The sequence below is a fragment of the Roseibium sp. genome (assembly GCF_039982295.1).
Taxonomy (GTDB): domain Bacteria; phylum Pseudomonadota; class Alphaproteobacteria; order Rhizobiales; family Stappiaceae; genus Roseibium.
In genome coordinates this window covers 1-55,345 of record NZ_JBDWYP010000087.1, presented here as the reverse complement: position 1 = coordinate 55,345, position 55,345 = coordinate 1, and the positions used below count along the sequence as shown (strand labels likewise).

General features: G+C 57.9%; 55 protein-coding genes, 1 tRNA gene and 1 pseudogene (1 of these 57 cut by a window edge). 21 read left to right on the top strand and 36 right to left on the bottom strand.

The features are described 5' to 3' along the window. The 12 genes from ABJZ52_RS18555 to tsaD all read right to left on the bottom strand — a co-directional run. On the bottom strand, positions 1 to 1,028 hold the 5' portion of the coding sequence (locus tag ABJZ52_RS18555) for a methyl-accepting chemotaxis protein (protein WP_348184912.1). Its footprint begins 1,135 nt before the window's first position; only the first 1,028 of its 2,163 coding nucleotides appear in the window; the start codon lies at positions 1,026 to 1,028; the stop codon falls past the left edge of the window. Positions 1,029 to 1,271: 243 nt separating this feature from the next. After that, complete coding sequence (locus tag ABJZ52_RS18550; RefSeq protein ID WP_348184914.1) at positions 1,272 to 1,688, bottom strand: hypothetical protein; 417 nt, start codon at positions 1,686 to 1,688, stop codon at positions 1,272 to 1,274. A gap of 104 nt (positions 1,689 to 1,792) precedes the next feature. Then, positions 1,793 to 2,905 carry a 3-isopropylmalate dehydrogenase gene (gene leuB / locus ABJZ52_RS18545; RefSeq protein ID WP_348184916.1) on the bottom strand — a complete coding sequence of 371 codons (1,113 nt, stop codon included), beginning with the start codon at positions 2,903 to 2,905 and terminating at the stop codon, positions 1,793 to 1,795. Positions 2,906 to 3,030: 125 nt separating this feature from the next. Next, positions 3,031 to 3,732: a sulfite exporter TauE/SafE family protein gene (locus tag ABJZ52_RS18540; RefSeq protein ID WP_348184918.1), complete on the bottom strand. Its 702-nt coding sequence runs from the start codon at positions 3,730 to 3,732 to the stop codon at positions 3,031 to 3,033. Between the two features lie 72 nt (positions 3,733 to 3,804). Further along, positions 3,805 to 4,602 (bottom strand): ATP-binding protein, encoded by a 798-nt coding sequence (locus ABJZ52_RS18535; RefSeq protein ID WP_348184920.1) that lies wholly within the window; start codon positions 4,600 to 4,602, stop codon positions 3,805 to 3,807. A gap of 66 nt (positions 4,603 to 4,668) precedes the next feature. Continuing rightward, a complete protein-coding gene (locus ABJZ52_RS18530) occupies positions 4,669 to 5,841 on the bottom strand; it encodes a M20 aminoacylase family protein (RefSeq protein WP_348184922.1) in 1,173 nt (390 codons plus the stop codon). A gap of 139 nt (positions 5,842 to 5,980) precedes the next feature. Continuing rightward, entirely contained in the window at positions 5,981 to 6,643 is a 663-nt protein-coding gene (locus ABJZ52_RS18525; RefSeq protein WP_348184924.1) for a methyltransferase, read from the bottom strand. An 18-nt stretch (positions 6,644 to 6,661) separates the two neighbouring features. Next, positions 6,662 to 7,087, bottom strand: coding sequence for an EVE domain-containing protein (locus ABJZ52_RS18520; protein WP_348184926.1), 426 nt, complete (start codon positions 7,085 to 7,087; stop codon positions 6,662 to 6,664). Beyond that, positions 7,088 to 7,378, bottom strand: coding sequence for a YciI-like protein (locus ABJZ52_RS18515; protein ID WP_348184928.1), 291 nt, complete (start codon positions 7,376 to 7,378; stop codon positions 7,088 to 7,090). It lies immediately after the preceding gene. 77 nt (positions 7,379 to 7,455) lie between these two features. Beyond that, a complete protein-coding gene (locus tag ABJZ52_RS18510; protein ID WP_348184930.1) occupies positions 7,456 to 8,469 on the bottom strand; it encodes an NAD(P)H-dependent glycerol-3-phosphate dehydrogenase in 1,014 nt (337 codons plus the stop codon). Beyond that, positions 8,466 to 8,963 carry an NUDIX domain-containing protein gene (locus ABJZ52_RS18505; RefSeq protein WP_348184932.1) on the bottom strand — a complete coding sequence of 166 codons (498 nt, stop codon included), beginning with the start codon at positions 8,961 to 8,963 and terminating at the stop codon, positions 8,466 to 8,468. The genes ABJZ52_RS18510 and ABJZ52_RS18505 overlap by 4 nt, the downstream gene beginning before the upstream one ends. Positions 8,964 to 9,054: 91 nt before the next feature. Beyond that, the gene (tsaD, locus tag ABJZ52_RS18500) at positions 9,055 to 10,125 is read right to left on the bottom strand and encodes a tRNA (adenosine(37)-N6)-threonylcarbamoyltransferase complex transferase subunit TsaD (protein WP_348185018.1); all 1,071 of its coding nucleotides are present in this window, start codon (positions 10,123 to 10,125) and stop codon (positions 9,055 to 9,057) included. A 142-nt stretch (positions 10,126 to 10,267) separates the two neighbouring features. Here tsaD and hemC point away from each other — a divergent pair, with 142 nt between their 5' ends. Together hemC and ABJZ52_RS18490 are read left to right on the top strand one after the other, a co-directional pair. Then, positions 10,268 to 11,191, top strand: a complete 924-nt coding sequence (gene hemC, locus ABJZ52_RS18495) for a hydroxymethylbilane synthase (protein WP_348184934.1) — start codon at positions 10,268 to 10,270, stop codon at positions 11,189 to 11,191. Positions 11,192 to 11,195: 4 nt separating this feature from the next. Further along, positions 11,196 to 11,903 carry a uroporphyrinogen-III synthase gene (locus ABJZ52_RS18490; protein WP_348184936.1) on the top strand — a complete coding sequence of 236 codons (708 nt, stop codon included), beginning with the start codon at positions 11,196 to 11,198 and terminating at the stop codon, positions 11,901 to 11,903. A 127-nt stretch (positions 11,904 to 12,030) separates the two neighbouring features. On the opposite strand, the gene ABJZ52_RS18485 is transcribed toward ABJZ52_RS18490, so the two are convergent. Both ABJZ52_RS18485 and ABJZ52_RS18480 read right to left on the bottom strand, forming a co-directional pair. Further along, on the bottom strand, positions 12,031 to 12,507 hold the full coding sequence (locus ABJZ52_RS18485; protein ID WP_348184938.1) for a hypothetical protein: 477 nt from the start codon (positions 12,505 to 12,507) through the stop codon (positions 12,031 to 12,033). 7 nt (positions 12,508 to 12,514) lie between these two features. Then, positions 12,515 to 12,658, bottom strand: a complete 144-nt coding sequence (locus ABJZ52_RS18480) for a hypothetical protein (RefSeq protein WP_348184940.1) — start codon at positions 12,656 to 12,658, stop codon at positions 12,515 to 12,517. Positions 12,659 to 12,679: 21 nt separating this feature from the next. On the opposite strand from ABJZ52_RS18480, the gene ABJZ52_RS18475 reads away from it, so the two are divergent. The 3 genes from ABJZ52_RS18475 (at position 12,680) to ABJZ52_RS18465 (ending at position 15,998) form a co-directional block, all read left to right on the top strand. Then, on the top strand, positions 12,680 to 13,813 hold the full coding sequence (locus ABJZ52_RS18475) for a hypothetical protein (protein ID WP_348184942.1): 1,134 nt from the start codon (positions 12,680 to 12,682) through the stop codon (positions 13,811 to 13,813). Positions 13,814 to 13,891: 78 nt separating this feature from the next. Continuing rightward, positions 13,892 to 15,781, top strand: a complete 1,890-nt coding sequence (locus ABJZ52_RS18470; protein ID WP_348184944.1) for a heme biosynthesis HemY N-terminal domain-containing protein — start codon at positions 13,892 to 13,894, stop codon at positions 15,779 to 15,781. A 141-nt stretch (positions 15,782 to 15,922) separates the two neighbouring features. Beyond that, positions 15,923 to 15,998 (top strand) — tRNA-Thr (locus tag ABJZ52_RS18465). A gap of 45 nt (positions 15,999 to 16,043) precedes the next feature. On the opposite strand, the gene ABJZ52_RS18460 is transcribed toward ABJZ52_RS18465, so the two are convergent. Continuing rightward, on the bottom strand, positions 16,044 to 17,057 hold the full coding sequence (locus ABJZ52_RS18460; protein WP_348184946.1) for a DUF2278 family protein: 1,014 nt from the start codon (positions 17,055 to 17,057) through the stop codon (positions 16,044 to 16,046). A gap of 205 nt (positions 17,058 to 17,262) precedes the next feature. On the opposite strand from ABJZ52_RS18460, the gene ABJZ52_RS18455 reads away from it, so the two are divergent. Next, positions 17,263 to 18,081 carry a hypothetical protein gene (locus tag ABJZ52_RS18455; RefSeq protein ID WP_348184948.1) on the top strand — a complete coding sequence of 273 codons (819 nt, stop codon included), beginning with the start codon at positions 17,263 to 17,265 and terminating at the stop codon, positions 18,079 to 18,081. Positions 18,082 to 18,103: 22 nt separating this feature from the next. Here ABJZ52_RS18455 and ABJZ52_RS18450 read toward each other — a convergent pair whose 3' ends face one another. From ABJZ52_RS18450 to ABJZ52_RS18420, 7 genes are read right to left on the bottom strand one after another with little or no spacing between them, the layout of a single operon-like run. Beyond that, positions 18,104 to 18,895, bottom strand: a complete 792-nt coding sequence (locus ABJZ52_RS18450) for a crotonase/enoyl-CoA hydratase family protein (RefSeq protein ID WP_348184950.1) — start codon at positions 18,893 to 18,895, stop codon at positions 18,104 to 18,106. Beyond that, positions 18,892 to 19,752 (bottom strand): hydroxymethylglutaryl-CoA lyase, encoded by an 861-nt coding sequence (locus tag ABJZ52_RS18445; RefSeq protein ID WP_348184952.1) that lies wholly within the window; start codon positions 19,750 to 19,752, stop codon positions 18,892 to 18,894. Before ABJZ52_RS18445 ends, ABJZ52_RS18450 begins: the two co-directional genes overlap by 4 nt. A gap of 10 nt (positions 19,753 to 19,762) precedes the next feature. Then, the gene (locus tag ABJZ52_RS18440; protein WP_348184954.1) at positions 19,763 to 21,403 is read right to left on the bottom strand and encodes an acyl-CoA synthetase; all 1,641 of its coding nucleotides are present in this window, start codon (positions 21,401 to 21,403) and stop codon (positions 19,763 to 19,765) included. After that, complete coding sequence (locus ABJZ52_RS18435) at positions 21,393 to 23,387, bottom strand: acetyl/propionyl/methylcrotonyl-CoA carboxylase subunit alpha (RefSeq protein ID WP_348184956.1); 1,995 nt, start codon at positions 23,385 to 23,387, stop codon at positions 21,393 to 21,395. The genes ABJZ52_RS18440 and ABJZ52_RS18435 overlap by 11 nt, the downstream gene beginning before the upstream one ends. A gap of 2 nt (positions 23,388 to 23,389) precedes the next feature. Further along, positions 23,390 to 23,812, bottom strand: a complete 423-nt coding sequence (locus tag ABJZ52_RS18430; RefSeq protein ID WP_348184958.1) for an ASCH domain-containing protein — start codon at positions 23,810 to 23,812, stop codon at positions 23,390 to 23,392. A 4-nt stretch (positions 23,813 to 23,816) separates the two neighbouring features. After that, the gene (locus ABJZ52_RS18425) at positions 23,817 to 25,424 is read right to left on the bottom strand and encodes a carboxyl transferase domain-containing protein (RefSeq protein ID WP_348184960.1); all 1,608 of its coding nucleotides are present in this window, start codon (positions 25,422 to 25,424) and stop codon (positions 23,817 to 23,819) included. A 1-nt stretch (position 25,425) separates the two neighbouring features. Then, complete coding sequence (locus ABJZ52_RS18420) at positions 25,426 to 26,079, bottom strand: TetR/AcrR family transcriptional regulator (protein WP_348184962.1); 654 nt, start codon at positions 26,077 to 26,079, stop codon at positions 25,426 to 25,428. 197 nt (positions 26,080 to 26,276) lie between these two features. On the opposite strand from ABJZ52_RS18420, the gene ppk2 reads away from it, so the two are divergent. Both ppk2 and ABJZ52_RS18410 read left to right on the top strand, forming a co-directional pair. Then, positions 26,277 to 27,185: a polyphosphate kinase 2 gene (ppk2, locus tag ABJZ52_RS18415; RefSeq protein ID WP_348184964.1), complete on the top strand. Its 909-nt coding sequence runs from the start codon at positions 26,277 to 26,279 to the stop codon at positions 27,183 to 27,185. Positions 27,186 to 27,409: 224 nt separating this feature from the next. Continuing rightward, complete coding sequence (locus ABJZ52_RS18410; RefSeq protein WP_348185020.1) at positions 27,410 to 28,417, top strand: Gfo/Idh/MocA family oxidoreductase; 1,008 nt, start codon at positions 27,410 to 27,412, stop codon at positions 28,415 to 28,417. A gap of 90 nt (positions 28,418 to 28,507) precedes the next feature. On the opposite strand, the gene infC is transcribed toward ABJZ52_RS18410, so the two are convergent. Next, positions 28,508 to 29,047, bottom strand: coding sequence for a translation initiation factor IF-3 (gene infC / locus ABJZ52_RS18405; protein ID WP_348185022.1), 540 nt, complete (start codon positions 29,045 to 29,047; stop codon positions 28,508 to 28,510). Positions 29,048 to 29,394: 347 nt separating this feature from the next. Here infC and ABJZ52_RS18400 point away from each other — a divergent pair, with 347 nt between their 5' ends. Next, a complete protein-coding gene (locus tag ABJZ52_RS18400; protein ID WP_348184966.1) occupies positions 29,395 to 29,826 on the top strand; it encodes a translation initiation factor IF-3 in 432 nt (143 codons plus the stop codon). On the opposite strand, the gene ABJZ52_RS18395 is transcribed toward ABJZ52_RS18400, so the two are convergent. Together ABJZ52_RS18395 and ABJZ52_RS18390 are read right to left on the bottom strand one after the other, a co-directional pair. Then, positions 29,823 to 30,203, bottom strand: a complete 381-nt coding sequence (locus ABJZ52_RS18395) for a YkvA family protein (protein WP_348184968.1) — start codon at positions 30,201 to 30,203, stop codon at positions 29,823 to 29,825. The genes ABJZ52_RS18400 and ABJZ52_RS18395 overlap by 4 nt on opposite strands. Before the next feature lie 66 nt (positions 30,204 to 30,269). After that, positions 30,270 to 31,958, bottom strand: coding sequence for an acyl-CoA dehydrogenase family protein (locus tag ABJZ52_RS18390; protein WP_348184970.1), 1,689 nt, complete (start codon positions 31,956 to 31,958; stop codon positions 30,270 to 30,272). 167 nt (positions 31,959 to 32,125) lie between these two features. On the opposite strand from ABJZ52_RS18390, the gene ABJZ52_RS18385 reads away from it, so the two are divergent. Further along, positions 32,126 to 32,983: a YihY/virulence factor BrkB family protein gene (locus tag ABJZ52_RS18385; protein WP_348184972.1), complete on the top strand. Its 858-nt coding sequence runs from the start codon at positions 32,126 to 32,128 to the stop codon at positions 32,981 to 32,983. Here the strand turns inward: ABJZ52_RS18385 and ABJZ52_RS18380 are convergent. Next, on the bottom strand, positions 32,964 to 33,866 hold the full coding sequence (locus ABJZ52_RS18380; RefSeq protein ID WP_348184974.1) for a DMT family transporter: 903 nt from the start codon (positions 33,864 to 33,866) through the stop codon (positions 32,964 to 32,966). The genes ABJZ52_RS18385 and ABJZ52_RS18380 overlap by 20 nt on opposite strands. A 245-nt stretch (positions 33,867 to 34,111) precedes the next feature. Between ABJZ52_RS18380 and ABJZ52_RS18375 the strand changes: the two genes are divergently transcribed. Beyond that, positions 34,112 to 36,049: a methyl-accepting chemotaxis protein gene (locus ABJZ52_RS18375; RefSeq protein ID WP_348184976.1), complete on the top strand. Its 1,938-nt coding sequence runs from the start codon at positions 34,112 to 34,114 to the stop codon at positions 36,047 to 36,049. Positions 36,050 to 36,179: 130 nt separating this feature from the next. After that, positions 36,180 to 37,364, top strand: a complete 1,185-nt coding sequence (locus ABJZ52_RS18370) for an FAD-dependent oxidoreductase (protein WP_348184978.1) — start codon at positions 36,180 to 36,182, stop codon at positions 37,362 to 37,364. Between the two features lie 20 nt (positions 37,365 to 37,384). On the opposite strand, the gene ABJZ52_RS18365 is transcribed toward ABJZ52_RS18370, so the two are convergent. The 7 genes from ABJZ52_RS18365 to secA form a co-directional block, all read right to left on the bottom strand. After that, complete coding sequence (locus tag ABJZ52_RS18365) at positions 37,385 to 38,347, bottom strand: hypothetical protein (RefSeq protein ID WP_348184980.1); 963 nt, start codon at positions 38,345 to 38,347, stop codon at positions 37,385 to 37,387. 128 nt (positions 38,348 to 38,475) lie between these two features. After that, positions 38,476 to 39,273: an alpha/beta fold hydrolase gene (locus ABJZ52_RS18360; RefSeq protein WP_348184982.1), complete on the bottom strand. Its 798-nt coding sequence runs from the start codon at positions 39,271 to 39,273 to the stop codon at positions 38,476 to 38,478. Between the two features lie 130 nt (positions 39,274 to 39,403). Beyond that, a complete protein-coding gene (locus tag ABJZ52_RS18355; RefSeq protein ID WP_348184984.1) occupies positions 39,404 to 40,627 on the bottom strand; it encodes an adenylate/guanylate cyclase domain-containing protein in 1,224 nt (407 codons plus the stop codon). A 30-nt stretch (positions 40,628 to 40,657) separates the two neighbouring features. After that, positions 40,658 to 42,166 (bottom strand): glycosyltransferase family 39 protein, encoded by a 1,509-nt coding sequence (locus ABJZ52_RS18350; RefSeq protein WP_348184986.1) that lies wholly within the window; start codon positions 42,164 to 42,166, stop codon positions 40,658 to 40,660. 5 nt (positions 42,167 to 42,171) lie between these two features. After that, positions 42,172 to 42,624: a GtrA family protein gene (locus ABJZ52_RS18345; RefSeq protein WP_348184988.1), complete on the bottom strand. Its 453-nt coding sequence runs from the start codon at positions 42,622 to 42,624 to the stop codon at positions 42,172 to 42,174. After that, positions 42,614 to 43,636: a glycosyltransferase family 2 protein gene (locus ABJZ52_RS18340; RefSeq protein WP_348208038.1), complete on the bottom strand. Its 1,023-nt coding sequence runs from the start codon at positions 43,634 to 43,636 to the stop codon at positions 42,614 to 42,616. Before ABJZ52_RS18340 ends, ABJZ52_RS18345 begins: the two co-directional genes overlap by 11 nt. A 98-nt stretch (positions 43,637 to 43,734) precedes the next feature. After that, positions 43,735 to 46,476, bottom strand: coding sequence for a preprotein translocase subunit SecA (secA, locus tag ABJZ52_RS18335; RefSeq protein ID WP_348184992.1), 2,742 nt, complete (start codon positions 46,474 to 46,476; stop codon positions 43,735 to 43,737). Between the two features lie 267 nt (positions 46,477 to 46,743). Between secA and ABJZ52_RS18330 the strand changes: the two genes are divergently transcribed. The 4 genes from ABJZ52_RS18330 to ABJZ52_RS18315 all read left to right on the top strand — a co-directional run bounded on the left by ABJZ52_RS18330 (position 46,744) and on the right by ABJZ52_RS18315 (position 49,731). After that, positions 46,744 to 47,598, top strand: coding sequence for a peptidylprolyl isomerase (locus ABJZ52_RS18330; protein ID WP_348184994.1), 855 nt, complete (start codon positions 46,744 to 46,746; stop codon positions 47,596 to 47,598). A 120-nt stretch (positions 47,599 to 47,718) separates the two neighbouring features. Further along, a complete protein-coding gene (gene argJ, locus ABJZ52_RS18325; protein ID WP_348184996.1) occupies positions 47,719 to 48,960 on the top strand; it encodes a bifunctional glutamate N-acetyltransferase/amino-acid acetyltransferase ArgJ in 1,242 nt (413 codons plus the stop codon). A gap of 76 nt (positions 48,961 to 49,036) precedes the next feature. Beyond that, positions 49,037 to 49,468: a (deoxy)nucleoside triphosphate pyrophosphohydrolase gene (locus tag ABJZ52_RS18320; RefSeq protein ID WP_348184998.1), complete on the top strand. Its 432-nt coding sequence runs from the start codon at positions 49,037 to 49,039 to the stop codon at positions 49,466 to 49,468. A gap of 29 nt (positions 49,469 to 49,497) precedes the next feature. Continuing rightward, complete coding sequence (locus tag ABJZ52_RS18315; RefSeq protein ID WP_348185000.1) at positions 49,498 to 49,731, top strand: Flp family type IVb pilin; 234 nt, start codon at positions 49,498 to 49,500, stop codon at positions 49,729 to 49,731. 44 nt (positions 49,732 to 49,775) lie between these two features. On the opposite strand, the gene ABJZ52_RS18310 is transcribed toward ABJZ52_RS18315, so the two are convergent. Continuing rightward, positions 49,776 to 50,669, bottom strand: a complete 894-nt coding sequence (locus ABJZ52_RS18310) for a methyltransferase domain-containing protein (protein ID WP_348185002.1) — start codon at positions 50,667 to 50,669, stop codon at positions 49,776 to 49,778. Between the two features lie 99 nt (positions 50,670 to 50,768). On the opposite strand from ABJZ52_RS18310, the gene ABJZ52_RS18305 reads away from it, so the two are divergent. The 4 genes from ABJZ52_RS18305 (at position 50,769) to ABJZ52_RS18290 (ending at position 53,323) form a co-directional block, all read left to right on the top strand. Further along, positions 50,769 to 51,551: a ComF family protein gene (locus tag ABJZ52_RS18305; RefSeq protein ID WP_348185004.1), complete on the top strand. Its 783-nt coding sequence runs from the start codon at positions 50,769 to 50,771 to the stop codon at positions 51,549 to 51,551. Positions 51,552 to 51,648: 97 nt separating this feature from the next. After that, positions 51,649 to 51,906, top strand: coding sequence for a glutaredoxin 3 (gene grxC / locus ABJZ52_RS18300; protein ID WP_348185006.1), 258 nt, complete (start codon positions 51,649 to 51,651; stop codon positions 51,904 to 51,906). A gap of 32 nt (positions 51,907 to 51,938) precedes the next feature. Further along, positions 51,939 to 52,793, top strand: coding sequence for a carbon-nitrogen hydrolase family protein (locus tag ABJZ52_RS18295; RefSeq protein ID WP_348185008.1), 855 nt, complete (start codon positions 51,939 to 51,941; stop codon positions 52,791 to 52,793). Further along, positions 52,790 to 53,323: a DUF1178 family protein gene (locus ABJZ52_RS18290; RefSeq protein ID WP_348185010.1), complete on the top strand. Its 534-nt coding sequence runs from the start codon at positions 52,790 to 52,792 to the stop codon at positions 53,321 to 53,323. The genes ABJZ52_RS18295 and ABJZ52_RS18290 overlap by 4 nt, the downstream gene beginning before the upstream one ends. A 69-nt stretch (positions 53,324 to 53,392) precedes the next feature. On the opposite strand, the gene ABJZ52_RS18285 is transcribed toward ABJZ52_RS18290, so the two are convergent. Continuing rightward, complete coding sequence (locus tag ABJZ52_RS18285; RefSeq protein ID WP_348185012.1) at positions 53,393 to 53,893, bottom strand: phasin family protein; 501 nt, start codon at positions 53,891 to 53,893, stop codon at positions 53,393 to 53,395. Positions 53,894 to 54,078: 185 nt separating this feature from the next. Between ABJZ52_RS18285 and ABJZ52_RS18280 the strand changes: the two genes are divergently transcribed. Beyond that, entirely contained in the window at positions 54,079 to 55,242 is a 1,164-nt protein-coding gene (locus tag ABJZ52_RS18280; protein WP_348185014.1) for an alpha/beta fold hydrolase, read from the top strand. Here ABJZ52_RS18280 and ABJZ52_RS18275 read toward each other — a convergent pair. Then, positions 55,236 to 55,345: pseudogene (locus ABJZ52_RS18275) on the bottom strand (IS5/IS1182 family transposase); the annotation flags it as partial. The gene ABJZ52_RS18280 and the pseudogene ABJZ52_RS18275 sit on opposite strands and share 7 nt — an antisense overlap.

The following is a 55,345-nucleotide window of genomic DNA, read 5'->3' as shown; positions in this document are numbered from 1 at the left end:
GTCAACATCCAGTTGCGCAAGATTGCAAGCGGCTCGGCAGCTTCATCTTCGCCCTGCATGGCTACGATGACCCAATTGACGCCCTCGAAGACAAATGGCACTGCGACTTCCTGAAATGCCATGTCACGGTAACTGGAATTTATGCCGACACCTTCCTTGCCCGCAAAGCCAAGTGTAATGGCTGTGCTGTCGAGGCTGGTGGCCAGAATATCGTTGTTGTCCGAGAAGCCGGAGTCATTCCGGAAGAGGCGATCTTCGCCAAGAATGACTGTCTCGCCTGTTGTTCCCAAGCCTTCGTTGTGTGCCATGATCGCATTGATGTTGTCGATCGGCATCTGATAGACAATCACACCGATTTTTTCACCCTCGCTAAAGACCGGCGTCGACATGAAACTTGCTGGCACACCGTTGCTCGGTGCGTAGGGCTTGAAGTCATAGAAGTGAATCGAGCCCTTTTGTGCCGCAAGACCGTCTCTGTAGGCGTTCCCCAGATCCGTTGCCGCCCACTTGCCGCCTCCCGCAAGGAAGTTTGTGGCGTAGTCTTCTTCCTTGAAGACCGTGTAAATCAGGTTTCCTGCAGTGTCGAACAGGAAGACATCGTAATAGCCGCGGCCCTCAAGAAGTTCGCGGAACCAGGGATGATACTTTCCATGGGTGGCGTCATACGAGGTGCCCGTGGGCGCCTTGTCGAGCTTGTGCTTCTCACCAAGTGGATTGGGATTGTCGGTGATGTAAGCGGTTTTGAGGACTTCGGTGTGTGACCCGTCGATCTCATCCCATGCGGACCCAAATTCGCGGATTGCTTCAGCCGTGTAAGGAAGGTCTGCGATAATCTCGAGATCTGTTTCGATTGACTTGAGATAGGAATCCAGGCTGGCGCGGCGATCCTTTGCAACGACCATTAATCGTTGTTCAGTCAATTCCTGTGTTTCGAACGCTGCCGAATAATAACTGGCCAGGCCAACACCTGCGCCAACCAATACAGCGAAGCCCACAATGGCCAGAGGAACCTTCGTTTTAATCGTCAATCTATTCCACATGATCACAACCCTCTATTTGAGCAAAGGATCATGTGCGAAAGTTAATTATTGTCTAAATTTGAATAGTTCCGGGTTCGAATATTGCATATCTGATAGTATAATATCAAGAATACAGCATATCCGGATGCCTTTTGAGTAATTTCTTGATCTTATCCTTGATAAATATACCTATACTCAGTCTGCTCTTCCCAGGCTTGATCGCGTTGGGAAATGGGGGCGGCCTCGGACACTCTACTGTGCACGCTTGTAGACCGAGACGTTTGTGAAGCTGTCGACGTCGACCAGGTGGACGACCTGGGTTACCGTCAGGGTTTGGCGGTCTGTGGAGAGTTCACGGGTGGCCTTCATGATCGTGAGGCCGCCGCGGCGTGCCTCTGAAACCAGCTTGTCGTCGCCGTCGAAGACGAGGCGCATCGCGTCGACCAGACCGCTCTTGCCCAGTTTGACTTCCGGACCGTCCGGCAAGGCCTCAAAGGTGTCATTGGTGACTTCGCCGTCGGCGGACACGGTGTTCATCGTGAACACTGCCATGCCGAAGTTGTCCTCAATCTTCAGCGTCGCGCTCTTTGGCGGATCGCCTTGCTCAAAATCGCTCTTGGCTGCATCGAGGATCCAGGTGCCGAGAAAGGGGCCGATCTTGTCGCTCATGGTCGAGGTCCTGTCGTCAGGGAGAAGGGGCTTTGGGCGCTTATAAAGAAAACGGCCACCAGGAGGAAACCCATCCTGGCGGCCGTTTGTGAAATAAACCGTGATCAGGCGCTCAGGGCATCCAGCTCTGCAACGATGGCATCGCCCATCTCGGCGGTGGAGATGGTGGCTTCGCCAGCCGCTGCGATGTCCTTGGTCCGCAGGCCTTTTTCGAGGGTGTTTGCGATGGCCTTGTCGAGCATGTCAGCGGCTTCCACCAGCTCAAAGGAATAACGCAGGGCCATGCCGAAGGAGGCGATCATGGCGATCGGGTTTGCAGCGCCCGTGCCGGCGATGTCCGGGGCTGAGCCGTGCACCGGCTCATACATGGCCTTGCGGCGGCCAGTCTTGGCATCTGGCGCGCCGAGCGATGCGGACGGCAGCATGCCGAGCGATCCGGTCAGCATGGCAGCAACATCCGACAGCATGTCACCGAACAGATTGTCGGTAACGATGACGTCGAACTGCTTGGGCCAGCGCACAAGCTGCATGCCGCCGGCGTCGGCCAGCATGTGCTCGAGCTGCACGTCTTCGTAGCCGTTGTTGTGTGTGTCGGTGGCAACTTCGTTCCAGAGCACGCCGGACTTCATCACGTTCCGCTTTTCCATGGAGGTGACTTTGTTGTTGCGGGTGCGGGCCAGTTCGAAAGCGACCTTGGAGATGCGCTCGATCTCGTAGGTGTCATAGACCTGCGTATCGACACCGCGCTTCTGGCCGTTGCCAAGGTCGGTGATTTCTTTTGGTTCACCAAAATAGACGCCGCCGGTCAGTTCACGCACGATCAGGATATCGAGGCCCTCGATGATGTCCTTCTTCAGGGAAGAGGCATCGGCGAGAGCCGGGTAACAGATGGCAGGGCGCAGGTTGGCGAAAAGCTCCATGTCCTTGCGCAGACGCAAAAGGCCGGCTTCAGGGCGATGTTCATAGGCGACGTCGTCCCATTTCGGACCGCCGACAGCACCGAAGATCACAGCGTCCGACGCCATGGCCTTGGCCATGTCTTCTTCGGATATGGCTTGACCGTGCGCATCATAGGCTGCGCCGCCGACGAGGCCTTCGTCGGTTTCGAATGTATCGCCGCCACGGGCGTTGAACCAGGAAATGACCTTCTTCACTTCGGTCATGATTTCCGGACCGATGCCGTCGCCCGGCAGGAGAAGCAGATTATGTGTCGCCATGGGTGTCCGTCCCGTGTGTTCTTATGGATGAGAAACCAGATGGCGATTGGGTTAGCGCCTCTCCCTGTGTCTGGCAAGGGAGTGAGGCTTGCAAAGAGTTCAATGATGGCGATGCAAAAGGTCAATCAAGCCATGAGAAGCCTAAGTGCTTGCCAGATGAGATTGAGTGCAAGAAGGGTCATGATCACCTTGAACCCCTTCTTGAAGGTGGCTTCTGGCATCTTGTTGAGCAGCTTGCTGCCGGCAAGCGTGCCCAGAAAGCCGCTGGCGATCATCATGATGACGAGTGGTGCCCACGGCGCAAAGGCAAAACCAAGAAAGCCAAAGGTGACCACTTTGAAAATATGCATCACGAGTGCGGTCACTGCCTGATTGGCGACAAAACCATGCCGGGACAGGCCGAGAGTCCCGAGGACACTGGCTCCGATGGGACCCGTTGCTCCGAAGAACATGGAAAGAAGCGTCGCCGCGAAGCCGGCGGCACCCATGGCAGGCCGGCCTGTTTTGCCGAAACGCGGAGGCCGTCCCCACACCACCCATAGGATGAAACAGGCAATTCCAAGACGCAGGTAGGGCGGTGGAAGATTGATCGCGATCGAGCCGCCGATGGCTGCGCCAAACAGAGCGCCGGCCGAGAACCAGGCAAGGATCAACCAGTCGACGTGTCGGATCTGGACCAGGGCACGGCCTGCGTTGGACCCCAGTTGGACAATGCCATGAATGGGCACCAAGGCAGCGCTTGGCATAACGCTCGCCATGATGGCGATTAAGGCAATGCCGCCTCCAAGACCAAGGGCTGCCGTCAGTGCCGAGGTCACGAAACTCACGGCAATCAGGCCAAGGCTCACAAACAGCGAAAGCTCAGAAGGAAAAAGGGCGGGAAGGCTGGGGATCAATGCTCAAGACCATCTGCTGCGCGCATAGTTGATTGCTTCGCGCACATCCAGCTGCCGGGTGGAATTGCCGCTTCTGACATAAAACAGGGAGGACCTGCCGTCGGCCAGATGGGCTGCACGAGGAGCAGGCCGGATGATCACCATGGCAACATCCTTTCCGTCAATCTTGGCGAAGACTGTGTGAATGAACGGACAAAGATCGCCGCCCAGGCTTTTGGTCACGATGTCGTTGAGCGTTCTTTCGAAACTGTCGAGGTCAGGTTGTTTCAGGGTCGACAGGTCGTTGTCGAGCCCGAGCGGCGTACCGCTGTCATCAACGCCGATAACAAGATAGCCGCCCTGTGCGTTGAAAAAGCCGGCGATGGTCTTGGCTATGACCTTCTCCAGACTCCTGTTGATGCGGTTCTCGTTGATATCCCAACGCACCGATGACTTGAACTCGACGCGCGCACTTTCGCCCTGCCGAATGATGTCGGGGATGAGTGCAATCTGTTCCTCGCGCAGAGATTTATAGGCTCTCGCGGTGTTGACGTAGTTGCGCGTGAAAAGCCCGAAGGTGACGCCGACAATGGCGCCCATGATGGCGTAGGCGATAACAATGTCGAAGTGACGTGGAAAGAGGATCAACCACAACCGGCCGCTCATGAACTCCCAGAATGTCGGAGCCGTTTCGGAGAAGCGGGAAAGTTCCCACCAGACGACGATGAGATTGAGCGGGTGAATGACAAAGACGCCGACAATGGCGCCGAGCAGCAGGTAGGCTGTCATCAGGGACAGGCGGTTGCTGGCGAAACGAACCATGTCGATGTGCTTGGCCTCCGAAAACAAGGCGCCGGTGCATCGGCGCCTTGTTCTTGCATAGCCGGATCAGGCGGCGACAGGCAATGCCGTTTCGGCCAGTCGCACCCAATAGGAGCAACCGTAGGGGATGGCATTGTCGTCGAAGTCATACATGGGATGATGCAGACCGGCGCTGTCGCCGTTGCCGGCGAAGATGAAGGCACCCGGCCGTTCCTCCAGCATATAGGCGAAATCCTCGCCGCCCATCATCGGTGGCAGATCGCGGTTGACTTTGCCTTGCCCGGCGACTTCCTCGGCAATCTTCGCCGCGAAGTCCGTTTCCTCGTCATGGTTCACAACAACCGGATAGCCGAGGATATAGTCGATTTCAGCCGTCGCTCCCATGCCTTCGGCGATGGAGGTCACGATGGCCTTGAAACGCTCTTCGGCGAGCTTGCGGACGCCGGGGTCAAGGGTGCGTACGGTGCCGCGCAAGGTGGCTTCCTGCGGAATGACGTTGAAGGCATTTCCGGCTTCGAAGACAGTCACTGAAACCACGACAGATTTCAGCGGGTCGGCATTGCGGCTGGCGATGGTCTGCAGGGCGGTCACGATCTGTGAGCCGGCGACAATCGGGTCGATGGTTTCATGGGGTTTGGCGGCATGGCCACCGCGACCGGTGATCTTGACGCCGAACTCGTCGGTTGCTGCCATCAATGCACCTTTGCGGATCGCGAATTCGCCGACCGGCATGCCCGGATAGTTGTGCATGCCGTAGACTTCGTCGATGTTCCAGCGGGTCATCAGGCCGTCGTCGATCATGGCCTTGGCGCCAGCGCCACCTTCTTCGGCAGGCTGGAAAATCACCACAACGGTTCCGTCGAAGTTGCGGGTTTCTGCCAGGTATTTCGCAGCACCGAGCAGCATGGAGGTGTGGCCGTCATGGCCGCAGGCGTGCATTTTGCCCGGCGTCTTGGACGCGTATTCCTTGCCGGTGATCTCGTTGATCGGCAGGGCGTCCATGTCGGCGCGCATGCCGATGGTCTTGCCGGCGCCGCCGTTCTTGCCCTTGATCACACCCACAACGCCGGTTTGTCCGATGCCGGTTACAACTTCATCGACACCAAATCCCTTCAAAAGCTCGGCGACCTTTTCTGCGGTGCGAACAGTTTCATAAAGGATTTCAGGGTTCTCGTGGAAATCACGGCGCCAAGCAGTGATCTCATCGTGAAAATCGGCCAGACGATTGACGATTGGCATTTAAAACTCCTTGGAAACAAGAACTTGGAGGAAGGTGCCGGGCGGAGCCCGTTGCGTTCCAGCCTACTCCAAATGATCAAAAGGAAAAGCACAAACTCGCTGAAAAAGAAGGCATGCCAACTTTTTTCGCTGCGATTAATCAGCGCAACGGCAGGAAGCGGTAGACACTGGATTTCTTCACCTCGGCGTCTTCCAGGGCGCCAATGACGGGGACTGTATAGGTTGCGAGATGATCCAGCCGCTCTTTCGGCAGGTAGGAGCGGCCCGGATCGCCGATGAAAACCAGCGTTCCGCTGGCCAGGACCCGGTCGATAAAAGTGAGGACGTGGGCTGCCATTGGCCGGTCGTAGAAAACATCGCCGCAAAAGACGACATCGACGGCGGGAGCCGGGCCAGTTGTGATGTCGTTATTTTCAAAGTCGATGGCGACATCATTTAGGGCGGCGTTCAGGCGACCGGCTTCCAGCGCGAAAGGGTCAATATCCACTGCTCTGCAATGCTTGGCCCCGGCCATCATGGCCGCTATAGCGACCAGACCGGAGCCGCTTGCGAAATCAAGCACCATCTTGCCACGAACGATCTCTGGATGGTCGAGAATATAACGGGCAAGGGCTTGTCCACCGGCCCAGGCGAAAGCCCAGAATGGGGGCGGCAGGCCGAGGGCGCCAAGCTCGTCCTCGGTCTTTTGCCATAGCTCCATGGCCTCATCGGCGACGTGGAGCCGAATCTCTTCTGCGTGGGGGACGGGTTTGATACGCGTCTGTTCGCGAATGAATGACCGAGGGTCCTTGATGCGATTCAAATCCGTGCTCCGGTCGTGTCAGGCCGGTTTGTCCAGTCCGCCCATTTCGCAAACGAGGTTCCACTCGTCTTCCTTCACCGGCTGAACCGACAGGCGCATCGAGGTGACGAGCGACATGTCGGCAAGCCGTGGTTCGGCCTTGACATCTGCCAGAGTGACGGGCTTGGGAATGTCGCAAACGGCTTTGAAGTCGACGCATTCCCAGCGGGGGTCGTCCGTCTTCGGGTCAGGGTGAATTTCGCTGCAAACTTCGACGACGCCAACAACTTCCTTGCCGATGTTGGAATGATAGAAAAACGCTTTGTCGCCGATTTCCATCGTTCGCATGTTGTTGCGCGCCTGGTAGTTGCGAATGCCATCCCAGGGTTCGCCTTCTTCGCCCTTGGCCTTCTGCTGTTCCCAGGACCATTTGTCCGGCTCGGACTTGATTAGCCAGTATTGCACTTACTTTGTCTCCGGATTCTTGATGGCCCAGTTCCATGGACGGATCTCAACGCTTTCGAAAAGACCGGCATGCGCATAGGGATCTTCCTGGGAAATGGCGAGTGCTTCCTCGCGGTTCGCCGCCTCGATCACGACCAGAGAGCCTGTCATGTTGCCGTCGTCGTCCAGGAAAGGGCCAGCTGCCTTGAGACCATCGCCGAGACCTTTTAGGAACTCGAGATGGGCGGCGCGGTTGTCGAGACGGACCTGAAGTGCGCCCGGTTTGTCTGTGCAGATTAGAGCATAGAGCATTGAAGAGGTCTCCTGTTTTCGCCGGAGGTTAGGTCTGACCCTGGTGAAACTCAATGGGGTCTCGCCAAAACATCTGGTCAGTTCCGGCCGCTTTCGGCCTCATGCTTCAAGGGCCGGGACATGAGGGTGGTCAGCGCCTTGTCGATGGACAAGGAGCCGCTGATGATCGCCGCGACGACCTCGCAAATTGGCAATTCCACATTGTGGCGGCGACCGAGCTCAACGGCAACTTTGGCTGTATGGGCTCCTTCTGCCAATTTGCCGCCCGCAGCGATCAGGTCAGCGGCTTTTCGGCCTTCGCCCAGCTCGATGCCAAAACGGAAATTGCGAGATTGTGTCGAAGAGCAGGTGAGAACAAGGTCGCCGAGGCCGGACAGTCCGGTAAGAGTCTCATTTTGCGCGCCGAGCGCTGAACCAAGCCGTGTCAGTTCGGCAAAGCCTCGGGCCGTGAGAGCCGCTTGCGCGCTTGCGCCGAGCTTCCGGCCCACGACGGCGCCGCAGGCGATAGCGAGCACATTCTTGAGCGCGCCGCCGACCTGCGCGCCGGTGACATCAGTTGATGCGTAAGGGCGGAAAGACGGTGCGGCCATGGCGCTTGCCAGCATTTCGGCCGCGTCGCTGTTTTCGCAGGCAGTGGTGACCGCAGTTGGCAGGCCCTTTGCAACGTCATCGGCGAAACTGGGGCCGGACAGGACGGCTGGAATTGCATCCGGCAATTCTTCTGCAAGGACCTGTGAAAGCAGTTTTCCGGAGCTCTGTTCGATGCCCTTGGCGCAGAGGACGATCGGAACGGCGAAGCTGCCGACTTCAGAAAGTGCGCGCAGTGTTTCCCTTGTCGTTTGTGCAGGGGTAACCAGAAGCAGTGCATCGGCGGAGCCGACGTCGCGCAAGTCGCTGGTTGCGTCGATTTCCTCGTCGAAGGTAATCCCGGGCAGATAACGTGGATTGTGCTGGCGCGATCTGATCTCGGAAACAACATTCGGATCGCGGGCCCACAGGGTCACCTGCCGACCGGCGCGGGCCGCGGTCAAGGCCAGAGCAGTGCCCCAGGCGCCGCCGCCAAGAACGGCAATCTTGTTGATCTGCCTCATGGTCTAGCTCCTTGAATACGCTGGCGCAACGACTCCAGTTGAGCGCCAAACTCGGCAAAGAATTTAGCTGGATCCATTGCTCTTGGATCATGCAGATCCAGCCAGAACAAGCGGAAGCGGATCGGAGGGCCGCCGTTGCTGGGGCTCATTTCGAAATGCTCCCACTCTTCCTGCGGCACCGTGTCGATCCTGGCGTGGTAGAGTTTGCGCAAGTGGCGGCCCTTGAGGGGCCTGTTCAGCGGTGCCTGGACTTCGCCATCGGCAGCCATGATCTCAAGTGGGAGATCCTGGTCCGCGAAATGCTCGAAGGCGGTGTCCAGATTGAGGCCGGTTTCCTCGATGAACTCGCGGCGCGCGCCGATCAGGTAACTTTCGCCAGGGTCGATGGTGCCGCCGGGCACCTGCAGGCCGAGTTCGGGCGTATCCGGCTCATCAAAAACCAGCAACCTGTTGCCACAGGTCAGATAGACATAGGCCTTGTGGTAGATGCGCATAATCGAATCCGATGCCAGGAAAGATCACACTTCCTATCAACTTCGCGGCGGCTGGGAAACCGCAAGCTTGCAGCCACACACATTTGACCGTTCAGACCTTTGCGCCCTTTTTGCCAGAGCCGAGCACACCGCTTGCGGTTTGGTCCAGTGGCCACCGCGGGCGCGGGGATGTCGCCATGTCGTCGACCGGGCCGAGGCACATTTTTTCAATGCCTGCCCAGGCGATCATCGCTGCATTGTCGGTGCAAAGCTGCAGCGGAGGCGCAATGAAACGTGCATTGGCTTCAGATGCAGTGGTCGTGAGTGCTGAACGGATTTCCTTGTTTGCGGCGACGCCTCCCGCAACCACCACAACGGGGGAATGGTCTGGGAACCTGTCCTCAAACAGGGAGAGTGCAGACTTGGTCCGGCTGGCAAGAACGTCTGCCACGGCGCGTTGAAAGGCTGCGCAAAGATCTGCGACTGTTTGGTCGTCGATGGGTTCCAGCTTTTTGGCCTGGGTCCGGAGTGCCGTTTTCAGACCGGCAAAGGACATGTCGAGGCCGGGACGGTCCAGAAGCGGTCGCGGCAGCTTGAAGCGGGTCACGTCGCCCTGTGACGCCATGCGCTCGACCGCGGGGCCGCCGGGATAGGGCAGGCCGAGGAGCTTGGCGGTCTTGTCGAAAGCCTCGCCAATCGCGTCATCAATTGTGGTGCCGAGCCGCTCATAGTCGCCGACGCCCTTGACCAGAAGAAACTGACTGTGCCCCCCGGAGACCAGAAGCAACAAAAACGGAAACTCAAGATCGTCGGTTAGGCGTGCGGTCAGCGCATGCCCTTCAAGATGGTTCACGGCGACCAGCGGTTTGCCGGCGGCCATGGCGATGGCTTTTGCGGTCATCAGGCCCACGATAACACCGCCGATGAGGCCGGGTCCCGCTGTTGCGGCAACGGCATCAATGTCATCCCAGCCGCAGCCTGCGTTTTTCATCGCGTCGTTGACGATGCGGTCAAGCACTTCGATGTGGGCACGTGCGGCAATTTCAGGCACGACGCCACCGAACTCGGTGTGCTCGTCGATCTGTGAGCGGACGACATTGGACAGAATTTCAGCATTTGCCGGTCCACGCACGATCGCCGCTGCGGTTTCATCGCAGCTGGTTTCAATGCCCAGGACGGTCAGCGACTGCATGTCGCAAGCGGAAATGTCTGAATTCATTGCTTCTGCTGCATTGGCCAATGGTACTCAACGGCCTATCATCTGACGACCAAATTGTCTTTGCGTTTGTGACCTCAAGCGCGCCCTAACATCGGGATGCTGATCCTTGCAATCAAAACCTTTGCGTATCGGAACGCGTGGAAGCGCTCTCGCTCTTGCCCAGGCCCAGGAAACACGTGCACGTTTGATGGCTGCACACGGGATCGACGAAGACGCCTTCGAGATCGTCGTCATCAAGACCTCCGGCGACAAGATCCAGGATCGCCCTCTTTTAGAGGTTGGCGGGAAAGGCTTGTTTACGAAGGAAATCGAGGAAGCGCTGCGGGACGAGCGGATTGATCTTGCTGTTCATTCGTCCAAGGACATGCCGACCGTGTTGCCGGAAGGACTGGCGCTAACGGCTTTTCTGCCGCGAGAAGATGTGCGTGATGCGTTCATTTCGCACAAGGCCAAGACCTTGATGGATCTGCCGCAAAATGCGGTTGTCGGGTCCAGTTCGCTGCGCCGGCAGGCGATGATCAAGCGTCTGCGTCCGGACATTGAGGTGGTCATGTATCGCGGCAATGTTCAGACGCGACTCAAAAAGCTCGCCGAAGGCCAGGTTGATGCAACGCTCTTGGCCTATGCGGGGCTGAAACGGTTGGGTCTTGGTGACGTGGTCACAAGTCTTTTGGAGCCGGATGACTTTCTTCCGGCTGTCGGGCAGGGGGCCATCTGCATTGAAAGCCGTGAAAAAGACATGCGGACTCTCGAACTGCTTGCTGCAATTCATGATCAGGAAACGCAGGTTAGGCTCGATGCGGAACGGGCGTTCCTTGCCGTGCTCGATGGTTCCTGTCGTACGCCGATCGGAGGCCTTGCGCTTGTCGAGGGTGACAGGATTGCCTTCAAGGGCACGATTCTGAAGCCTGACGGATCAGTCGTGCATGATATTGCGCGTGAGGGACCGGCTGACGATGCTGTCGCACTCGGCCGCGAGGCTGGAGAAGCGCTTAAAGCGATAGCCGGACCGAATTTCCTGGACAGCTGATCTGATGCGCTTCCTTCTCACGCGCCCTGCACCAGACTGCGCCCGAAGTGCCGAACGGCTCAGAGCGCTGGGGCATGACGTGGTGGAAGCACCAATGCTCAAAATGGTCGCCACCGATCCGGGGGGATTGGACCTCTTGGATGTGTCCGCGCTTGTTGTAACAAGCGGCCGCATTGCCGGACTGCTCGCCAACCGCTCGGATCTTGCTGCTCTTCTGGCATTGCCCGTTTATACGGTCGGCAATCGCAGCGCCGAAGCCATGAGAGCAACAGGTTTTGACCGCGTCATCTCGGCGAATGGTGACGTAGCTGATCTGGTCAATCTTGTACTGTCCGAGGCGCCTTCGGGCCGCGTGTTGTATCTTGCCGCCGCAGATCGGGCGGGGGATCTGGAAGGTCATCTCCACCGCGCTTCTCTGGCCTGCGATCTGGTCGAAGTCTATCGGATGGATCCTGTCAGGGATCTTGAACCGGCGGTTCTGGAGGTGCTTAAATCAGGTGACCTCGATGCGCTTCTGCTTTACTCGCGCCGAACGGTGGAGGTGTTGCTTTCAGTTTTGGCCGATCATGACCTGATGGGCCTTTTGTCCAGCTTGCGCGTCATTGCGATATCGCAGCAGGTTGCCTCAGCTTTGCCAGATACGGCTTGCGTTGAAGTTGCGGCGCACCCAACTGAAGAGGCACTGTTCGCGCAGGCTTTAACAGGTTGTTAACCGAAGCGGTGGAGTCGTTGTTTCTGCAGCGCGGCAAAACGTCCGCCGTTTCTCTACCGCTCCCGCAGCGGGTGTGTATAGTGGATTTGACAGGCCGTGGGACGTGGCCCGTCGGACGGTGAGGAGACTAGCAAATGGCATCGGACAATGACACTTCCGGCAAGAAGCCTGGCGGAACGTCTTCCAGCTCTGGAACCGGTCCGGGCAGTTCTTCGACATCGACAAATCCGACGGCAGCAGCTTCTGCAACAGGCAGCGGAGCGGGAAAACGTCCCGTCACGATCGATCTGAAGCCCGAGAAAGTCGGATCCAAAACACCTGATTCTACTGCCGCCAGCACAGCAAAGCCGACGACGCCGACCGGCCCCGCATCTTCAGCGAGCAGCAGCACGACACCGCCGAGGCCTTCGTCTGTTCCGCCGTCAAGCGGCACGCGTTCATCCAGCTCGAATACGTCGAGTACTTCTTCTTCGGCAGCAGCAACGGGCACCAAGACGGCGCCGGGCGCGACGACGACAAAGCCCGCGGCCGAGCCTTCCAAGCCACAAGCTTCTTCGGCGTCAACATCCAAAACGCCTTCCGCAAGCAGTACTGCGGGTTCCAAGTCGTTTTCACCGCCGCCTGCGGCTTCTGGCGAAAAACGAGGCGTCGGTGCATTCGGCGTTCTGGTCGCCGCCGTCGTCGGTGGTGCCGTTGTTCTTGGCGGTGCCTACGGCCTTCACGTCTCTGGTCTGTTGAAGTTGCAGCCCGAGCAATCCGCTTCCCTAAATTCGGAGGTGAGTGATGCGCTTGATCGGCTGTCCGGGCTGGAGCAGAAATTCGAGAGCTTGGCTAGCGCGCCTGATGCAGGTGCGGGAGTCGCAGATCGCCTGAATGGCCTTGAGCAGCGTATCGAAGGGCTGGCCGCTGAAGCGCCGGCCGCTGCATCCGCTGCGCTGGAAACTGAAGTCTCTGATCTGAAATCGGCCTTTGATACACTCTCCGCTCAGGTGGCAAGCGCCGGCACAGGTGAAACAGGCATCGCGCCTGCGGTGCTGACGGATTTTGAAAAGCGCGTTGCGGCTGCAGAAAGCGCGGCTGCCAAGACCAGCGGGATTGAAACACAGATTGAAGCGGTCTCCTCAAGCCTGACGGACATGACGACCCGGCTGGAGAATGTCGAGGCGACCGCAAAAGCCGCCCAGACGGCGGTGTCCACGTCTGACGTTTCCCTGAAGACCCTCGCGGACAGCCAGGCGCGGGCGAGTGAAACCCTCGCAACCCTGTCGTCCGATATCAGAACGGCTGGTGAAAAGCAGGCCGCGGATCTGGCGAAGGTACGCGAAGAGCTTGATGCTTTGTCGAAGCGCCTGGCTGCCGTTGAAGCAACCATGGGCGATGCGACAGCCCGCGAGGTGGCTGCCCGTGCCCTGTCGGTCTCCGCGCTGAAATCTGCCGTGGATTCCGGGCGGCCTTATGAAACAGAGCTGGCTGCCGTCAAGGCCGGCCTGCCCGAAGACACGGACCTTGCTGCACTTGAGGCACATGCGAAAAGCGGAGTGGCTCCGGTATCGGTGCTGATCGCAGAATTTCCCGAGGTCGCCCGTGCGATGTTCGCAAAGTTCTCGGAGCCTGCGCGCTCGGGCGATATGCTCGATAGCCTGCTTGCGGGCGCCAAGTCGATCATCGCTGTTCGCGGTCCGGGAGATGAAGGCGGAACCGGACCGGATGCCGTCCTGAGACGGATGGAACGGGCGGTTGCCAAGGGTGATCTGGCCGCAGGTCTTGACGCTTATGCAGCTTTGCCGGACGAGGCGAAGGCCGTTGGTGCCGATTGGGCGCAGCGTGCCGAAGCTCGCGTGGCGATCGACCACCTGACCGATGCAGCCTCCAGCGAAGTCCTGAACGCCCTGTCGCGCAAGGACAGCTGAGCAGAATTTTTCGCCCATGCATTTGGGCAGACAGCGAATGACCGGACTGTGCCCGGTTAAAGCCAAGGAGCTAACGGAATGATCCGGGTCCTGATCTTTTTTGCCATTCTTTTCGCCGTGACCACGGGGTTCGCATGGATGTCCGATTTACCCGGCGTCGTGTCGATCAGCTGGCAAGGCTATGTCTGGGAAAAGCCGCCCGTCATCGTGGCCTTGGTTGCGGGGTTGGCCCTGATCGCTTTTCTCCTGGCGGTCTGGATTGTGCTTACAGTGCTTCGCTCGCCGAAGATTGCCACGCGCTTTTTCAAGCGTCGCCGCAAGGACAAGGGATATGAAGCCCTTTCCAGTGGCCTGATCGCGCTGGGCACTGGCAACGCCAAACAGGCGCGCCGTCACGGTCTGGATGCGGATCGGCTTTTGAACGATGAACCGGCAACCAAGCTGCTTCTGGCACAGACCGCACAGCTGGCCGGGCGCGATGAAGAAGCGCGCGAGCGCTTCGAGGCAATGCTGGAAGAAAAGCAGACACGGGCACTCGGATTGCATGGGCTCTTTATCGAGGCCGAGCGGCAACAGGAACCAGTTGCTGCGCGCCACTACGCTGAAGAAGCGGCCCGCGAAATGCCTGGCCTGGAATGGGCCGGAAAGGCTGTGCTCGGCTATCAGGCGGTTGCAAGTCACTGGGAAGAAGCGCTGAAAACGCTTGAGCGCAATTACACCGCCAAGATGCTCGACAAGAAGACTTATCGGCGGCACAGGGCTGTGGTGCTGACCGCGCTTGCGCAGAACCTTGAGAGCGGCGAGCCGGATCGGGCGTATTCGCTGGCGAAGGAAGCGCACGGCCTCGCGCTGGATCTGGTGCCGGCTGCTGTCCTCGCCGCGCGGTTGGCGACCCGCAAGGGCGAAATCCGCAAGGCTTCCAAGCTGATCGAATCCACCTGGCGGGTTTCGCCGCACCCTGATCTCGCGCAGGCTTATGCGCATGTTCGAAGTGGCGATTCGGCTGTCGACCGCCTGAAACGCGTGAAGTCTCTGGCAGGCCAGCGCGCGAACACCAACGTGGGCGCCATGGCCGTTGCCCGTGCAGCGCTCGACGCACGCGAGTTCGATGAAGCGCGGGAGCAGCTGAAAAAGGTTCTGCGTTCCGAACCGGTACGCGGCGCCTTCCTGATGATGGCGGAGCTGGAAGAGGCCGAGCATGGCGACCGGGGACGCATGCGCGACTGGCTGTCGCGCGCCGTTCACGCGCCGCTCGACAAGGCGTGGGTTGCAGACGGCGTCGTGTCCCGCGAGTGGCAGGCCGTTTCTCCGGTCACCGGCAAGCTGGATGCCTTCGAGTGGAAGACACCCTCCGGCTTTGACGACGATGGTCGTGGCGACGTGATCGAAGACGCAATGTTTGATGCGCCTGCCTTGCCTGTCGTGTCGGCGACCACAGCGACGGCAACCGTGGAGCCGGCGATCATCGTTGCTGAAGAAGCCCCACAAACTACAGCTTCAGCGAAAGAGGCCGAGCCGGAGGTGATCAAGGCGGAGGCCGGTGTCACAGCCGCCGCGCAGGAGGAACCTGCAAAGCCAGCGACCTCCCCGGATGCCACGGCCGGCTATGAGGGCACGACGGATGATGTCGGCCATGCAAAGCGTCCACAGGACCTCGCAGACAGCTCCGATGTTGGCATAGCAGCCACCGTCACACCTGAGGTCAGCAAGGCGGATCCGGGGTCTGACAAGAGCACTGAAGCTGATGCACCTCCCGCCAAGGCAGAGGTCAGTGGTGAGACGACCACTGCTGCGACCGTGGGGGATGAAACCGAGATCAGGGCCCCGGCTTCTGCGAACAAACAGGCGGCAGCTGACGAGGATCTGAAGATCCCGATCGAATTGCCATTCGCCAGAATGCCAGATGACCCGGGACTTGATGACGATGAGGACGAGGACAAACCGAAACGCCCGCGTTTTTTCAACTGAACCGGGTTGTGACAAGAGGGTGAGCGCGTCATCAACAACAAGCCAGATGCCTCTTGCATCTGGCTTCAGGCTCCGGTAATTAGCCCTCCATCCTGATGATGAAGATCATCAGCTGGCAGAGCTCCAAACTCTGCGAGATTGGCCGCATTAGCTCAGTTGGTAGAGCACATCATTCGTAATGATGGGGTCAGGTGTTCGAGTCACCTATGCGGCACCACTTCCTTCCAAAACCCAGTTTGCGCGTCAAAGCGCGCTTGAGCGCTCAAAAGATCGTCGTCCAGCCTTCGGGTGCGGCCTGGTGTTTTTCGTATACAACCTCATCGGCCAGCGTTCCATCCGGTGCGATGAGACGGATGGTTCCGCCCTTGTTGGGCAGGCGTGGTTGGTCGGGCTTCTCCTCGAGGATGAAACGGTGGGCTTCGCCTGTGGGCAGGCGGCCGGAGAGATCCTGGAAACGATCCGCGTCGTCCATGATTTGCCAGCCATTCAACATCAGGTCTCCGTCGGTGCGGTTGAGGAGCGTCACGCTTTCGCGGCCGATTTCCCGCCCGGTCGGATTGATCATTGCGGCGACGATCGCGATAGGCGGGGCCAGCGGATCGATGGCTTTGGGAGGGTTCTTGACATGCTGAGGGTGGCCTGTGCGGTCATGGGTGACCCAGGCCTGGCTTTGAAAGCCCAGGAATATTCCCGCCCAGCTGTCGTTTGATCCGAAATGAATCAGCAAGGCGCCGTCCTGACCAACACCGTTGTTCGCGGCATGTCCGCCGCGCGAACCCTGGTTCATATGGACTTCGTGGATACCGCTGCCGGGTCGGAAGCCGAAATACTTGTCCGCGCGCTTTGGCTCTGGGCCCCAGCGTTCGCCAATGGCGTAAAAGGTGACGGAGGGGTCTTCGACACCCGATTTGAGCAGTGGTTCGATGAAGTCGCGCAGGTCGTTCCCGGGTCCTTTGAGCTGAAATGGGGCCTGGCGCATCTGGCGGCGAACAACCATTCCACTGCGAATGTAATCTATTTCAAATCTCGGACGCAGTCGCTTCAGGTCATGCATTCCAGCAGGAAGGGTCTTCAATTGAGCAAGACCGGGATGCTCCAACGGTGAGACAAGCGCATAGAGTAGATCGTGCGGATGCTGGATCGACCGCACGTTCAGAGCAATGCGATGACTTTGGTTGTTATCCTCAATTCGGATCTCGATGTGGGGATCGTCGTCGTCATCAAGGCAGTAGTCAGAAGGGCGACCCTTCAAAAGCGTGTAATTTGTCAAAGGCATCTGGCAACCGGTCCCTGCGTGTCGGTAGGACCGTAGCCGGAGCAAGGGCGTCGTTAAAGCAGAAACCCATGCGTCGGTGTATGCGTGCAGATGTCCGGCAAAACTGGACATCTTGGTGCTGACTCTTGACCCGCGTGAGCGGAAGGATTCTGATGACGAATCACATCAATCGCGTGGCCGGCCCCGACAGATCACGGAGATGGTTTTGGGACATTCTGCCAAACTGGAACTGTTTCGTCGTCTCGTGCCGCTTTTTCTTGCGGTTCTGGGTATCGTCGGGGCGCTGACATTTCTGAGTCCCTTGAGCGGTCTGCTCTGCGTGATTGCCGGGATCGGCATTTATTGCGCCATGCCGAAGCAGAAGGTGCCGACCGGTGCTGTTCGACCGAAGGTTCAGCCCGGCGTCCTGGTGACAGATGCCATCGGCTATGCAATCGGTGTCCCGCTTTTTTGTCTGTCTCTGCTTGGTGCCGCCTATGGCACGGGCAGCGCGACCTCGCTCCTGTTCCTCACGCTTCTGATACCTGCCAGCTTTTCCGTCCTGATCTTCATGACCGCAATTCGCCAGGAGACCTCATGGATCCGCTTCTTCGGAAATGGTTTTGAGGTGACACAACTGGGGTTGAAGGCACGTGTGCGATACACCGACCTTAGCTCCATGCGCGTACGTCAGGTCAAGCTGTCGCGAGGCTTTGGCTGGTTCTTTGCGACGCTTGGATCGGGCACGCGGCGACGAATTGCCTTGCTGGGAGATGCGGAAGACAGCAAGACGCTGATTTTTGTTTCCAAGGGAGGAACGGAGTTCGCCGTTTCCTCGGAAATGATCCCCGATTTGCAGCGAGTTCTGATCGGCATGGACCGAGCTGGTGTGGAGCTGCCCGAAGGCATCAGCGAGCGGGAACGCAAGAAGATCCGGCGGGTGCGCGAGCGGATGTATCGCAAGCCTGAAGACCCGAACATGGAACAGCTTGATGTCGCCCGCATTGCCGCGACGGTCCGCAAATACCAACAGCGAAATGCCTGATCCGGGATGATCGGAACAGGCCTCAGCTTTTCACCACCCAATTCGGTTTTCTCTTGTCAAAGAAGGCGCTGATGCCTTCCTGTGCTTCCGGGGTCTCCCAGGTGTCAGCGAGACGGCGGATCGTGTCGTAGATTGCAGCATCCGAGATGACTGGTCCCAGTGCACGGGCAAGCGCCTTGGAGGCCGCGACGGCGGCAGGTGCTGCCCCGAGATAGGGCCTGATCTCTGCTTCGATGGCGGCATCGAGTTCGTCCGGCTCCACTACCTTTGCGACCAGGTCCAGATCCCGGGCTTCTTCAGCTCCGAAAAGACGGGCGGACATGAAGACGCGGCGCGCCTTGCCTTCCCCCATACGGGCCAGAACATAGGGGCTGATGGTCGCCGGGATCAAACCGAGGCGGACTTCCGTCAGGCCGAACTTTGCACCGCTTACGGCGACAGCGACATCGCAGACGCTCATCATGCCTATACCACCGCCGAAGGCCTGGCCCTGTATCTTGCCGATCAGCGGCTTGGGCAGTTCATTCAGGGCCTTCAGCATCATGGCCAGCTTGTGCGCCTCGGCCATACGGGTTTCCCGGTCGGCATGGAACTGTTCTCGCATCCAGCCCAGATCTCCGCCCGCACAGAAACTGACTCCAGCCCCGGTCAGAACCACGACGCGGATGGCATCATCCGCGCCAAGCTGTGCAGCTGCCGCTGTCAGCTCGTCGATCATTTTTGCGGACAGAGAGTTGTGCTTCTCTTCCCGGTCCAACGTCAGGGTCGCGACACCACGGTCATCTGTTGAAATGGAAATGGTTTCAAAGCTCATGCGTCGTCACTCCGAAGAGAGAGGGCAAAATCGGAGGCAAGCTTCAGCTTGTCGAAGTTGAGTCCGGTTTCGAAGCCCTTGCGATGCAGGAGTTCAACCACAGCCTCTGTCGCGACATTGCCTTTTGCGCCTGGCGCATAGGGGCAGCCGCCGAGGCCGCCAATTGCGGCGTCGAACACGCGCACACCCTTTTCGAGGCTTGCCTCGATGTTGTCGACCGCCCGTGCCTTGGTGTCGTGATAGTGACCGGCAAGTTTGTCGGCCGGGACAACGGTCATGACCGCATCCAGCATTCTGGAGATGGTTTCCGGTGTGCCGCTTCCGATGGTGTCGCCAAGCGAGATTTCGTAGCAGCCAAGCTCCATCAGCAATTCGGCGACGCGAGCAACCTCTTCCGGCGCTGTTGCGCCGTCATAGGGGCAATCGGTCACGCAGGAGATATAACCGCGTACCGGCATGCTGTCTTCATGGGCCTTTTCGACCAACGGCTTGAAGCGCTCGATGCTCTCGGCCACGGAGCAGTTGATGTTCTTCTTCGAAAAACCCTCAGATGCGGAACCGAAAATCGCGACTTCATCCGCGGAAGCCTTCTTGGCCGCCGTGTAGCCTTTCACATTCGGCGTCAGTGCGGTGTAGAAGATGCTCGGATGCCTGTAGATGCCTTCCAGCACTTCCTTCGCATCGGCCATTTGCGGAACCCACTTCGGGCTGACGAAACTGGTCACCTCGATCTTGCGGAAGCCGCAGTCCGAGAGCATGTCGACCAGCCTGATCTTGTCTTCGGTGGGAACGAAAACAGCTTCGTTCTGGAGCCCGTCGCGCGGTCCCATTTCGAAGACGGTGACGAATTCACTCATTGTGTGTCTCTCATTTCGAAGTGGCGATGCCATCGTCCGGCATCGACCGCAGTTCACGCCGGATAACTTTGCCAGTCGTTGTCATGGGAAGCATGTCGACGAAGGTAATCTCACGCGGATACTCATGTGCAGCGAGCTGAGTCTTCACGAATTTCGCGATCTCTGCCGCCAGATCTTCCGTTCCCTCGACGCCTTGCTTGAGAACGATGAACGCCTTGACGATTTCCGTGCGCTGCGGATCCGGCCTGCCGACAACGCCGGCCAGGGCCACGGCGGGATGTCTCAATAGGCAATCCTCGATTTCGCCGGGACCGATCCGATAGCCGGAAGAGGTGATGACGTCATCATCGCGGCCGACGAATGTGATCCAGCCGTCGGCACTTCGGGTACCCTTGTCACCGGTCAACAGCCAGTCACCTGCAAATTTGTCCCTCGTGGCCTGTTCGTTGTCCCAGTAGCCGAGAAACATGACCGGATCTGGCGACTTCGCGGCAATGTTCCCGAGCGTGTCATCAGACACGATGTTTCCCTGAAGATCGACCACATTGACATCATGGCCGGGCGCAGCGCGCCCCATGATGCCAGGGCGAGCCTCCATGATCGTTGAGCAGCTGGAGACGATCATGTTGCATTCGGTCTGGCCGTAGAATTCGTTGATCGTCAGTCCGAAGGTCTTTTGGCCCCAAGCGATGAGTTCCGCGCCGAGGGTCTCACCGCCAGATGCAATCGAGCGCATGCCGAGGTTCCAGCGGGTCTCCGGGTCAGGGACCTGTCGCATCATCTTCAGAGCGGTTGGTGGCAGAAAGGCGTTGCGAATCTTCTGCTGTTCGATCAGCTCGAATGCGGCTTCTGCCGTGAATTTCTTGAAGCGGCAGGCTACGACGGGGACTCCGAGATAAAGCGCCGGCATCAGAACATCGAGCAGGCCACCGATCCAGGCCCAGTCGGCCGGCGTCCATATGCGGTCGCCGGGCTGGCCAAGGAAATCATGGCTCATTTCGACGCCGGGCAGGTGTCCAAGCAGGACTCGGTGGGCATGCAGCGCGCCTTTGGGCTGACCGGTGGTGCCGGAGGTATAGATGATGATTGCCGGGTCGTCCGGTTTGGTGGCAAGGGGCGCGAAATGTTCGGATTGCCCCTCCATTTCCGTAGCAAGATCAAGCGCGCCGAAGCGGGAGCCATCAGTGCACAGAACGGTTTCAAGATCGGGCAGCTCATGGCGGATGCGCTCGATTTTTTCCGCACCGGCTGCGTCGGTAATGACGATTTTCGCACCCGAATTGCCAAGACGGTATTGAAGCGCTTCATCTCCGAACAGGGTGAAAAGCGGGATAGTGATCGCGCCGCTTTTGAGCGCCGCGATATGAGCAAAGGCTGTTTCAGGGCGCTGTGGCAAGAGCACACCGACGCGGTCGCCTTGGGTGAGCTCAAGGCTATGAAACAGCGACGCCAACTGGTTCGACAGGCGTTTCAGATCGCCGTAGCTGTAACTCTGCGCTTTCCTATCCTCATCGATAAAGATGAGCGCTTCGCGTTCCTGCTCACAGTCTGCCCAGGCATCACAGATCGCCGACCCGATGTTGAACGTCTCGGGGATCTGCCATTCGAAGCGTTCAACAAGTTCTTCGTATGTGTTCGCCTCAGGCAGCATCTGCGTCTTCCTCGGCAAGGGCCACGAGTACCGTTCCATCCTGCACCTGCTCACCTTGAGCTGCCACAACGTCACAGACAACGCCGTCTCTTGGGGCTTTCAGCGTGTGCTCCATCTTCATGGCTTCCAGGACGACGAGCGGCTGGCCCTTGGTTACCGTATCGCCGACCTTGGCGTTCAGGACTTTCACAAGGCCAGGCATGGGAGCAATAACCTGGTCACCGGCGCTTGCGGCTTCATCTTCATCCGCGAGACGATCAGGCAGACCGATCCGATGGGCGTTGCCATCGAGGAAGACGGTCACCGCATCCTGGGCAAAGGCAATGGCGGCCCGTTTGCGAACGCCGTCGCAGTCAAAGACGATGACACCGTCTTCAATACTGACAAGCTGGAAATCACGCGGCGTGCCGTCGAGATGGACGGAGAAGCGCCGGTTGCCAAGCGCGTGAACTTCGACGTCCTGATGCTCGTCGGCGATGTCCAGAAGCGCATATTGGCGCGACGCGCTCCACATGCGCCAACCGGCCAGCCTGTCCCATGCATCGGTGCCATGGCGTGCTTCTGCGAGACCAAGAGCGGACAAGGCCGCGAGGCCGATGACCTCAGCCGGGGCCGGGACTTCTGCAATCAGTTCCTCCAGATCCCGATCGATCAGGCCGGTGTCGACGTCGCCGCTGGCAAAACCCTTGTGACGGCAGAGGTTGGCCAGGAACCCGGAATTGGTCACGCAGCCGGCAACCTGGGCATCTTCCAACGTGCCCAGCAACTTGCCCAGGGCCGCCTCGCGGGTCGGGCCGTGAACGATCACCTTCGCGATCATGGGATCGTAGAAGGGCGTGATCTCGTCACCGGAGCGCACGCCGCTGTCGATGCGGGCATAGGTGTCCGGCAAATGCAGATGGCTCAAGGTGCCGATCGCGGGCAAGAAGCCCTTCGGAGCGTCTTCCGCATAAAGACGCGCTTCAAACGCCCAGCCGGAAAAGCTGAGTTCGTCCTGGGCCTTGGGCAAGGGCGCACCTGCAGCGACCTGCAATTGCCATTCGACCAGATCCTCGCCGGTGATCATTTCCGTCACCGGGTGCTCCACCTGAAGACGGGTGTTCATTTCCATGAAGTAGAAACGGTCGGAGTTCAGGCCTTCGGACACATCGGCGATGAATTCGATGGTGCCCGCGCCGGCATAGTCGATGGCCTTGGCCGCCTTGACTGCAGCTTCACCCATGGCCTTGCGCATGGCTTCCGGCATATCCGGGGCAGGGGCTTCCTCGATGACCTTCTGGTGGCGGCGCTGGAGAGAGCAGTCGCGCTCGAACAGATGCACCGCATTGCCATGTTTGTCGCCGAAAACCTGGATTTCGATATGGCGCGGCTTGGTCAGATATTTCTCGATCAGGACACGGCCGTCGCCGAAGCTGGCCTCGCCTTCCCGGGAGGCGCCGTCGAGTGCATCATTGAAGTCCGCCGGGTCGTCCACGCGTCGCATGCCCTTGCCGCCGCCGCCCGCACGGGCCTTGATCAGAACCGGATAACCGATCTTCTCAGCCTCTGCCGCCAGGAAGTCAGGATCCTGCTCTTGGCCGTGATATCCGGGGACCACAGGCACTCCAGCCTCGACCATCAGCGCCTTTGCGGCATCCTTCAGGCCCATGGCCCGGATGGACGCGGCACTCGGACCGATGAAGGCGATGCCTGCTTCATCCAGGGCTTCCACAAAGGCAGGGTTTTCCGACAGGAAGCCGTAGCCGGGATGAACGGCTTCCGCGCCGGACGTCTTGCAGGCCTCAATGATCTTCCCGATCAGCAGATAGCTTTCGGCAACCGGGGCCGGCCCGATGCGATAGGCCTCATCGGCCATGGCCACATGTTTCGCCCCGGCATCGGCGTCCGAATAGACTGCTACGGTCTTGATCCCGAGCTTCCTGGCGGTTTCCATGACCCGGCAGGCGATTTCGCCACGATTGGCAATGAGGACCTTCTTGAACATTGTTAGTCGCCTTCCGTCTTCAGGTCTTCAATCAGTTTGAAGCGCTCGCAGATGAGCATCATTTCGGGATCAAATCCGCCGTTCCGTTCGAAGAATTTCTGATGGTCGTGCTGCCATCCTTCGAGCGTGTCATTCTCGCCCTCGGCAAGTGCGAAGTCGTCTTCGACATCACAGAAGCGGGCCTGTTCAACCTGAATGGTCTGAACGACCATGGCCGGTGAACCATCCCAGTTCAGGATGATGTTCCTTCGGCCTTTCTCGGGCAGCGGTTCCCCACCATCTCCAAAGTCCCGAAGTGCGCCGCAGGTGGCTGTCTTTTTTCCTGAGCGTACGAGAGTGACCAGCTGCGCACTCAACTCTGGTCCGTCGCCGAATTTGAAGGCGACCGCACCCGGATATTTTTGCTTGAGATCTTCCAGTTTCATCAGATCACATCCGGAACAGGCCGAAGCGGGTGTCTTCGATCGGTGCATTCAGCGCGGCGGATAGTGACAGGCCGAGGATGTCGCGCGTCTTGCGCGGATCCACGATGCCGTCATCCCAAAGTCGTGCGGAGGCATAGAGCGGATGTCCCTGTTGTTCGAACTGGTCGACAATGGGCTGTTTGAAAGCCTTTTCCTCGTCCTGCGACCAGGACCCACCCTTTCGCTCGATGCCGTCGCGGCGCACGGTTGCCAGAACGCCTGCCGCTTGCTCTCCGCCCATCACCGAGATGCGCGAGTTTGGCCAGGTCCAGAGGAAACGGGGATCGAAGGCACGGCCGCACATGCCATAGTTGCCGGCGCCGAAAGATCCGCCAACCAGCATCGTGACCTTGGGCACCTTGGCTGTGGCAACGGCGGTCACCAGCTTCGCGCCATCCTTGGCGATGCCGCCGGATTCATAGGTCCGTCCCACCATGAAGCCGGTGATGTTCTGAAGGAAGACCAGAGGCACCTTGCGTTGGCAGCAGAGCTCGACGAAATGGGCGCCTTTGACGGCACTTTCGGAGAAGAGGACGCCGTTGTTGGCGATGATGCCCACCGGAATGCCGTGAATGTGGGCGAAACCGCAGACGAGCGTCGTGCCGTAGCGCGCCTTGAATTCATCGAAACGGGAGCCGTCGACCGTGCGGGCGATGACTTCGCGAATGTCATAAGGTGTCTTTAGGTCGGCTGGAACCACGCCGAGGATTTCGTCCGGGTCATAAAGCGGGTCCTCAGGCGTCTGCATGGCAACCTGAAACTGCTTGGTGCGGTTCAGACTGGCGATAGAACGTCGGGCAAGGGCGAGTGCGTGAGCGTCATCGCGAGCCAGATGGTCGGCCACTCCGGACAGGCGCGTGTGAACGTCGCCGCCGCCCAGGTCTTCGGCGCTGACTTCTTCACCGGTCGCCGCCTTCACCAGCGGCGGGCCTGCGAGGAAGATTGTTCCCTGGTTCTTGACGATGATCGTCTCGTCGGACATGGCTGGCACATAGGCGCCACCGGCGGTGCAGGACCCCATCACAACGGCGACCTGTGCAATGCCCTTGGATGACATGTTGGCCTGGTTGAAGAAGATGCGGCCAAAGTGGTCGCGGTCGGGGAAAACCTCGTCCTGATTGGGAAGGTTCGCCCCACCGGAATCGACCAGATAGACGCAAGGCAGATTGTTCTGCTCGGCGATCTCCTGGGCGCGCAGGTGCTTCTTCACAGTCATCGGATAGTAGGTGCCACCTTTGACTGTAGCGTCATTGGCGATGACCATGACTTCCTGGCCCTCGACACGACCGACACCGGCGATCATGCCGGCGGCCGGAGCGGCGTTGTCGTACATGTCATGGGCGGCCAGGGTGCCGACCTCCAGGAAAGGAGAGCCCGGATCAAGGAGGCGGGAGACGCGCTCTCGTGGCAGGATCTTGCCACGGGATACATGGCGATTGCGGGCATTTTCGCCGCCGCCGTCGAAAGCGCGGGCGGCGGCAGCCTGGATTTCTGCCAGGCCTGCTTCATGAGCGGCCCTGTTGGCTGAAAACTCCGGGCTGCGCGATGACAGGTTTGATTTCAGGACGGTCATGTCAGTCGCTTTCGATGCTGGCGGTCAGGGGTGTGGCTGCAACGCTACCGCGGGCCATTTCGAGGTAGATTTCTTCGATATCAACTGGCGTCAGAGGGCCGCTTTCCCGGTACCAATTGGGGATGCCGGTTAGCATCGCGATGATTGCGCGCGCAGCGACGCCAGTATCGGCGATGCGATAGGCTCCGCTGTTTTGGCCGTCTTCGAGAATTGCCTTCAGGATTGACTCATAGCGGCGCCGTTCCGTTTCAACCTCTGCGAAGTTGTCCGGTTCAAGGTTGCGAAGCTCCATGTAGGAAATGAAGACTTCCTCCCGGCGCTGCAGGTGATAGCGAATGTGGAAGCGTACAAAGACATCGAGGGGGGCTGTCGACTGTCGCGTTTCGTCCGCAAGGGCCGACCATGCGTTCAAAAGGTCACGCATGTGCGACAGCATAAGGTCTTTGAGGATGTCTTGCTTGGTCGGGAAATGATTGTAGAGCGCGCCCGGTTGGACGCCGACATCCGATGCGATCTGACGCATGGAGACCGCTGCGTAGCCATGGCGGGCGAAGAGCTTCAGCGCAGACGCGCGCACGCGCGCCGCCGTGCGCGATCCCTTGCGCGGTGACGGATCGCGTTCTGCCATCGGCATGATGTCCTGATCTGCGTGCATTTTTCCTCCCAAGAAGAAAAGTAAATGAACGATCATTCATTTTCAATCAAAAAGCTGTTTTGCCGCCGAAATAAGCCCATGTGTCGTCGGAGAAGTGCTGAACTGTCAAAAAACGGTTACAGACTCAAGATTGACAGTTGTCTGGTGTGAGCCGTCGGTCGGCGCACATGTTTGGTGAATTTGAGAAGGACAATCAGATGAGCGATGACAGCGCCCGCACCTGGGTTGAAGCCGAATGGCAGGACAGCCTGGACGAAGAGCTGGAAATGGAAATCGACGATCATCTGATCGCCAAGGAACTGGCCTTTATTTCCGATCTCAAGCACAAGTCGGATCTGGATCGCACGACCTATTTCCACGAGTTGCTTCGACAGCAGGCGGAGCTGGTGAAGCTTCAGGATTGGGTACAGCACACCGGTCAAAAGCTCGTGGTCATTTTTGAAGGCCGTGATGCGGCCGGCAAGGGCGGCGTCATCAAGCGGATCACTCAGCGTCTGAACCCGCGCGTTGCCCGGGTCGTGGCCTTGCCTGCGCCAACCGAACGCGAAAAAAGTCAGTGGTACTTTCAACGCTATGTCCCGCATCTTCCTGCGGCGGGCGAAATGGTTCTGTTCGATCGGTCCTGGTACAACCGTTCCGGCGTCGAACGCGTGATGGAATTTGCCACCGAAGACCAGGTCGAAGCTTTCTTCAATGATGTCTCCGAGTTCGAGCGCATGCTGGTACGCTCCGGGATCGTGCTGGTGAAATACTGGTTCTCCATCACCGATCAGGAGCAGCAGCTGCGTTTCCTCATGCGCATTCATGATCCGCTGAAACAGTGGAAATTGAGTCCGATGGATTTGGAATCCCGCAAGCGCTGGGAAGACTACACCAAGGCGAAGGAAGAGACGCTGGAGCGCACTAACATCCCCGAGGCCCCTTGGTTCATCGTCGAGGGCAATGACAAGAAGAAGGCCCGATTGAACTGTATCAATCATCTGCTTTCCATGATGCCCTACGAGGATGTGCCGCACGATCCGATTCATTTGCCGGAGCGTGTCTTCAATCCGGACTATGAACGCAAGGTGCTTCCGGACGAGCTTTACGTGCCTCAGAAATTCTAAGGCCCAGACTGACGACCATTGACGGGTGAGGGGATCGGTGGGCACAAGTTGCACCGGTCTTCTGCTTTCGGGTGCGCGTGTTCGGCAGGGCTGGTCAACGCCTGCAAATACTGTCAGTTTCCCGGTTCTTGCCAAAATGATCCGACGTTCCTGGTCGGAGGTTCGCCAAATTGTTGGCGGCGCCGAGTTTCAAACATCAAAAATGAGGTGCGCTCATCATGAGTATGGACCAGAAACCGATCCGTTGGGGGATCCTCTCGACCGCCAAAATCGGTGCTGAAAAAGTTATCCCGGGTATCCAGCGCTCGAAGACCGGCGTCGCGGTCGCAATTGCGTCGCGCGGGCTCGATCGTGCTCAGGCGGCTGCATCCGAACTTGGCATCGAAAAGGCCTACGGGTCTTACGAAGAGTTGCTTGCCGACCCTGATATTGATGCGATCTACAATCCGCTGCCAAATCATATGCATGTACCCATGACGTTGAAGGCGGTCGAGGCGGGCAAGAATGTGCTTTGTGAAAAGCCGATTGCTTTGAACGCAGAAGAAGCACGGCAGCTTCTGGATTTGCCGAAGGACCGGCTTGTTGCCGAGGGCTTCATGGTTCGGGCTCATCCACAATGGATCCGGGCACGCGAGATCATTCGCTCGGGTGCGTTGGGGGAGCTGCGCGCGATCCAGTCGTTTTTCAGCTACTTCAATTCAGATCCGGGGAATATTCGAAACAAGGTCGACACTGGCGGTGGAGCCCTGCTCGATATCGGCTGTTATCCTATGGTTGCTGGCCGTTATTTCTTCGAGGACGAGCCAAAACGGGTGTTGTCATTGATTGATCGGGATCCTGATTTCGGGACCGATCGCCTGACGAGCGCCTTGCTTGATTTCGGGAATGGCCGTCGGCTCGATTTCACGGTCTCAACCCAGCTCGTGCCTTATCAGCGTGTCAATCTATTTGGGTCCAAGGCGCGACTTGAGATCATGGTGCCTTTCAATGCGCTGCAAGAAGATGAAACCATTTTACGCATTGATGATGGCAGCGGTTTTGCAGATGTTTCCGCCAGCACGGAAAGTGTACCGCCAAGCGATCAATATGCCGAACTGGTCGATGTGTTCGGTCGCGCGATCAAGGGTGAAGTCGACTTCCCATATGGACCGGCTGATGCGGTTCAGAACATGGCCATCCTTGATGCGCTGTTTGAATCAGAGAAACAGGACGGCTGGGTTTCCCTATCCTAACGCGCGGGATATGAAGCCGCTGGGCAAATAAAAAACCCCGCCAAATTGGCGGGGTTTTTGTTTTCACCGGTCAGGTGGTTCGCGGCACGATCATTTGATCGGCGCGAGGACCATCACCATCTGGCGGCCTTCCAGGCGCGGTGTGGACTCGACCTTCGCAATTTCGGTCGTCTCATCACGAACCTTGTTCAGCAATTTCATGCCCAGGTCCTGGTGAGCCATTTCACGTCCGCGGAAACGGAGCGTGACCTTGACCTTGTCGCCATCATTGAAGAACCGAAGCATGTTGCGCATCTTCACCTCATAGTCATGGGTGTCGATGTTCGGACGCATCTTGATCTCTTTGATCTCGACGGTCTTTTGCTTCTTGCGAGCCTCAGCAGCTTTTTTCTGGTTCTGATACTTGTGACGGCCATAGTCCATGATCTTACAGACTGGCGGCTGGGCGTTCGGCTGAATCTCAACGAGATCAAGGCCAGCTTCCATGGCGATGCCCATGGCTTCTTCTGTGAGAATAATCCCGCGGTTGGAGCCTTCGTGATCGATCAACTGGACTTCGCGGACGCGAATTTCGTGATTGGTGCGCGGGCCATCCTTGCTTGGAGGCGGGGCGCGGAACGGACGGCGAATGGTCGCAATCTCCTGTATTGTTGAACTTGCTGTCTTTCATTCCAATCGTGCCTTATGCACAAATATCCCCGTGCACGGATGCCGAGGATACGCTGCTACAGCGCAGGCGTGGAATTCCCTCGAAAATCCCGTGAAACCAGCCAAAAGTCAACTGAAATCAATCACGCACTCATCTCAAAGCGGCCAAAGGACTGAATTCGATGCCTCTTGGCGCCGGTTGTCGGCACTTTGAGAACCAAGTGCATTTGGGTTTTTCAGGTCTTATATGGGGGCTGGAACAAGATTGTTAAACTGCATGTCGCGTGAAAACAGACCTGCCGTGGCAGGCCAGCGGAGTATGAAAACGGATGGTTGATGGCGGAAAGCTCCTGTTTCAGCTGGTCAAAAGCACTGTTGGGTTCATCGCGGCCGCCTTGTCTTGCGGCCTCTTCCTTGCCTGGGGCTTTTTTCAAGATGCCGGAACCGCTCAGGATCCCGTCGCTTTCGCGGCCATGATTGGCACCGGTCTCGTCACAGCGAGCGTCCTGGGTGGTTTTGCGATGATCCCGGGTCTTGTGGCGATCGCAGTCGCCGAGCTTCTGAGCTGGCGCGGGATCGTCTATCACGTCGGGGTTGCAGGGCTGATCGCACTGGGCGTCTGGACCCTGGATCCGGACGCGGCCTCGCCAGTGGTCCGTCCGGGAACCACGATCGCCTTGGCGGCAGGCTTTCTCGCCGGTTTTGTCTACTGGGTGATTGCAGGGAGAACGTCGGGCAGCTGGCGTGTGACGAGCGACTAGTCTTTGAGTTCGCCGGTTTCCAGGGTTTCGCGGGCAGCGTCCATATGTTCGGGCCGAATGTGGCTCCGGATCATTGAGATCGTGGTCATCAGGATCGCCGCATCGTCACCAAAGCCGACGCCCAGCAGGAAGTCGGGTATCACATCAATTGGAAGCACGAAATAGGCGAGCGCAGCCAGGGCGGCCGCGCGAACCTTGGTCGGCGTTGCCGGGTCGAGAGCGCAATAATAACCGGCGACGACATCTTCCATGAAGGGAATTTGCCTGGCGGCCTTTCGCGTCGTACGAACCAGCTTTTCGCGCAAGCTTCGACGCTGTTCCTCTTCGGGGCCCAGGATCTCAGGATCAAAATCGATGTCGTCGAATGGCGATTTCATACAAGGAAAGTGGGGGTGCGGGCAGACAAGGTCAATGCCACCCCGCATTTTCGTGCAATCTAGCGCCTAGTCGATGCCTCGTGTTTCCAGGATGCGGCGGGCGATTACCTGCGCCTGGATCTCGCCAGCCCCTTCAAAGATATTCAAGATCCGCGCATCGCACAGGACCCGTGACACCGGGTATTCCAAGGCAAAACCATTGCCGCCGTGGATCTGCAGCGCGTTGTCTGCGGCTGCCCAGGCGACACGAGCGCCGAGAAGCTTGGCCATACCTGCTTCCAGATCACAGCGGCGGCCGGAATCCTTTTCCCATGCCGAGAAATAGGTCAGCTGGCGGGCAATCATGACTTCCACGGCCATCATGGCGAGCTTGTCGGAAACGCGCGGAAAGGCAATGAGCTGCTTGCCGAACTGGATGCGTTCCTCCGCATAGCGCAAGCCAAGATCAAGCGCGGCTTGCGCAACACCGAGAGCACGTGCCGCGGTCTGGATCCGCGCGCCTTCGAAGGTTTGCATCAGCTGCTTGAAGCCTTGCCCTTCCTCTCCGCCGAGAAGGTTTTCGGATTTGACCTCAAAACCATCGAAGGCGATTTCATATTCCTTCATACCTCGGTAGCCGAGAACTTCGATTTCACCGCCGCTCATTCCGTCCGCCGGGAAGGGGTCTTCGTCGGTGCCGCGGGGCTTTTCGGCCAGAAGCATGGACAGACCCTTGTAGCCGTCCTGATCAGGATCAGTGCGGACGAGCAATGTCATGACGTCCGCGCGAACCGGATGAGTGATCCAGGTCTTGTTGCCGGATACTTTCCAGACGTCTCCCTTACGAACGGCACGTGTCTTCAGCGACGCAAGGTCCGAACCGGTGTTTGGTTCGGTGAAGACCGCCGTTGGCAAGATTTCACCAGAGGCAATCAACGGTAGCCACTTTTCTTTCTGCTCCTGCGTGCCGCCACAGAGGATAAGTTCAGCGGCAATTTCTGACCGGGTGCCGAGGGAACCAACACCGATGTAAGCACGGGAAAGCTCTTCCGACACGACGCACATGGATTCCTTGCCGAGGCCGAGGCCACCGTACTCTTCGGGAATCGTCAGCCCGAAGACACCGAGTTCCGCCATTTGTGAGATGATTTCGAGCGGTATATAGTCGTTCTTCAGGTGCCACTCGTGGGCAAAGGGCGTGACGTTGTCCTCGGCGAACCGGCGCATTTCGTTGCGGATTTGTTCGTAGGTTTCTTCAAGGCCACAATCGCCGAAGGTGGATTGCCCTGCCTGTTGTCGAATGAGTTCGGTCAGCTTGAGGCGTGTTTCCGCCGTGTTGCCGGTAGCAATGAGTTCGTCGATGTCTTCCGAGCGCCCGGCCGCAATGTCAGTCGCTGTGAGGCCCAGGTCCGATAATCTGACGAATTCGCCCTGGTTCATGGGAATGCCCCCGAAGACCTGAGCCAGGTACTCGCCAAAGCCGAGGCGAACGATGATCTCCTCAAGTTCACCATAGCGGTCCTGTTCGCTCAACCGGCTCGCGTAGGCGTCCAGTTGACGTAGGGATTCGACGTAGGTCGCGAACCATGCGAGGCCGTGGGTTGCACGCTGCTCGGCCTCCATCGATCTTGACGAAATTCGGTCGCCCTCGGAAACGCGTGAACGCACGTTGCGCGAAGCCTTGTCCAGAAGCAGATCCAGCGTGGCGACAGCGCTTGCGGTCAGCGCTTTAAGGCCCGTTGTTTGTTCTGCTGACGGCATGACTGCTGTCGACATCGGCGTCTCCGTATTCTTTTATTGCTTAAAATGTCACTCTCTTGCATCTATGTTGCGTCGCAGCAGGCGCTTTGTCGAGATGTTATTTCTTCGTCTTTCGGTGCATTGACCAAGCGTCAGGCTTCCCCACTCTTGACCTTTTGATACATCCCGACTCTGATCCGCATATGTCTTTTCGCTTGTTTGCCCGCTCCGGTTATCAGGTCCTTCGCGATGCGCTTGGCCATTTCAACCGGGATGACGGTTTCGCCATGGCCAGCCATGTTGCCTTGTCTGCTCTGCTGGCAATTTTTCCGCTTCTTATCTTCATCGCGGCTCTTGCTGGCTACTTTGGCCTCGAAGGAACGGCAGACGAGGTCTCGGACCTTGTGTTTGACACTTGGCCGGACCGGGTTGCTGCACCGGTGGTAAGGGAAATTCATCAAGTGCTGACCGTGCCCCGCGGGGACGTTCTGACCTTTGGTGTCGTTGCTGCGATCTGGTTTGCCTCAAATGGCATCGAAGCCATGAGGACTGCGCTGAATCGGGCCTATCGCCAGCGGGAAACCCGTTCTTTCATTCTGCTACGGCTTCAGTCGCTCGCGCTTGTCGTTCTCGGTGCCGTGATCCTGATTGCCTATACGTTCCTGGTGGTTCTTGCGCCCCTGGTGATCGCCGCGATCACGGCATGGGTTCCACCGGCTCAGGATCTGCTGGCGCCCTTTGAAGTCGCGCGTTATTTGCTTGCGGGCTCCCTGCTTGTTGTTGGACTTCTGATGGTCCATTGGCTCTTGCCGGCAGGAAAGCGAAGTTTTTTGGCCATGCTTCCGGGCGTTCTCGCCACATTGGTGCTCTGGATGGTTTCAGGCATGGCGTTCGGGGCCTATCTCGCCAGTTTTGCCAATTACGTCTCCACCTACGGCGGATTGGCCGGCATCATGACCGCACTCGTATTTCTCTATATCTGCTCGTTGTTTTTTATCCTGGGTGGAGAGTTGAACGCTGCACTCATTCGCCAGCGGACGCTCACCCGGAAGTCGTCTTGAGAGAGTCGGACTTGCGCAGGCGCAATCGAATCAGAAGCACTGCGCAGACAACGAGTGCCATTCCCAGCATCTGCAGCAAGGTGAGCGTTTCGCCGAAGAGGAAATAGCCCTCGATCGCTGTCGCGACCGGGACGAGGTAGAAAAGTGATGCGACTTCCGAAACGGCGCCCTGACGGATCAGCACCATCAGCAACAAGATTGCGCCGATCGAAAGCACGAACGTCAGCCACAGGAGCGCGAAGACAAACTCGCCCGACCATACAATTGTCCAATCCTCAACGAGGGCCAGCGGCACGGTCACGACCAGAGCGCCTATGTATTGCCAGAGTGTAGCGGCGAGCAGATCGGTCTGAGGTACAAAGCGCTTCTGGTATACTGTGCCAAGGCTGATGGCGATCACTGCTGCCAGTACGGAGGCAATAGTGCCTGCATCGATACCCGAGCCTGTCTGGCCCAATTTCGGCGAGAGCACGAGAAACAGGCCGAGTCCTCCAAGAGCAAGACCTAGCATGTGTTTTGGCAAGACGTGCTCACCAAGGATCATTGCTGCTGTCAATGTGGTGAGGACAGGCTGCAGTCCGACAATGATTGCGCTCGAGCCGGCCGGCATACCTTGTTTAATGGCCCAGAAGACCCCTCCCAGATAGATGCCGTGAACGAGCATTCCCGTCACGATGCAATGGACAATCATCTTCGGGGAACGCGGCCAGTCGGCCTTGGCGATGAGGCCGATCAATGCGAGGAACGGCAACACGAGGAGAAAGCGGAGGCTCAGAAAAACCATCGGCTCGGCGTAGGGCGCGCCTAATTTGGATCCGATGAAGCCTGTCGACCAGAGCAGAACGAAGAAGATGGGCGCACAGACTATGAGTGTTTTTTGCAAGGACCTGTTCCGAGAATCTGGATTGCCGCAGCGATCGGAGTGATTTGAGGGCGTGAGCCCGTCTGGGGGAGGGGCGAAGGTTCAATTCAGTTGAAAAGCGACGTTTCATTAACCAATCGTGCTGAACTATGCAGTTTAGGGATCACCCAGTTTCAGCTACGGGGACGGTTAGACCGGCTATGTCCAAAGCGCAATCAACTTTGTTTAGCTTATCAAATTTGTCCGTGAGGGCGCGAATTTCGTTTTTGAGTCTGCTGACCGCAATTGGCGTGCTTCTCATTGGGGGCATCTTCTGGTGGAGCCAGAATCAGATCGCCGCCGCGTTTCATGGCCTCGAACAAAGCGCCGAGCTGTCCCGCAAGGTGGCGGATCTGTCCGATCATGCTGCTGCCATGCGGACTATCGAAAAGGGATATCTGGCTGCGCCTGAAGCGCAAGCTAATGACAGGTTCAATCGCGAGCTTGTTACGGCGCAATCGATCGCCAAAGAGATTTCTTCCCTTCCAGTTGCCGCGGAACTCAAGCCGCAAATTGCAGATGTCATTGACACATTTGAGGGCACTGCTGGCGCATTTGAAATGATGGACGTGGTGCAGAAGAAGATCGGCTACACGTTCAATGATGGTCTTTTGGGGGACCTTGCTCAAACAGCCGGTGATGCACAGGTTCGGTTGAAAGAGGAAATGAAGTTTGGCGGTGGGCCGGACTATGAGAAGCTCCTGCGTGCGGTCGTTGCAGTCCAGTTGGCGGAAAAAGAATTCATCTTGAACCAGACGGACCCGTTTCTGGAGAACTTCACGGTTGCCTTCACGGCCTTTGAGGGACTGTTGAAGAAGGCCTATATGCCCAACGAGATCAAGGCTGACATGGGCGAGAAAATGTCGGCTTACAAGCTTGCTTTTGGCGCCTATACGGCCGCCGTCAAGGAAAGGTCAAGCTCGACAGACCTGCTGGAGACGCTGTTCTCCCTTGTGCCACCACATGTCGAAGCATTGAACGCAGCCGCGCAGGCTGCTCAAGCCAACGCAGAACGGGAACTCTCGGACATTCGTGCCCTTTCAGGAACTGTCGTCGGGGCGGTGATCCTTGCGATGTTGGTTGGCCTGTCAGTGCTGGCCATCGTCATTGGCCGGTCCGTATCAGTGCCGCTTGCCAGCCTGCAGAAGGCCATGGTGCGCCTGGCTGGTGGCAGTTCGGATGTGGAGTTGCCAAATGTGAGCGGTCGAAACGAGATCTCCGAGATGTCGAAAACGGTGGCTGTCTTCCGCGAAAATGCGGTCGAGCGCGTGCGTTTGGCCGAGAAGCAGCAGCAGGAGAACATGGACCGCGATGGCCGTGTGGCGCGCCTCGAAAGTCTGATCGAAGGCTTTGAGACATCCTTGGGCGCAGCACTCAAGAAGCTTGACGGATCTACCGATGAATTGATGCAGACTTCCTCCGCAGTGGAAGCAGCGGCAGATGATGTGGCCGGCCAGGCGTCGCAGGCTTCTTCCGCTGTCCGTGTCGCGGCCGAGAACGTAAATTCCGCAGCGACCGCCAGTGAGGCTCTGGCCAGCTCGATCAATGAGATTTCCGACCAGGCAAACCGCTCCACCGATGTTGCAAAACAGGCGGTGGAGAGCACCAAGGGCACGTATCGCACCATGGATGAACTGTCCAAGGCAGCGGTGCGCATAGGCGAGGTCATGGGTTTGATCCGCGAGATTGCCGATCAGACGAACCTTTTGGCCCTGAATGCGACGATTGAGGCTGCTCGTGCCGGGGAAGCCGGCAAAGGCTTTGCAGTGGTGGCCGCGGAAGTGAAGCAGCTGGCCGATCAGACGTCCAAGGCAACAGGCGATATTGGTGTTCAAGTGGAGGCGATCCAGGGATCCTCGAATCAGGCCATGTCCGCGATTGAGGACGTCACTCGGATCATCTCCGACATGGAGGGCCTTGCCTCTTCTGTTGCAACAGCGGTGGTTCAGCAGGACGATGCCGTTCAGTCGATCGCCCGTAATGTCTCTGACGCCTCCAATCGGTCCGACGAAGGTGCCGAGTTGATGGCGAATGTCGGAGCTGCGACCGAGCACTCGCGCGCGACAGGCGCGGAGGTGGAGCGAGTCGCTTCGTCCCTGTCAGAACAGGCTGCTTTGATCAGGGCAGAGGCTTCGCGGTTCCTTGAAGGTGTTCGCGCCGCCTGACCCCCCCAAATGCCGCTTGAGTTTTTACAACGCCGCGAACCCCTCGCGGCGTTGTGTCTGTCTGGCGGACGGCGACGCCACATGCTAGGTGATGAAGGCAAATAGCTTTTGTCTTTATGGTGGATGTGGAATGCAGGATACGGTCGTCATTATCGGAGCGGGCCAGGCTGGGGCTCAGGTCGCGCAATCCCTTCGTCAGGGTGGCTTCGAAGGGCCGATCCGCCTGATTGGCGACGAGACCACGCCGCCATACCAACGGCCGCCGCTGTCAAAAAAGTATCTTCTAGGCGAAATCGGTTCAGAGGCCTTGCTGCTTCGTCCACCTGCTTTCTACACGACGCAAAATATTGACCTTATCCCGGGCGCAAGCGTTTCCTCGATTGACCCGGGTGCACAGCGGCTTTCTCTCGAAAACGGCGATACCATCGGCTACGACAAGCTCGTCATTGCGACCGGTACGCGCGCGCGATATGCGCCAATCCCGGGCGCGGACCTGGATGGTGTCGTGACATTGCGCACCATTGCCGATGTAGACAGGATTCGCGAGAAACTGATGGCAGGTCAGAAGATTGCCATCGTCGGTGCCGGATACATCGGCCTTGAGGTCGCTGCCGTTGCCAATCAGCTCGGCAAGGATGTGACTGTGATCGAGGCGCAAGATCGGCCCATGAAGCGGGTCGTTTCGCCGTTCATCTCCGAATTCTATTCTGCGCTACACCGGGAAAAGGGTGTTGAACTTCGCCTTGGTACCGGGGTTGAAGCAATTGTGGGCGAAGATGCAGTGACAGGCGTCAAGGTTGCGGGAGGAGAGGTCGTTCCTGCGGATCTCGTGCTTGTGGCCATTGGCGCAGAACCCAATGATGATCTGGCCAGTGCGGCCGGCCTTGAGACCGACAATGGCATTATCGTAGATGGCGCGGGACTGACCAGCGACAACAGAATCTACGCTGCGGGCGATTGCACGCGGTTTTACTCCAACCGCTATGGCCGATCCGTCCGCATGGAGAGTGTCCAGAACGCTATCGACCAGGCGAAGATCGTGGCGCGGTCGATTCTCGGCGAGGACGTGGACTACGATCCGCTTCCCTGGTTCTGGTCGGATCAATTCGACATAAAGCTTCAGATCGCGGGTCTGTCGGATGGTTACGATGAAACGAGAACAGTTGGCGAACCCAAGGACAACAAGTTCTATGTCGCCTATCTAAAGGAAGGGCGACTGATCGCGGTTGACAGCATCAACTCGCCGCGCTCCCACATGATGGCCCGCCGCGTGATCGGCGAGACCTGGCGTGATGACCTCTTGCCTGCGGCGTGACGTGGCTTGATTGAGCTCTTCTAGGGCGTTCCGAATTTGGCTTCCAGGTGCTCAGCCACTCCCGAATGGCGGTCGTAGTGGTGTACGACTGCAAAGGGGGCTCCGCTGCGCGTCGTGACGATGCCGTCCTTGAAAACGGGCAGGGTTGCCGGGTCTGCAAAATTCCCGGGGCTTTGAGAGGGTTCCATCAGTGTGCAGGCGTGGAGTGTCCAGGGCGTGTTCCAGTCTGTCACCACGGCTAGCTGTCGCCAGGCCTTGAAACTCAACAGTTGGTTCATCGCGACCTGATCGCCGATCCGCTTGCTTTGATCGAAATAGTAATTCGCCAGCATGAAATCGAGCATCGGTTCGAAACGCCCGGCAAAATAGCCGCAACAGATGACAGGTGCGTCTGCAACGCGCCGCAAGGCATGTTTGCCAAAGACCTTGATCATCATGCGGCTGTTCCAGGGATCGCGGTGTGTGATGCCTTCCACTGACACGGCAACATCCTTGTCGTCTGCCAATTCGGCTTCCAGCCAGTCAAACGGATTTGACTGAAACGCAACGTCGCGCGCATCAGAAAACGCCAGAAAGCGGAAGGTTTCGCCCGTTTTCTCGGAGTGGGCGCGCAAGAGCTCGCTGGCGTGGAAAAAGCGCCGATCATGCACCTTGTCCTTGAAGCGCAAGATCCGGCGGATCCAGGTCCAGCGGCTGTCGACCCGCAGTTTGCCCGCGTCGGTATGATCTTCGATTTCTTCGGCGAGCTGGGAATAGCTGTAGCGGCGTTTCTTTGGGTCGTGCTGGAAGGTCAGGACGGTTGCGCCTTGTCCTTCCATATAGGCCACCAGTTCTTCGCTGACGTCATAGGCGATGACGAAGATCCGCCCATCAAATGACGTTGCTTTCAGTGAGTTGAACCAAACGGCCATGTGTTTGGGTTCATATCCGGAGACCGCAGTGACGATCGCGTCGACAGGCTTTAGTGCCGTGGGAGTGGTCATTCGGGCTCCAGAATTGCTCTTTGTGTTGCGGCGCGCAGGTCAATGTTGTCGCGGTCTTACCAAGCTTGCCGCCAATGGCAAAATGGAATCGCGCCCCGGCATCCAGCAGTGTTGCCTCGTGGTGGAAATCAGGCCGACTGTGCGTTTTGAAGGATCAATCGCACGACGTCCTGAGGGATCTCAAGATGGGGCATGTGGCCGACCCTTTCGAAAATATGGGTCGCTATGATACCGGGCAGTTTGTGTGACTGGCGGGTCGGCAGAACACGATCCTGAGTTCCCCAAATCACTTTGATCGGCATGGGCAGCTCGGCCATTTCCTTGCGTGGCAGGGTCTTTTGCACCGAGCCGTCAATGATTTCCTCGGCGATTGCCGTCAAGGTCTCGACCGCACCGGGTCTGGCACGGCCTTCGGCTGCTGTTTTGGCCAGGAACTTCGGCAATTTGAACTCCCAGCCGAAAAATTGCTCGAGCAGCATTTCCATTTCTGCCGGATCGGTCGCCGCCGCGTAGCGGCGAAGCAGCTTGTGGTTGATCTCGGGGCCAAAGCCGCCAGGCGCGAGGAGTGTCAGGCTCGCCACTTTCTCAATGTCTTTCAGGGCCACCAGGGATGCGACTGCGCCGCCCATGGAATGGCCGACGAGATGGACCCGCTCCAGCTCAAGTGTCTCCAGCGATTGAGCGACGGCATTTGCCGCAACGCCAGCATTGCCAATCCTGGGCCAGTCCAGCGCCTGTCCATGACCTGGAAGATCGAACGCAATCGATTTTCTGGAGGGCGAGAGCGCCGTTTGAATGTTGACCCAGGTCTGCCGGTCTCCACCAAAGCCATGAAGAAGCACAATGGGCGCGGCGTCGCTGCCGTCTGCGGCGAGCTGCTCATTGAAAGGCAGGTGCTTGCTTGAGGAGACTTGGAGACTGGTCATGTCATTCCCTGATCATTGTTCTTGCGGATCCATGGGTGCCACGAATTTTGCGGCAGCACCATCGACAATCTGTCGCGTGCAAACGGTGCCGGATGGTACCTTGGCCAATCCAGGCAAATTGGAAAATACTCTAGCGCGTGGAAAGTGCGAAAAGCGGGCGCTCGACCGCGAAGCCGTCAAGTGCGAACGCTCCGACCGGCTCTGCACGATGGCTGGCCAAGGCCGCAATTTCCGCTGTCATCAGAATATCCCGGTGCACCTTTTTCGTGAGTGTTTCCATCCGGGCCGCCGCATGAACCGTTTGCCCGATGACGGAAAATGTTAGCCTGTTGGCGACGCCGATATTGCCGAACATCACCTCACCTACGGACAGGGCCAGACCAACAGTCAAATGTGGATCGTTGCTCTTGCTGCCGTTCAGCGCGGCGATGCGTTCGCGCAATTCGTCCGCAGCGGCGAGCGCACGCTCGACCGCCGTTCCGAGATCGTTCCCGGCGATTGGAAAGACACCAAGCACCGCATCGCCGATGAAATCGAGAATCTCGCCGCCATGGGCAAGCACCGGCCCACCGGTTGCCTCGAAATAGGTGTTCAGGAACTTCAGATAGCGTTCCGGACCGAGATCTTCGGCAATGCGCGTCGAGTTTCTCATGTCGCAATAGAAAATGACTGCATTGATGGTCTCGCCATCGCCGTGACGGATCTGGCCATTGAGGACGCGCGAGCCGGCCCACTGCCCGAGGTAGGTCTCTGCGATGGTTTGCGTGACCTGCGCTTCGAGATTGGCGCGGGCGGCAAGCGCGAGGCGTTTTTGAATGTAGTGGATTGCGGCGACCTCATCGTCAGAGAAACCACCGGGTTTTTGGGTCGCCCAGCTTACAATGATGCCAGTGTTGCCTTTCATGTCGCTGATGGCAGGCATATCGAACCCGGTCGTGATGACCATGTAGTCGGTGTAGCCCTTGGCTGACAGCTCGACACAAAGCGGGTAGTCGAGTTCGGCATTGCCGCCCTCAAGACGTCGCCTGAGGATTTCTCTTCTCTCCATAAGGGCACTGCGCATTGGGCTCTTCAGCCAGTCCTCCTGTTCTTCCTCCGAATGAGTGAACTGCTGATGTTCAATCCCGATCTGCGCTTCCCAAAAGGCGGTTTCCGCCTCGATGAGGGGGTGTAACGTTGCCCAGGCCAAGAGCGCACGACAGATCGGTACCTCACATTCCGCGAGCTTTTCGCAAAGCTCGCCGAACATCTTCGGCATGTCTGGTGAATGCAGGGCCTGGCCAATCAGCCAGTCTTCAATGCGGTCTATTTCGGGCATGTCGATCATCGTTGGACGATACGGGGTGCTCTTCATCCTACCAAGTGCGAAATGGATCGGACCGGTCTAGCGAACGGGTTTTTCAGCGACTTCACCGGGAGGGATAATAGCCCAGTTGACTTTGATCGATGGGATGCTCCCGTAGACAAATGCAGGAAAGGTCTGCGTTCCATCATGGTCGAGGCCTGGATAGAATTTTGCCAGCTCCTCTGGTGGTGTCGCCCGGTCTCCGCGCCAGACGAGCATTACGCCCTTGCGTTGGACGTCGTCGAGATTGATCCAGGGGCTGAGCGTTGCGTCATGGAGATAGAACATCGAGGGGCGTTCGTCGGCATGGAGGGTCACATTGGCCGCGGACCACATGTCGCCGGCGACATAGGGGAGATCTGTTCCCATCTCCTCACGCCATTTTAAAGCGAGCGCGTCGGCAATGTCATCGCCGGGATAGTGCATGCGCGTGTGCTTTGTTTTCCAGAGAGGCTCGAGCAGTGCCTGGCCTGAAATTACGCCAAGGAAAATGGCCTGAATGACGATTGCGGCGACTAGTGCCCCGCGCGGACGGACCCAGTTGTCGGGCAGTTTCAGGAAACGCACAGCGACGATCCCTGACAGAACAAACATGGGCGTGCCCCACATGTGCTCGAATTCGCTTCCTGTGATCGCAGAGAGCATCAGAACAACGCATAGGGGGAGAGCGGCAAACCAGATAAGGAAGAATGTTTGTCGTTTGTCGATCTCGTTGGCGTCTTGCGCCCTGAGCTTCGACCGAAGCGCCTTGATGCCCGCGATGCCGAAGCCTGTAATCAATGTGATGAAAAGCCCCGCATGATTTGCAATCTGGGCGCCCAGAAAATTGACCGGGTTTGTCAGGTGCTCAAGCCAGGAGACCGCGCTTCGGCTTCTGCTTGCTGCATATTTGAACGTAAGGAAGTCGGTTTCGACAAGCCAGAGGAGATGCGGCACCAAAAGTGCGACACAGGTTGCAGCCGTGATCCATGGCCCGGGCGTCAAAAGATGTTTGCGGGCGTCCGGTCGAACGAGACAATAAAGGCCGATTGCTCCGATCAGCAGCGCGACGAAATACTTGGTGTAAAGACCGAAGGCTGCGATCGCCCCGAGCAAAAGCCAGTCGAGTAGTTGGCCACGCTCAAGCGCCCGATGAAAGACCAGGATCATTCCGGCCCAGACCGGAATTTGCAGAATATTCGGGTTGAACTCCGGTGCTGGCAGAGTGAAATAAAATGTGGCGCTGGTCAGGACGATTGACCAGAAAGCCTGCCAGTTCGTCAGTCCAAGTCGCCTTGCGAGATGCCAGATGCACCAATAGCCAAGAGCGATTGAAATCTGGCTCAGCCAGTAGCCTCCAAACGTTCCGCCGCCGGTGATGCGATAGGTGAGCTCCAGCAACCAGGCCTGCATTGGCGGGTGTTTGGTGTATCCCAACGCGAGCTCGCGGCCCCAGGCAAAGCCTTCAACCACATCCAGAGGCGGGTTTGGAAAGAACAACGTCGGGATGAGGGCCCAGAGGAGCGAAAGGCTTGCGACGTAAACGAACGCGGCACGGGAGGCTGTCACGGATATCAGCTCTTGTCTTGAACGGGGGCGTCCGGTTTGGCCGAAAAAGCCCACAGACGCGCGCCGAGAAATGTGAGCGCGGGAACGACGGCAATGGAGAACAAGATACCGAGGCTCTCGGGCCAGGACGTCAGACCAAGCCAGCCGGCCAGGACGCTGGAATTTAACGCGAAACCAGCGAGAGCCAGCAAAAAGAAGCGGCGCATTCGCCGGCCTGCTTCTGTCCCCCGGTTTTGCGTTCTGAAGCTCCAGTGATGATGGCCAAGAAAAGAAACGGCAAATGCGATCACGAAGCCGCAAGTATTGGCCAGAAAAGCCGGTAGAAATCCACTTTCGAGCAACAGCAAGGCGACACCGGCATGGGTAAGCGTGGCCACTCCGCCGACAATGGCGAACCGGAATGCCGTGCCTGCTTCCGCCTTGGCACGATCCTGATAGGAGCGCGCATCACTTGTCATCAGCGGATGACCCCTGGTCGGCGGATGCACCTTCAATGACATCCTGAACGAGGTAGACAGGACGTTGTTTGGCTTCGTTAAAGAGCCGCGCCACATATTCGCCGATCATACCGACTGACAGCAGCTGGACGCCCGAGAAAAACAACAAGCCGACCATCAATGATGCGTAGCCTGGAACATCAATGCCGTAAGCCATGACGCGGATGATCAGATAGGCCGCATAGGCGAAGGACAGAGTCGCCACCAAGGCGCCTCCGTAGAGCCAGATGCGCAGAGGCATGGTGGTGAAACCGGTCAGGCCGTCGATCGCGAAGTTCCAGAGCTTCCAGTAGTTCCACTTGCCGTTGCCGGCCCTGCGCTCGGGCCGCTCATAGGGCAATGCCATGGACGGGAAGCCGACCCAGGCAAAAAGGCCCTTCATGAAGCGATTGCTTTCCGGCAAGCGCATAAGCGCTTCGACAACCGTTCGGTCAATGAGCCGGAAGTCGCCTGCATTCGCGGGCATGTCGATGTTGGATAGCCGGTTGAACAGGCGGTAAAACAGCTCGGCCGAGCGGCGCTTCAAGAGCGTGTCCGATGACCGGTCAACGCGCAACCCGTAGACGACATCATATCCGGCGCGCCAGCCATCGATCATCTGCGGGATCAATTCCGGCGGGTCCTGAAGATCTGCGTCAATGACCACGACCACATCGCCTTTCGCATGGGCGAGGCCTGCCGTCAGGGCCGCTTCCTTGCCGAAGTTGCGAGACAGGGCCACGAGCCGACCGGGCAGGCCGCCTTCCAAATGGGAAGCGATGATGCTTGCCGTTTCATCGCGACTACCGTCGTCAATGAAAACATATTCATAGGGAAGACCCATGGGATCCAGAACGGCGCGGGTGTCGGTCAGGAAATGATCCAGAACCTCCGCTTCATTATAGGCAGGCACGACGATGCTGATCAGAGGTGTTGCAGGCCGGGCCTCGGCTCGCCGCCCTATGTAAATCTGGCCATCATTTAAAGCTTGCATCATCCACCCTGCGCTTTGCGCGCAAACTGCCGCAATTCATCAAAAAAGGCCAGCCCTCTGAGGGAACTGGCCTTTCCTGATGTCTGTTTGGGAAGAAACTACGTCAGCGCGCCATGGCAATGTTTGTATTTCTTGCCTGAACCGCAGGGGCAGGGTTCGTTGCGTCCGACCTTGCCCCAGGTCTCCGGCCTTTCCGGATCGCGTGGCTCTGCCATCTCATCTTCACCGGTCACGGGGTCGATGTGATGGGCATGCATTTCCGGCAGTTCCGGTTGCGCAGGCGGCTGTTCCGTCACCAGCTCGACACGCATGAGCTGGGCTGTGGTGATCTGGCGGAGTTGAGCCAGCATGGTCTCAAACAGAGTGAAGGACTCTGTTTTGTACTCCTGCAGCGGATCACGCTGTGCGTAACCGCGGAAGGCAACGGCTGATCGCAGGTGATCGAGGTTTGACAGATGCTCGCGCCACAGATTGTCGAGAGTCTGAAGGAGAACGGCCTTCTCGACCTGACGCATGATGTCAGGGCTGTATTTGGCTGCCTTGCCTGCCATGGCTTCGTCCGCGGCACGGCGCAGGCGTTCCTTGACCTCTTCGTCCGCGATGCCTTCTTCGTCCGCCCATTCCTTGACCGGAAGGTCCATGTTCAGGGTCGTGCGCACTTCTTCCAGCAGTCCGTCCGTGTCCCACTGTTCGGGATAGGCGCGCTCTGGAATGTGACGGCTGACGAGGTCCTCGATCACATCGTGGCGCATGTCGGCCACTGTTTCCTGGATGGTGTCGCCGTCCATCAAATCGATGCGCTGCTCGAAAACGACCTTGCGCTGGTCGTTCATCACGTCATCGAACTTGAGAAGGTTTTTACGCACGTCGAAGTTACGTGCTTCGACCTTTTGCTGTGCTTTTTCCAGAGCCTTGTTGATCCAGGGGTGGATGATGGCTTCGCCTTCTTCCAGTCCGAGCTTTTGCAGCATTGAATCCATGCGCTCGGACCCGAAGATGCGCATCAGGTCGTCCTGCAGGGAGAGGAAGAACTTGGAATGTCCGGGATCGCCCTGACGGCCGGAACGACCGCGCAGCTGATTGTCGATGCGCCGGCTTTCGTGGCGCTCCGTGCCGATGACGTACAAACCGCCGGCCGCCAGAGCCTTTTGCTTGAGCTCTTCGGCTTCGGCCTTGATCTCGGCCTCGCGTACGGCGCGTTTTTCGTCTTCCGGCATCTCGCCCAGCTCGATGTCCAGGCGCATGTCTACGTTGCCGCCAAGCTGAATGTCGGTGCCGCGGCCTGCCATGTTGGTGGCGATGGTGACGGCGCCGGGAAGGCCAGCCTGACTGATGATCAGGGCTTCCTGTTCATGGTAGCGGGCGTTGAGAACTGCAAACACCTTCGCCTTGCCGCCTTCTTGCTGTTGGGCAGCGATGAAGCTTGCAGGGTCGGTGACGTCGATCTGCTTGTAGCCGTGCTTTTTCAAAAGTTCGGCCAGATACTCGGATTTCTCGATCGAGGTCGTTCCGACCAGGATTGGTTGTCCGCGTTCCTTGCAGTCATCGATCAGCTTGACGATTGCGAGGAACTTCTCCTCGACCGTGCGATAGACTTCGTCATCGTCGTCTATGCGGCTGACATCTCTGTTGGTCGGAATTTCGACGACTTCCAGAGAGTAGATGTCGGCAAATTCGTCTGCTTCCGTTGCCGCCGTACCGGTCATGCCAGCGAGTTTGTTGTACATGCGGAAGTAATTCTGGAACGTGATCGATGCGAGCGTCTGGTTTTCCGGCTGGATGCTGACGTGTTCGCGGGCTTCAAGGGCCTGGTGCAGCCCTTCCGAGAAGCGGCGGCCCGGCATCATGCGGCCGGTGAACTCATCGATGATCACCACTTCGTCATTGCGGACGATGTAGTCCTTGTCGCGCTGAAAGAGCTTATGGGCCTTCAACGCCTGCTGCAGGTGATGAACCACGGCGACGTTGTCCACGTCATAGAGATGATCACCCTTGAGCAGACCGGCTTCACTCAAAATGCCTTCGAGTTTCTCGTTACCCGCTTCAGTGAAGGACACCGAGCGGGCTTTCTCGTCCAGCTCATAGTCTTCTTCGGTCAGATGCGGAATGAAGGTGTCGACTGTGTTGTAGAAATCGGAGCGATCCTCCAGCGGACCGGAAATGATGAGCGGTGTGCGGGCCTCATCAACCAGGATCGAGTCGACCTCATCGACGATTGCATAATTGTGCTCGCGCTGAACCATGGCTTCACGCTCATGTTTCATGTTGTCGCGCAGATAGTCGAAGCCGAATTCGTTGTTCGTGCCGTAGGTGACATCCGCTGCGTAGGCCGCGCGCCGTTCATCGTCCGAAAGACCATGGGTGATGCAGCCGACGGTCAGTCCCAGGAAGCGGTAGACCTGCCCCATCCAGTCGCTGTCACGCTGGGCCAGGTAGTCGTTGACCGTGACCACGTGAACGCCCTTGCCGGTCAATGCGTTCAGATACACCGGAGCGGTTGCGACCAGTGTCTTGCCCTCACCGGTTCGCATTTCTGCGATCTGGCCCGAGTTCAGGACCATTCCACCAATCAGCTGCACGTCATAGTGCCGCTGACCGAGGGCCCGTTTGGCGGCTTCACGAACTGTGGCGAAAGCCGGAGCCAGGATATCGTCCAGCGAGGCGCCGTTCTTCAACTGCTCGCGGAACTGTTCAGTCCGTGCCCGAAGATCCTCGTCCGAGAGCGCCTGAACTTCGGGCTCTAGGGCTGTTATCTCAGCCACCTTTGCTTTGAATGCCTTTACCTTGCGGTCGTTGGCGGAACCAAAAATCTTACGTGCTAAAGCGCCAAGGCCAGCCATGTGGCGGTCCTTCCCCTGTAGAGCGGCGCCGGTTCGAACGGCATGGCGCCTGCCCATGAAATCGTCTCAATTGCTGTCCACGCTCTCCAACCAGCGACGAAGCGCAGGCGGAAACCCGAGGCAAAGGTGCCATCCATATCCGAAGACAGGACGCTCGACAGATAAGAGGGGGTCCAAAGCTTGTCAACGGCGCTGCTTTCAGCAAAGTTGCCCCGTCCTGGTGGTCAGGGCGGCTAGAATTCATGTCCCAAGTACAAAGGACTTCCAATGTTCCGTTTTTCCATGCGTCGGCAAGCCCGCTCGCTTCTGGTTCCTGCTCTTGCCTTGACGTTGGGGACTTCTGCGGTTTTCGCGGCCGAGCCGGACGACGTCGTGGCCACGGTTGGCACCTCTGAAATTACCGAAGCGGACCTGGCTTTTGCGGCCCAGGACCTTGGGCAGGAGCTGCAAAGATTTCCGCCGGCACAGTGGCGCGCAATCCTTCTCGACGTTCTTGTCGACATGGAATTGCTGGCTCAGGCCGCGAAAACGGCTGAAATCGACAAGGATGCCGACTTTCAGAAACAGGTCGATTTCCTGACACTGCGGGCGCTGCGCAACGCTTACCTGGCACAGAAAATTGATGGTGCCGTTAGCGACGATGATCTGAAAGCGGCCTATGAAAAGGAATATGCCGACTTTGAAGGTCCTGAAGAGATGAAGGCCCGGCATATTCTGGTCAAGGAAAAGGCAGAGGCAGAAGCTGTGATCGAACAGCTCGAAGGCGGAGCGGATTTCGCAGAACTTGCCAAGGAGAAGTCGACGGGTCCGTCGGGTCCGAACGGCGGCGATCTGGGTTTCTTTGCCAAGGGACAAATGGTCCCGGCGTTCGAAGAAGCTGCTCTCAAGCTCGAAACCGGTTCTTTCACGGACGAACCTGTCGAGACGCAATTCGGATGGCACGTTATCTTGCTCGAAGAAAAGCGTCGTCAGGAAAAGCCGACCTTTGAAGCTGTCTCTGCAAACCTGCGTCAGCAGCTGATTCGTGACCTTTACACCAAGACCATGGATGAGTTGAAAGCAGAGCATCCGGTCGAAATTCTCGATGAGGATCTTGCAAAGGCCGATCCGGCCGCTCAGTAGGATCTTCCGCGGTCTGCGGGCTCGCGCAAATAGTCCCTTTACGAGACCGCTCCGGCGAAGGCATAAGAGCCGGAACCGGAGCGGTTTTTTTTACGCTCAGCTGCAACAGGAGTTAGGCCTATGGCCTCGACAGTGTCCCCGCTCGCCCCGAAGACCTATCCCGACATGCCGGAGCTCGACGGCGTTCGTTTCGCCACCGCGGAAGCTGGCATCAAATACAAGGGACGGACCGACGTTCTACTGGCGTCGCTTGACGAGGGAACAACCGTTGCAGGTGTTTTCACCCGATCGAAGTGTTCGTCAGCGCCGGTCGACTGGTGCAAGTCGATCCTTTCCAGCGGTCAGGCGCGCGGGCTTCTGGTGAACTCGGGAAACGCCAACGCCTTCACCGGCAAGAAGGGGAAGTCGGCGGTCGAGCTGTCGGCAAAGATCGCGGCAAAAGCGCTTGCGTGTGATCCTGAGAGTGTTTTCTTGGCGTCGACCGGTGTTATTGGCGAACCGCTTGAGGCCGAGAAGTTCGAAGATGTTATTGATGAGCTTGTAGCTGCGCAGAAGCCTGCCAGTTGGCTGGACGCCGCCAGGGCGATCATGACCACGGACACGTATCCGAAAGTGGCAACGTCAAGCGTCGACATCGACGGTCAGACCATCACGATCAACGGCATGGCAAAGGGCGCGGGCATGATCGCGCCTGACATGGCAACCATGCTTTCCTTTATCTTTACGGATGCGGCGATTTCGCCAGCGGTGCTGCAATCGCTCTTGTCGGGCGAAACGGATGACAGCTTCAATTCGGTTACCGTTGATAGCGACACGTCAACCTCTGACACCGTTCTGCTCTTTGCGACGGGAGCAGCAGAAAAGCGTGGAATTTCAAGGCTGGACGCGCTGGATGATCCGCGCCTTGCAACCGTTCGTGCTGCTTTGGGCGATTTGATGCAAAATCTGGCTCAACAGATTGCACGGGACGGTGAGGGCGCGCACAAATTCGTTGAAGTGCAGGTCGAAGGAGCGGAAACCGATACATCTGCGCGCACGATCGCCCTTGCGATTGCAAATTCTCCGCTGGTGAAGACTGCGGTTGCGGGAGAAGACGCCAATTGGGGCCGCGTCGTCATGGCCGTCGGCAAGGCGGGGGAACCGGCGGACAGGGACAAGCTGGCGATCTGGTTTGGAGACGTGCGTGTTGCCGTTGAGGGTGAGCGTGATGCCGACTACAGCGAGGATGAGGCTTCCGCAGTCATGAAGGAGGACGATATCGTCATTCGCGTTGACCTCGGACTTGGTGAGGGGCAGGCGCGTGTGTGGACCTGCGATCTCACCAAGGAATATGTCGCAATTAACGGCGACTATCGCAGCTGAGGTCAGCAAGCCTGACGATGTCTTTTGCCTATTTGATTAAAGCTCTCCGCAATATGGTGAATCAACCATTGTTGCGATGTCTTGCAGTGGAACAGCCCTTATGAGCCGGATTGTACTCGTTGCCGCATGTGCCCTTGTCGATGCGGATGGACGTATCCTTCTCGCGCAGCGTCCTGAGGGAAAATCAATGGCTGGTTTGTGGGAGTTTCCGGGTGGAAAAATCGAGACTGGCGAGAGACCGGAGGAAACTCTTATCCGGGAGCTGGACGAGGAACTCGGCCTCAGTGTTAACGAAGCGTGCCTCGCTCCTTTGACCTTCGCGAGCCACGCTTATGAAGATTTTCATCTTCTGATGCCACTTTTCATCTGTCGTCGGTGGGAAGGAACTCCGGTCGGCCGGGAAGGGCAAGCCTTGAAGTGGGTTAGACCGGTTCGATTGCGAGATTATCCGATGCCGGCGGCGGATGAGCCCTTGATACCGTTTTTGCTGGATCTTGTGCCTGCCTAAACCGCTGTTTGAGCTGAAAGGACCCTTCCATGACCGTCTATGATCGCACTGACAGGTCGCTAGTCGAGAAGGCCAAAACCAGCATCAAAGCATTTGCTGCCGATGAGTCCGGTAGTACGATGGTCGAATACGGTCTTCTTCTGGGAATGATCAGCGTCGCGATCTTGACCACCCTTGGTGCGATCGGGGGCACGATCAGAGACGATGTGTTCGGTGCGGTCGCTGATGCGTTAAGCGGTTCGACAGCAAACGGTGACGGCTGACTTCAGACCGCTCGACATTTCTACACCTCGATTTCAAGAACCCATCATTCCGGCTTTAAAAGTGTCTCGCTCGCTCCAAGAGCGTCGGCCAGTCGTGTCTTGGCCGACCCGGGTTTGAGAGGCTGCTGCTGACTTTCATGCGGTGCCCATCCTGAGAGTGAGACCAGCGAAAACGTCGCGCGAATGCGGCCGTCCGGATCACAGTAGTCCTGGGCGTAAAGCTCTGCCGCCCTGAGCAGGATCGTCTTGGTCAGCGGCTTCCTGCTTCGCTCGCTCAGAATCGATGTCGCTCCCATGGAGCGCAAATCCTTCATGAGATCGAACATGTTAGAGTATCTCACGGTCAGCCGATCCATATCGGTGACCGGCAGTGCGAATCCAGCGCGCTGAAGTAAGCTGCCAAGATCCCTTGTGTCCGCGAAAGGAGAGACGCGCGCGGCTGCGCCACCTGTACTCTCCAACTCGGCGCGCATAAGGACGTCTCTCAGCTCGTGCATTGTGCCGCTTCCCAAAAGCACGCCCATGAACAATCCGTCCGGTTTCAGGCTCTTTCGAATTTGGACAAGCGTGCCGGGAAGGTCGTTGACCCAGTGAAGGGAAAGTGCCGACGCAATAAAGCCGACGCTTGCTTCACTCAGAGGAGGGAGCGCGTCATCAAAAACGAAATCAGGGGCGGCAAGCGAAGGATCTTCACACAGAAGGTCTCCGCGATAGACATGGTCGATCTTGCCGCTAGCCTTGAGAGCTGCAGTGATCAGGCCTGTATGACCACCCAGGTCCACACCGGTTTCGAACGACCGGCTGATCGTTGCCAGTCGGTCTGCGAGGTCTTCTGCGACAACACGCATAAGAAAGTCGCTTCCTGGCGTTGCCGAACGGAGGGCGCGATGGCGACGCGCTTTCAGCAATGGGCGGTCGAAGAGGTCAGGTTGTGTCATTGAGGATCCGTATGCGTCTCTTGAGGCTACATATGGGCTTTTCAGCTGTTCGCGTCAAAACATGATAGGCTCGCACGGCTAGAAGATGGTTGCTGACCCATGCTGGACTTTGCGCACAACACTGTTCTGAAACGCTCCTCGCGTGCCGGGCGTCAGATGGCAGGAGCCGTTCTTGACTTTCTGCTGCCGCCACGTTGCATCGGTTGCCAGGCCCGTGTTTCCTTGCCAGGCAATTTGTGTGGTGCCTGTTGGCGCGAAATGCCCTTTATCGCCGCACCGGTTTGTGCGCGGTATGGAACCCCTTTCACGCATGATATTGGAGAAGGTGGCCTTAGCGCTCGAGCGCTGACAGATCCTCCAGCTTTTGATCGATTGCGAGCGGTTGCGACCTACCAGGGCATCGCTCGCGACCTGGTTCTGGCGCTGAAGTTCAACCGCCGGAGAGATCTTGCCGAGCCTATGGGGCGGTGGATGGTTCATGCCGGGCGGGAGCTGATCTCCCCTGATACCGTCGTCATGCCCGTTCCGCTGCACCGGTTTCGATTGCTGCAGCGGCGTTTCAATCAATCTGCCGATCTTGCCCGGGTGATTGCGCGCGAGGCATCAATAGACTGGGATCCGATGCTGCTGCGACGCGCGCGCCGAACGCGGCAACAGGTCGGGCTGGATTCGTCTGAACGACAAAAGAATGTGCGGGGCGCTTTCGAATTGCGGCAGGGATGGTCGAATACGCTCCACGGCCGCCCTGTGCTTCTGGTCGACGATGTTCTCACAACGGGCTCGACTGTTACGGCTTGCACCAAGGTTCTTAAAGCTGCAGGGGCAAGCTCTGTCGATGTGCTGACATTCGCGATTGCGGTTGGTGATGAGGCTCATGACTAAAGTTTGAACACAGCTTCGTGCTTGTGCAGATTGGGTCCGGGACCATATAAACGTCTCAAAATCGCGGAACCTCCGCACCAATGAACAGGGTTCTCAAATGACCGATGTTGTTATCTACACTCGACAGCTTTGCGGGTTTTGTACTGCGGCAAAGCGGTTGCTGCAGAAGAAGGGCGTCTCCTTCGTCGAATATGACGCAACCTTTGATCCAAAGCTGAAGAAGGAAATGGTACAAAAGGCCAATGGTCGCTCAACCTTTCCGCAGATCTTTGTCGGCACAACGCATGTGGGCGGTTGTGATGAGCTTCACGATCTGGAACGTGCTGGCAAGCTGGATGCTTTGCTTGCGGCCTGAGCGCGTGGATGAACGGACCGGAGACGTCAGAGATGAGTGAATTCACAGCCGCATGTGTGCAGTTGCGTTGCGGCAAGAGCGTTGTGGCAAATCTCGAACAATCCGAGGGACTGATCCGGGAAGCGGCCAGCGCGGGAGCTCACTACATCCAGACGCCGGAAATGACCAACGTTCTCGTTCGCAGTCGGGACGAGTTGTTCGAACGTATTGGCAGCGAGGATGCGGATCCGACCATTGCGCGCTTCAAGGCGATTGCCGATGAGCTTAAGGTCTGGATTCATGTCGGCTCTCTGGCAATTCTTTTGCCGGACGGGAAGGTTGCCAACCGGGCGCTGTTGATCTCGCCCGAGGGCCGAATTGCGGCTCGCTATGACAAGATCCACATGTTCGATGTGGATTTGCCAAATGGCGAAAGTTGGCGAGAGTCTGCAACCTATGAACCCGGCTCGGATACGCTGCTGGTGGACCTACCTTGGATCAAAATGGGCATGGCGGTCTGCTATGATGTTCGTTTCCCTGCGATCTTCCGGACCCAGGCCCGGATGGGCGCTGGTCTGCTAACGATGCCGGCGGCCTTCACGCGGCAGACCGGTGAGGCTCATTGGCATGTGCTGCAGCGGGCCCGCGCGATTGAAAATGGCGCCTATGTGGTTTCGGCTGCGCAGGGTGGTCTGCATGAAGACGGCCGTGAAACCTATGGTCACAGTCTTGTGGTTGATCCTTGGGGACATGTTATCGGGGAAATCGATGGCGATGAACCTGGCTTCATCACGGCCGTGATCCGTCCGGCGGAAGTGGTCAAGGCACGGCAGCGGATCCCGGCGATTGCAAACGAACGAGACTTTGCGGCGAGCCATGCACAGGGAGAGAGGGGGATCTCCGCGTGATCCGGTATTCTCTAACCTGTGATGCAGGACATGCATTTGACGGCTGGTTTCGAAATTCAGACGATTTTGACAATCAATGCCAACGTGATCTGGTGTCCTGTCCACTTTGTGGATCTGTGCATGTTCAAAAGACACTCATGGCGCCAGCTGTCTCGACCGCCAGGTCCAAAGAGGGCCGCCAACAAAGTGAGACCATTCAGGCGCCACCTCAAGCCGAGCCGGTAGAAGACGCCAAGCCTGGCAACGAAACTGCCGCGGCAGGGCCTACAGCCGCGCAACAACCGGCTCTCATGCCGGTCGATCCTAAGCATCGTGAGCTGATCGAAGGGCTCAGAGCCTTGCGCCGGAAGGTCGTCGAAAGCTCGGACTACGTCGGCAAGGAATTCGCCGAGGAAGCCCGGAAGATCCACTATGGCGAGACCGAAGAGCGCAACATCTATGGAGAAACCTCGAAAGAGGACGCCGAGGCGCTTCTGGATGAAGGCATTGCGGTCGTCCCTCTTCCCGTTCTGCCGGATGAGCAGAACTGATGAATTCCCAGAAGCGACTGCGACCTGTTTGTGAGATCAAGGCCTGCCAATGCGGGTGATCGCTTAAGCTTAAGTGCTTTTCGCTCTGCGCCGCGTAGGTGCGGGTTCAGGTTTTGCCTCCTCGATGGTTTCTTCAGCGGCTTTGCCGAGTTCGGTCGCTGTTTCCATTGCAGTCTCACCGAGTGCTTCTGCCGTTTCGATGCCCTCGTTCACCGTGTCGCGGAACAAGTCCATCTGATGACGCAAGTGTGCCTGATACTCGTCGGCCATACGGGTGTAAAAGGATTGAAGGGTTGTCAAGGCTTCGTCAGGCATCCGGCATTCAGTAAGCGCCTTGGCGCATTCAAAGTCTTCATGCAGACGATGGCTGACGAAGGTCATATGGTCATCTAGGGTTTTTTCAGCCCGATCCCACGCTGTCTTGTTCAAGCGCTGCATTCCGGCGAATGCATGTTCTTCCAATTTGTCTTCCCGTTCAGCAAAGGTCCAGTTCGAGAAAGTGGGCTTTGGCCACTTCGGCAGCATTGTTTGCATGAAATCGAAGGGAGATGCGCTGGAGTTGTCGGTCATGTCGAGCCTCCTGAGGGTTTCGCGTGGATGGTCACGCAGACTGCCAAACGGCAAGTTCAAACCTTAGATCGCAGCGATATTATCAGCCGCGTGACCGATCCTATTTGATCCTGATCATGGAAATATGGCGATTTCGCCCAATGCTGGCAGGAACGAACTTTTACATCTCGCAATGGGAGCGTTTCATGCCCTCGAAGTCAGCCCTGCCAGTGCCTTCGAACCAGCCCGTGCGGCCAGCGGTTCCAGCCCTTGCCTATACGTTCTTGCCAGGTGCTCATTCCGATGATGCTGCCGACAGCTATTCCGTTACGGCTTTTGCGGAAGTTCTGGATCGGGCGACGAGGGCAATGATTGCGCGAGGCACGCTTGGGATTTCTCCCGGAGCCTTGGCACGAGCCTACTTTGATTGGGCCCTGCATTTGGCAATCTCGCCGGGAAAGCAGGGACGCCTGGCCGAAAAGGCGATGACGAAGAACCTGCGGCTCGCGCGATTTCTCACAAGTTGCGCGGTGAGTCGTGGCAAAGGTGAGGCTTGCATTGATCCCTTGCCCCAGGATCATCGTTTCGAGCATCCGGGTTGGAAGCTCTTTCCATTCAATTATTATTCACAGCAGTTTCTCCTGTCACAGCAATGGTGGTTCAATGCCATGACGGGCGTGCGTGGTGTTTCTGCCCACCATGAAAAGGTGGTCGACTTCGTTACCCGTCAGTTCCTCGACTTTCTGTCTCCATCCAATTTTTTCTGGACGAATCCTGAAGTCATCGAAAAGACCCTTGAAGAAGGCGGCATGAATCTCGTTCGCGGGTTTGACCACCTGATTCAGGATGTAGATCGATACACTCGTCAGATGCCTCCTTCGGGCGCGGAGGATTTCGTGGTTGGCGAAGACCTCGCCGCGACGCCTGGGAAAGTGGTCTACCGCAATCGTTTGATTGAGCTGATCCAGTATGAGCCGACAACGCCCAATGTTCGGCCGGAGCCGATTGTGATCGTTCCTGCCTGGATCATGAAATATTACATTCTTGATTTGTCAGAGCAGAATTCCCTGGTGCGCTATCTGGTCGATCAGGGCTACACGGTTTTCATGGTGTCCTGGAAGAACCCGGGGCGTGAGGATCGCGATCTCGGCATGTCCGACTATCGCAAACTCGGTGTGGAGGCCGCGCTGGAGGCTGCGCTTGCAATCACCGGCGCACCGCAGGCTCATATGGCAGGCTATTGTCTCGGTGGTACGCTGCTGTCCATCGCGCTTGCCGGGATGATGCATCAAGGCGATGAGAGGGTTGCCAGCCTTTCACTTTTTGCTGCTCAGAGTCTGACTCGAAATTCCCTTGAACATTTTCAATGAGTTGCGACACGTCTGGTGATCATCTGGACGGAGGCCATGAAGATCCAGGCAGTGGCGCTTTCGAGAGTATTCTCGAAGTCCTTGGCGAGGCGCCGGTTACGAT

What these genes read in the sequence shown, in the direction of transcription:
- ABJZ52_RS18550 (WP_348184914.1), bottom strand. Translation starts at nt 1,688, where the DNA reads ATGAGCGACAAGATCGGCCCCTTTCTCGGCACCTGGATCCTCGATGCA.
- leuB (WP_348184916.1), bottom strand. Translation starts at nt 2,905, where the DNA reads ATGGCGACACATAATCTGCTTCTCCTGCCGGGCGACGGCATCGGTCCG.
- ABJZ52_RS18535 (WP_348184920.1), bottom strand. Translation starts at nt 4,602, where the DNA reads ATGGTTCGTTTCGCCAGCAACCGCCTGTCCCTGATGACAGCCTACCTG.
- ABJZ52_RS18530 (WP_348184922.1), bottom strand. Translation starts at nt 5,841, where the DNA reads ATGCCAATCGTCAATCGTCTGGCCGATTTTCACGATGAGATCACTGCT.
- ABJZ52_RS18515 (WP_348184928.1), bottom strand. Translation starts at nt 7,378, where the DNA reads ATGCTCTATGCTCTAATCTGCACAGACAAACCGGGCGCACTTCAGGTC.
- ABJZ52_RS18510 (WP_348184930.1), bottom strand. Translation starts at nt 8,469, where the DNA reads ATGAGGCAGATCAACAAGATTGCCGTTCTTGGCGGCGGCGCCTGGGGC.
- ABJZ52_RS18505 (WP_348184932.1), bottom strand. Translation starts at nt 8,963, where the DNA reads ATGCGCATCTACCACAAGGCCTATGTCTATCTGACCTGTGGCAACAGG.
- ABJZ52_RS18490 (WP_348184936.1), top strand. Translation starts at nt 11,196, where the DNA reads ATGCGCTTCCTTCTCACGCGCCCTGCACCAGACTGCGCCCGAAGTGCC.
- ABJZ52_RS18470 (WP_348184944.1), top strand. Translation starts at nt 13,892, where the DNA reads ATGATCCGGGTCCTGATCTTTTTTGCCATTCTTTTCGCCGTGACCACG.
- ABJZ52_RS18460 (WP_348184946.1), bottom strand. Translation starts at nt 17,057, where the DNA reads ATGCCTTTGACAAATTACACGCTTTTGAAGGGTCGCCCTTCTGACTAC.
- ABJZ52_RS18450 (WP_348184950.1), bottom strand. Translation starts at nt 18,895, where the DNA reads ATGAGCTTTGAAACCATTTCCATTTCAACAGATGACCGTGGTGTCGCG.
- ABJZ52_RS18445 (WP_348184952.1), bottom strand. Translation starts at nt 19,752, where the DNA reads ATGAGTGAATTCGTCACCGTCTTCGAAATGGGACCGCGCGACGGGCTC.
- ABJZ52_RS18440 (WP_348184954.1), bottom strand. Translation starts at nt 21,403, where the DNA reads ATGCTGCCTGAGGCGAACACATACGAAGAACTTGTTGAACGCTTCGAA.
- ABJZ52_RS18435 (WP_348184956.1), bottom strand. Translation starts at nt 23,387, where the DNA reads ATGTTCAAGAAGGTCCTCATTGCCAATCGTGGCGAAATCGCCTGCCGG.
- ABJZ52_RS18430 (WP_348184958.1), bottom strand. Translation starts at nt 23,812, where the DNA reads ATGAAACTGGAAGATCTCAAGCAAAAATATCCGGGTGCGGTCGCCTTC.
- ABJZ52_RS18425 (WP_348184960.1), bottom strand. Translation starts at nt 25,424, where the DNA reads ATGACCGTCCTGAAATCAAACCTGTCATCGCGCAGCCCGGAGTTTTCA.
- ABJZ52_RS18420 (WP_348184962.1), bottom strand. Translation starts at nt 26,079, where the DNA reads ATGCACGCAGATCAGGACATCATGCCGATGGCAGAACGCGATCCGTCA.
- ppk2 (WP_348184964.1), top strand. Translation starts at nt 26,277, where the DNA reads ATGAGCGATGACAGCGCCCGCACCTGGGTTGAAGCCGAATGGCAGGAC.
- ABJZ52_RS18410 (WP_348185020.1), top strand. Translation starts at nt 27,410, where the DNA reads ATGGACCAGAAACCGATCCGTTGGGGGATCCTCTCGACCGCCAAAATC.
- ABJZ52_RS18400 (WP_348184966.1), top strand. Translation starts at nt 29,395, where the DNA reads ATGGTTGATGGCGGAAAGCTCCTGTTTCAGCTGGTCAAAAGCACTGTT.
- ABJZ52_RS18395 (WP_348184968.1), bottom strand. Translation starts at nt 30,203, where the DNA reads ATGAAATCGCCATTCGACGACATCGATTTTGATCCTGAGATCCTGGGC.
- ABJZ52_RS18390 (WP_348184970.1), bottom strand. Translation starts at nt 31,958, where the DNA reads ATGTCGACAGCAGTCATGCCGTCAGCAGAACAAACAACGGGCCTTAAA.
- ABJZ52_RS18385 (WP_348184972.1), top strand. Translation starts at nt 32,126, where the DNA reads ATGTCTTTTCGCTTGTTTGCCCGCTCCGGTTATCAGGTCCTTCGCGAT.
- ABJZ52_RS18370 (WP_348184978.1), top strand. Translation starts at nt 36,180, where the DNA reads ATGCAGGATACGGTCGTCATTATCGGAGCGGGCCAGGCTGGGGCTCAG.
- ABJZ52_RS18365 (WP_348184980.1), bottom strand. Translation starts at nt 38,347, where the DNA reads ATGACCACTCCCACGGCACTAAAGCCTGTCGACGCGATCGTCACTGCG.
- ABJZ52_RS18360 (WP_348184982.1), bottom strand. Translation starts at nt 39,273, where the DNA reads ATGACCAGTCTCCAAGTCTCCTCAAGCAAGCACCTGCCTTTCAATGAG.
- ABJZ52_RS18355 (WP_348184984.1), bottom strand. Translation starts at nt 40,627, where the DNA reads ATGAAGAGCACCCCGTATCGTCCAACGATGATCGACATGCCCGAAATA.
- ABJZ52_RS18345 (WP_348184988.1), bottom strand. Translation starts at nt 42,624, where the DNA reads ATGACAAGTGATGCGCGCTCCTATCAGGATCGTGCCAAGGCGGAAGCA.
- ABJZ52_RS18340 (WP_348208038.1), bottom strand. Translation starts at nt 43,636, where the DNA reads ATGCAAGCTTTAAATGATGGCCAGATTTACATAGGGCGGCGAGCCGAG.
- secA (WP_348184992.1), bottom strand. Translation starts at nt 46,476, where the DNA reads ATGGCTGGCCTTGGCGCTTTAGCACGTAAGATTTTTGGTTCCGCCAAC.
- ABJZ52_RS18330 (WP_348184994.1), top strand. Translation starts at nt 46,744, where the DNA reads ATGTTCCGTTTTTCCATGCGTCGGCAAGCCCGCTCGCTTCTGGTTCCT.
- argJ (WP_348184996.1), top strand. Translation starts at nt 47,719, where the DNA reads ATGGCCTCGACAGTGTCCCCGCTCGCCCCGAAGACCTATCCCGACATG.
- ABJZ52_RS18320 (WP_348184998.1), top strand. Translation starts at nt 49,037, where the DNA reads ATGTCTTGCAGTGGAACAGCCCTTATGAGCCGGATTGTACTCGTTGCC.
- ABJZ52_RS18315 (WP_348185000.1), top strand. Translation starts at nt 49,498, where the DNA reads ATGACCGTCTATGATCGCACTGACAGGTCGCTAGTCGAGAAGGCCAAA.
- ABJZ52_RS18310 (WP_348185002.1), bottom strand. Translation starts at nt 50,669, where the DNA reads ATGACACAACCTGACCTCTTCGACCGCCCATTGCTGAAAGCGCGTCGC.
- ABJZ52_RS18305 (WP_348185004.1), top strand. Translation starts at nt 50,769, where the DNA reads ATGCTGGACTTTGCGCACAACACTGTTCTGAAACGCTCCTCGCGTGCC.
- grxC (WP_348185006.1), top strand. Translation starts at nt 51,649, where the DNA reads ATGACCGATGTTGTTATCTACACTCGACAGCTTTGCGGGTTTTGTACT.
- ABJZ52_RS18295 (WP_348185008.1), top strand. Translation starts at nt 51,939, where the DNA reads ATGAGTGAATTCACAGCCGCATGTGTGCAGTTGCGTTGCGGCAAGAGC.
- ABJZ52_RS18285 (WP_348185012.1), bottom strand. Translation starts at nt 53,893, where the DNA reads ATGACCGACAACTCCAGCGCATCTCCCTTCGATTTCATGCAAACAATG.
- ABJZ52_RS18280 (WP_348185014.1), top strand. Translation starts at nt 54,079, where the DNA reads ATGCCCTCGAAGTCAGCCCTGCCAGTGCCTTCGAACCAGCCCGTGCGG.